This window comes from Providencia sp. PROV268, assembly GCF_028477805.1.
Taxonomy (GTDB): Bacteria; Pseudomonadota; Gammaproteobacteria; order Enterobacterales; family Enterobacteriaceae; genus Providencia; species Providencia stuartii.
Genome location: NZ_JAMPLW010000008.1, coordinates 53624 through 111294, shown reverse-complemented (window position 1 = coordinate 111294; position 57671 = coordinate 53624). Strand labels below are relative to the sequence as shown.

General features: G+C 42.3%; 52 protein-coding genes, 1 pseudogene and 1 other annotated feature (2 of these 54 running past the window's edge). Of the genes and pseudogenes, 26 read left to right on the top strand and 27 right to left on the bottom strand.

Annotated elements, in window-relative coordinates; all coding sequences use genetic code 11:
• The 6 genes in view from hisA to hisG are tightly spaced (at most 21 nt apart) and all read right to left on the bottom strand, a layout consistent with a single transcriptional unit that may run on beyond the window.
• Positions 1–650: the 5' portion of a 1-(5-phosphoribosyl)-5-[(5-phosphoribosylamino)methylideneamino]imidazole-4-carboxamide isomerase gene (gene hisA / locus PR699_RS07415; protein WP_014657815.1), read on the bottom strand. It extends 88 nt beyond the left edge of the window; the window shows 650 of its 738 coding nt (coding positions 1–650); its start codon is at positions 648–650; the stop codon falls past the left edge of the window.
• Positions 651–655: 5 nt separating this feature from the next.
• On the bottom strand, positions 656–1249 hold the full coding sequence (gene hisH, locus PR699_RS07410; protein WP_004918008.1) for an imidazole glycerol phosphate synthase subunit HisH: 594 nt from the start codon (positions 1247–1249) through the stop codon (positions 656–658).
• Entirely contained in the window at positions 1249–2316 is a 1068-nt protein-coding gene (gene hisB, locus PR699_RS07405) for a bifunctional histidinol-phosphatase/imidazoleglycerol-phosphate dehydratase HisB (RefSeq protein ID WP_004918009.1), read from the bottom strand. The genes hisH and hisB overlap by 1 nt, the downstream gene beginning before the upstream one ends.
• A gap of 21 nt (positions 2317–2337) precedes the next feature.
• Positions 2338–3408 (bottom strand): histidinol-phosphate transaminase, encoded by a 1071-nt coding sequence (hisC, locus tag PR699_RS07400; RefSeq protein WP_014657816.1) that lies wholly within the window; start codon positions 3406–3408, stop codon positions 2338–2340.
• Between the two features lie 9 nt (positions 3409–3417).
• Entirely contained in the window at positions 3418–4728 is a 1311-nt protein-coding gene (gene hisD, locus PR699_RS07395; RefSeq protein ID WP_004918012.1) for a histidinol dehydrogenase, read from the bottom strand.
• 5 nt (positions 4729–4733) lie between these two features.
• Positions 4734–5633, bottom strand: a complete 900-nt coding sequence (gene hisG / locus PR699_RS07390) for an ATP phosphoribosyltransferase (protein WP_004918014.1) — start codon at positions 5631–5633, stop codon at positions 4734–4736.
• 41 nt (positions 5634–5674) lie between these two features.
• Positions 5675–5803 (bottom strand) — a sequence feature (His leader region).
• A 245-nt stretch (positions 5804–6048) separates the two neighbouring features.
• Here hisG and PR699_RS07385 point away from each other — a divergent pair.
• On the top strand, positions 6049–6876 hold the full coding sequence (locus PR699_RS07385; protein ID WP_014657818.1) for an SDR family oxidoreductase: 828 nt from the start codon (positions 6049–6051) through the stop codon (positions 6874–6876).
• On the opposite strand, the gene PR699_RS07380 is transcribed toward PR699_RS07385, so the two are convergent.
• The gene (locus PR699_RS07380; protein WP_014657819.1) at positions 6869–7492 is read right to left on the bottom strand and encodes a glutathione S-transferase family protein; all 624 of its coding nucleotides are present in this window, start codon (positions 7490–7492) and stop codon (positions 6869–6871) included. The genes PR699_RS07385 and PR699_RS07380 overlap by 8 nt on opposite strands.
• Before the next feature lie 159 nt (positions 7493–7651).
• On the opposite strand from PR699_RS07380, the gene PR699_RS07375 reads away from it, so the two are divergent.
• A complete protein-coding gene (locus tag PR699_RS07375; protein WP_004918021.1) occupies positions 7652–8857 on the top strand; it encodes a serine hydrolase in 1206 nt (401 codons plus the stop codon).
• A 201-nt stretch (positions 8858–9058) separates the two neighbouring features.
• Here PR699_RS07375 and PR699_RS07370 read toward each other — a convergent pair.
• Positions 9059–9232, bottom strand: a pseudogene (locus PR699_RS07370) (IS256 family transposase); the annotation flags it as partial.
• A 322-nt stretch (positions 9233–9554) separates the two neighbouring features.
• Between PR699_RS07370 and PR699_RS07365 the strand changes: the two are divergent.
• From PR699_RS07365 to PR699_RS07355, 3 genes are all read left to right on the top strand, one after another.
• A complete protein-coding gene (locus tag PR699_RS07365) occupies positions 9555–10976 on the top strand; it encodes a hypothetical protein (RefSeq protein WP_042116421.1) in 1422 nt (473 codons plus the stop codon).
• A gap of 184 nt (positions 10977–11160) precedes the next feature.
• On the top strand, positions 11161–11544 hold the full coding sequence (locus PR699_RS07360; protein ID WP_004918027.1) for a hypothetical protein: 384 nt from the start codon (positions 11161–11163) through the stop codon (positions 11542–11544).
• Between the two features lie 55 nt (positions 11545–11599).
• On the top strand, positions 11600–11887 hold the full coding sequence (locus PR699_RS07355) for a hypothetical protein (protein ID WP_004918029.1): 288 nt from the start codon (positions 11600–11602) through the stop codon (positions 11885–11887).
• Positions 11888–12136: 249 nt separating this feature from the next.
• On the opposite strand, the gene PR699_RS07350 is transcribed toward PR699_RS07355, so the two are convergent.
• The 3 genes from PR699_RS07350 to ybjG form a co-directional block, all read right to left on the bottom strand.
• On the bottom strand, positions 12137–13507 hold the full coding sequence (locus PR699_RS07350; RefSeq protein WP_014657822.1) for an L-serine ammonia-lyase: 1371 nt from the start codon (positions 13505–13507) through the stop codon (positions 12137–12139).
• A 123-nt stretch (positions 13508–13630) separates the two neighbouring features.
• The gene (locus PR699_RS07345; protein ID WP_014657823.1) at positions 13631–14947 is read right to left on the bottom strand and encodes a serine/threonine transporter; all 1317 of its coding nucleotides are present in this window, start codon (positions 14945–14947) and stop codon (positions 13631–13633) included.
• Between the two features lie 858 nt (positions 14948–15805).
• Positions 15806–16414: an undecaprenyl-diphosphate phosphatase gene (gene ybjG / locus PR699_RS07340; protein WP_004918034.1), complete on the bottom strand. Its 609-nt coding sequence runs from the start codon at positions 16412–16414 to the stop codon at positions 15806–15808.
• 182 nt (positions 16415–16596) lie between these two features.
• Between ybjG and PR699_RS07335 the strand changes: the two genes are divergently transcribed.
• Positions 16597–17016, top strand: coding sequence for a secondary thiamine-phosphate synthase enzyme YjbQ (locus PR699_RS07335; protein WP_004918036.1), 420 nt, complete (start codon positions 16597–16599; stop codon positions 17014–17016).
• A gap of 233 nt (positions 17017–17249) precedes the next feature.
• Here the strand turns inward: PR699_RS07335 and PR699_RS07330 are convergent, their stop codons facing one another.
• Positions 17250–17513 (bottom strand): GrxA family glutaredoxin, encoded by a 264-nt coding sequence (locus PR699_RS07330; protein ID WP_004918038.1) that lies wholly within the window; start codon positions 17511–17513, stop codon positions 17250–17252.
• 310 nt (positions 17514–17823) lie between these two features.
• Here PR699_RS07330 and PR699_RS07325 point away from each other — a divergent pair, with 310 nt between their 5' ends.
• From PR699_RS07325 to PR699_RS07310, 4 genes are all read left to right on the top strand, one after another.
• The gene (locus tag PR699_RS07325; protein ID WP_004918040.1) at positions 17824–18156 is read left to right on the top strand and encodes a DUF1418 family protein; all 333 of its coding nucleotides are present in this window, start codon (positions 17824–17826) and stop codon (positions 18154–18156) included.
• Positions 18157–18285: 129 nt separating this feature from the next.
• The gene (locus tag PR699_RS07320; RefSeq protein WP_004918042.1) at positions 18286–18783 is read left to right on the top strand and encodes a YbjN domain-containing protein; all 498 of its coding nucleotides are present in this window, start codon (positions 18286–18288) and stop codon (positions 18781–18783) included.
• 11 nt (positions 18784–18794) lie between these two features.
• Complete coding sequence (rlmC, locus tag PR699_RS07315) at positions 18795–19922, top strand: 23S rRNA (uracil(747)-C(5))-methyltransferase RlmC (protein WP_014657824.1); 1128 nt, start codon at positions 18795–18797, stop codon at positions 19920–19922.
• A gap of 322 nt (positions 19923–20244) precedes the next feature.
• Positions 20245–20553 carry a hypothetical protein gene (locus PR699_RS07310; RefSeq protein ID WP_146778588.1) on the top strand — a complete coding sequence of 103 codons (309 nt, stop codon included), beginning with the start codon at positions 20245–20247 and terminating at the stop codon, positions 20551–20553.
• 143 nt (positions 20554–20696) lie between these two features.
• Here the strand turns inward: PR699_RS07310 and artM are convergent, their stop codons facing one another.
• From artM to PR699_RS07280, 6 genes are all read right to left on the bottom strand, one after another.
• Positions 20697–21365 carry an arginine ABC transporter permease ArtM gene (gene artM, locus PR699_RS07305; RefSeq protein ID WP_004918049.1) on the bottom strand — a complete coding sequence of 223 codons (669 nt, stop codon included), beginning with the start codon at positions 21363–21365 and terminating at the stop codon, positions 20697–20699.
• Positions 21362–22102, bottom strand: coding sequence for an arginine ABC transporter permease ArtQ (artQ, locus tag PR699_RS07300; RefSeq protein ID WP_004918050.1), 741 nt, complete (start codon positions 22100–22102; stop codon positions 21362–21364). Before artQ ends, artM begins: the two co-directional genes overlap by 4 nt.
• Before the next feature lie 12 nt (positions 22103–22114).
• The gene (gene artJ, locus PR699_RS07295) at positions 22115–22858 is read right to left on the bottom strand and encodes an arginine ABC transporter substrate-binding protein (RefSeq protein ID WP_004918052.1); all 744 of its coding nucleotides are present in this window, start codon (positions 22856–22858) and stop codon (positions 22115–22117) included.
• 18 nt (positions 22859–22876) lie between these two features.
• Complete coding sequence (artP, locus tag PR699_RS07290; protein ID WP_004918053.1) at positions 22877–23605, bottom strand: arginine ABC transporter ATP-binding protein ArtP; 729 nt, start codon at positions 23603–23605, stop codon at positions 22877–22879.
• 105 nt (positions 23606–23710) lie between these two features.
• Positions 23711–25186 (bottom strand): DUF2867 domain-containing protein, encoded by a 1476-nt coding sequence (locus PR699_RS07285; RefSeq protein ID WP_014657826.1) that lies wholly within the window; start codon positions 25184–25186, stop codon positions 23711–23713.
• 142 nt (positions 25187–25328) lie between these two features.
• On the bottom strand, positions 25329–26228 hold the full coding sequence (locus PR699_RS07280; protein WP_004918058.1) for a lysine exporter LysO family protein: 900 nt from the start codon (positions 26226–26228) through the stop codon (positions 25329–25331).
• A gap of 397 nt (positions 26229–26625) precedes the next feature.
• On the opposite strand from PR699_RS07280, the gene PR699_RS07275 reads away from it, so the two are divergent.
• From PR699_RS07275 to PR699_RS07245, 7 genes are all read left to right on the top strand, one after another.
• The gene (locus PR699_RS07275) at positions 26626–28290 is read left to right on the top strand and encodes a DUF2813 domain-containing protein (protein WP_004918060.1); all 1665 of its coding nucleotides are present in this window, start codon (positions 26626–26628) and stop codon (positions 28288–28290) included.
• An 81-nt stretch (positions 28291–28371) separates the two neighbouring features.
• On the top strand, positions 28372–29475 hold the full coding sequence (gene macA, locus PR699_RS07270; protein WP_004918062.1) for a macrolide transporter subunit MacA: 1104 nt from the start codon (positions 28372–28374) through the stop codon (positions 29473–29475).
• A gap of 1 nt (position 29476) precedes the next feature.
• The gene (gene macB, locus PR699_RS07265) at positions 29477–31420 is read left to right on the top strand and encodes a macrolide ABC transporter ATP-binding protein/permease MacB (protein WP_004918063.1); all 1944 of its coding nucleotides are present in this window, start codon (positions 29477–29479) and stop codon (positions 31418–31420) included.
• A gap of 284 nt (positions 31421–31704) precedes the next feature.
• Positions 31705–33051 (top strand): cytosine permease, encoded by a 1347-nt coding sequence (locus PR699_RS07260; RefSeq protein ID WP_014657827.1) that lies wholly within the window; start codon positions 31705–31707, stop codon positions 33049–33051.
• 11 nt (positions 33052–33062) lie between these two features.
• Positions 33063–33908: a nitrilase-related carbon-nitrogen hydrolase gene (locus PR699_RS07255; RefSeq protein ID WP_014657828.1), complete on the top strand. Its 846-nt coding sequence runs from the start codon at positions 33063–33065 to the stop codon at positions 33906–33908.
• Entirely contained in the window at positions 33905–34654 is a 750-nt protein-coding gene (locus PR699_RS07250) for an IclR family transcriptional regulator (RefSeq protein WP_004918066.1), read from the top strand. Before PR699_RS07255 ends, PR699_RS07250 begins: the two co-directional genes overlap by 4 nt.
• Before the next feature lie 143 nt (positions 34655–34797).
• Positions 34798–35736: a DUF1177 domain-containing protein gene (locus PR699_RS07245; RefSeq protein ID WP_014657829.1), complete on the top strand. Its 939-nt coding sequence runs from the start codon at positions 34798–34800 to the stop codon at positions 35734–35736.
• Between the two features lie 103 nt (positions 35737–35839).
• Here PR699_RS07245 and cspD read toward each other — a convergent pair whose 3' ends face one another.
• Positions 35840–36091: a cold shock domain-containing protein CspD gene (cspD, locus tag PR699_RS07240; RefSeq protein ID WP_004918068.1), complete on the bottom strand. Its 252-nt coding sequence runs from the start codon at positions 36089–36091 to the stop codon at positions 35840–35842.
• 383 nt (positions 36092–36474) lie between these two features.
• Here cspD and clpS point away from each other — a divergent pair, with 383 nt between their 5' ends.
• On the top strand, positions 36475–36795 hold the full coding sequence (gene clpS / locus PR699_RS07235) for an ATP-dependent Clp protease adapter ClpS (RefSeq protein WP_004918070.1): 321 nt from the start codon (positions 36475–36477) through the stop codon (positions 36793–36795).
• A gap of 30 nt (positions 36796–36825) precedes the next feature.
• A complete protein-coding gene (gene clpA / locus PR699_RS07230; protein ID WP_004918072.1) occupies positions 36826–39111 on the top strand; it encodes an ATP-dependent Clp protease ATP-binding subunit ClpA in 2286 nt (761 codons plus the stop codon).
• 66 nt (positions 39112–39177) lie between these two features.
• Here the strand turns inward: clpA and infA are convergent, their stop codons facing one another.
• The 6 genes from infA to trxB all read right to left on the bottom strand — a co-directional run bounded on the left by infA (position 39178) and on the right by trxB (position 46926).
• On the bottom strand, positions 39178–39396 hold the full coding sequence (infA, locus tag PR699_RS07225; protein WP_004244560.1) for a translation initiation factor IF-1: 219 nt from the start codon (positions 39394–39396) through the stop codon (positions 39178–39180).
• Between the two features lie 140 nt (positions 39397–39536).
• Positions 39537–40238: a leucyl/phenylalanyl-tRNA--protein transferase gene (gene aat, locus PR699_RS07220; RefSeq protein ID WP_014657830.1), complete on the bottom strand. Its 702-nt coding sequence runs from the start codon at positions 40236–40238 to the stop codon at positions 39537–39539.
• Positions 40239–40246: 8 nt separating this feature from the next.
• Positions 40247–41989 (bottom strand): cysteine/glutathione ABC transporter ATP-binding protein/permease CydC, encoded by a 1743-nt coding sequence (gene cydC, locus PR699_RS07215; RefSeq protein ID WP_014657831.1) that lies wholly within the window; start codon positions 41987–41989, stop codon positions 40247–40249.
• Positions 41990–41991: 2 nt separating this feature from the next.
• The gene (gene cydD / locus PR699_RS07210; RefSeq protein WP_014657832.1) at positions 41992–43758 is read right to left on the bottom strand and encodes a cysteine/glutathione ABC transporter permease/ATP-binding protein CydD; all 1767 of its coding nucleotides are present in this window, start codon (positions 43756–43758) and stop codon (positions 41992–41994) included.
• A gap of 354 nt (positions 43759–44112) precedes the next feature.
• Entirely contained in the window at positions 44113–45786 is a 1674-nt protein-coding gene (locus PR699_RS07205) for a DUF4153 domain-containing protein (protein ID WP_272577833.1), read from the bottom strand.
• 177 nt (positions 45787–45963) lie between these two features.
• The gene (gene trxB / locus PR699_RS07200) at positions 45964–46926 is read right to left on the bottom strand and encodes a thioredoxin-disulfide reductase (protein ID WP_004918087.1); all 963 of its coding nucleotides are present in this window, start codon (positions 46924–46926) and stop codon (positions 45964–45966) included.
• 543 nt (positions 46927–47469) lie between these two features.
• Here trxB and lrp point away from each other — a divergent pair.
• From lrp to serS, 5 genes are all read left to right on the top strand, one after another.
• Complete coding sequence (gene lrp, locus PR699_RS07195; protein WP_004918089.1) at positions 47470–47964, top strand: leucine-responsive transcriptional regulator Lrp; 495 nt, start codon at positions 47470–47472, stop codon at positions 47962–47964.
• A gap of 454 nt (positions 47965–48418) precedes the next feature.
• Positions 48419–52018: a DNA translocase FtsK 4TM domain-containing protein gene (locus PR699_RS07190; RefSeq protein ID WP_004918091.1), complete on the top strand. Its 3600-nt coding sequence runs from the start codon at positions 48419–48421 to the stop codon at positions 52016–52018.
• A 77-nt stretch (positions 52019–52095) separates the two neighbouring features.
• A complete protein-coding gene (gene lolA / locus PR699_RS07185) occupies positions 52096–52716 on the top strand; it encodes an outer membrane lipoprotein chaperone LolA (RefSeq protein ID WP_014657836.1) in 621 nt (206 codons plus the stop codon).
• Positions 52717–52725: 9 nt separating this feature from the next.
• A complete protein-coding gene (locus PR699_RS07180) occupies positions 52726–54069 on the top strand; it encodes a replication-associated recombination protein A (protein WP_004918094.1) in 1344 nt (447 codons plus the stop codon).
• A gap of 150 nt (positions 54070–54219) precedes the next feature.
• Positions 54220–55509, top strand: a complete 1290-nt coding sequence (gene serS / locus PR699_RS07175) for a serine--tRNA ligase (RefSeq protein WP_004918096.1) — start codon at positions 54220–54222, stop codon at positions 55507–55509.
• 79 nt (positions 55510–55588) lie between these two features.
• On the opposite strand, the gene PR699_RS07170 is transcribed toward serS, so the two are convergent.
• Positions 55589–56068: an Lrp/AsnC family transcriptional regulator gene (locus tag PR699_RS07170; protein ID WP_004918098.1), complete on the bottom strand. Its 480-nt coding sequence runs from the start codon at positions 56066–56068 to the stop codon at positions 55589–55591.
• Between the two features lie 167 nt (positions 56069–56235).
• Here PR699_RS07170 and PR699_RS07165 point away from each other — a divergent pair, with 167 nt between their 5' ends.
• Together PR699_RS07165 and PR699_RS07160 are read left to right on the top strand one after the other, a co-directional pair.
• Positions 56236–56658 carry a DUF2000 domain-containing protein gene (locus PR699_RS07165; RefSeq protein WP_004918101.1) on the top strand — a complete coding sequence of 141 codons (423 nt, stop codon included), beginning with the start codon at positions 56236–56238 and terminating at the stop codon, positions 56656–56658.
• Positions 56659–56694: 36 nt separating this feature from the next.
• A complete protein-coding gene (locus PR699_RS07160; protein ID WP_014657837.1) occupies positions 56695–57321 on the top strand; it encodes a LysE family translocator in 627 nt (208 codons plus the stop codon).
• A gap of 40 nt (positions 57322–57361) precedes the next feature.
• On the opposite strand, the gene pflA is transcribed toward PR699_RS07160, so the two are convergent.
• On the bottom strand, positions 57362–57671 hold the final stretch of the coding sequence (gene pflA / locus PR699_RS07155) for a pyruvate formate lyase 1-activating protein (protein ID WP_014657838.1). The gene runs 485 nt beyond the window's last position; 310 of the gene's 795 nt are visible here — the last part of the coding sequence; the start codon falls outside the window, past its right edge — the gene reads right to left on this strand; its stop codon occupies positions 57362–57364.

Here is a 57671-nt window from a genome sequence, read left to right as displayed (position 1 = left end):
GATGATGGAATAGCGGCGATATCAGCTAAAGAGCCAATACCCCCTGAAGCTTGAAAAGCAATATCAGGGTATTTTTGACTGATTTCACGATATAAGTTGACATTGGAACCCGCCAAGGTGCCATCTTTCGAAATATCGGTACATAAAACGTGTTTTAGCCCGTATGGCTGATACATCTCAATGGCCTGTTCTAGAGAAAGGTTTGAATTCTCTTGCCAGCCACTGATGGCAATTTCTTTAACGCCTTGTTGATTGATACGAACATCCAGAGCAAGCACGATAGCTTCACCGCCGTAACGTTCAAACCAAATTTTCACTAATTCGGGTTGCTTGACCGCGGTTGAGCCAATAACCACTCGCGTCGCTCCCGCGTCTAACAGCGCTTTTACGTCTTCTTCAGTGCGGATACCACCGCCAACTTGTACAGGAACACAAACGCCAGCTAATAATTTTTTGAGTAGGGAAATTTGGCGTTTTTGTGGGTCTTTGGCTCCCGTTAAATCGACTAAATGCAGTAATTTCGCCCCTTCTTGCTCATATTGTTGCAGGCGAGGGAGAGGATCATTACCGTATGCCGTTTGCTTGGCATAGTCTCCTTGGTGTAGGCGAACAACATTACCATCAATTAAATCTAAAGCAGGAATGATCATCTCAATTACATCTCCAAAAAGTTTTGGATCAGACGGGAGCCTGCGGCACCCGAACGTTCAGGGTGGAATTGAACCCCGTAAAAGTTATCCTGATTGACAGCACTACTAAATGGGTTCCCATATAAGGTTTGAGCTAGGGTATTACCTGAAATTGGCATCGAATAGCTATGCACAAAATAGAAGTAGGCATCCTCACGGATCCCTTTGAATAAAGGGTGGCCTGCTAATGCTTTAACTTGGTTCCAGCCACTGTGCGGAACAGGCAAACCGTTAGCATCCATTTTTTGGACCGGGCTATCAATGAGGCCCAGTAATGGGATCAATTCTTTACCTTCTTCACTCACACTGCCCATTAATTGCATGCCTAAGCAGATGCCTAAAACAGGTTGAGTCAGCGTTTTAATTAACGGAATGAGTTCACGCTCATTCAGTTGTTCCATGGCGGCACTTGCTGTGCCGACTCCCGGTAGAAACACTTTATCAGCCTGTAAAATCGTCTTAGTATCACGGCTAATTTTTGGGGTGTAACCCAAACGCTTAACGGCGTAAGCGACCGATGACAAATTAGCGCACCCCGTATCAAGGATCACAACATTCATTAGAGAACCCCTTTCGAGCTAGGCAAAGTATCCCCTTCAACACGGATCGCTTGGCGTAAGGTGCGACCAAACACTTTAAATAGGCTCTCTGCTTTATGGTGATCGTTTTTCCCTTTAGTTTTCAGGTGTAACGTACAACCCATCGCATAAGAGAGTGAACTGAAAAAGTGTTCGATCATTTCAGTGCTCAAATCACCAACGCGTTGGTATTTAAATTCTGCTTTGTATTCAAGGTGTGGGCGGCCAGAGATATCTAATGCACAGCGTGCTTGGCACTCATCCATCGGTAGCACAAAGCCAAAACGCGCAATACCACGTTTGTCACCTAGCGCAACACGCAGTGCCTCACCAAGGGCTAAACCTGTATCCTCAACGGTGTGATGGTCGTCTATAAATAGGTCACCTTTAACGTCGATATTTAAACGGAAACCACCGTGAGTCGCGATTTGGTCAAGCATGTGATCAAAGAAGCCAACGCCGGTGTTGATTTGGCTACCGCCTTCGCGATCAAGCCAGACTTCGACGCGAATATGGGTCTCTTTTGTGACTCGTTCGACCAAGGCATGACGATCGCGTTTGGTTAACTTATCAGTGATAGCGACCCAATCGAGTGATTCAGGGCTATAACGTAGGCCTTGAATACCCATATTTTCAGCTAATTGGATGTCGGTTTCACGGTCGCCAATCACATAGCTGTTTGCTTTGTCTAATTTACCTTCAACAAGATAATTTTCGACTAAGCCTAACTTTGGCTTGCGGCAGTTGCAGTTATCCGCAGGTTTGTGAGGGCAGATCAGCACTTCATCAAATTGGATACCCTGAGATTCAAAAACCTGCATCATTAAATTATGAGGTGGCTCAAAGTCAGCCGTTGGAAAGCTATCCGTTCCCAAGCCATCTTGGTTAGTGACCATGACTAAACGGTAGTTGGCTTTTTGGAGCGCGAGTAAGCTCGGGATCACCGCTTTTTCAAATGCTAATTTGCTTAGGCTATCGACCTGAAAATCAGTAGGTGGCTCAGTGATTAATGTTCCGTCACGGTCAATAAAAAGTATTTTTTGGCTCATGAATGTTTCCTATTTTCAGGTTTAGCAAAGGGCTTCAATAGCGTCAATAACACGTACATTTTCGGTTTCTGTGCCGATAGTGATACGTAAACAGTTGGCAAGTCCTGGCTGTTTACTTTGATCACGTAAAATAATGCCTTGATCCCACAGGGCTTTAAACACCTTATTGCCGTCAGTAAAGCGCACTAAAATATAGTTAGTTTCGCTTGGGTAAACCTTTTCTACGATAGGCAATTCCTGTAAAGCTTCTGAAAGCGCAATGCGGTTATTGGTGATTGTCGTAACACGGTGTTTCATGGTCGCTATCCCCTCCATATTCAGCGCTTGAGCCGCTATCATCGCCACAGGGGTAGAAAGCGGATAAGGAGCGATCACTTTTAGCAAAACTTCAATAACATCGGGGGCGGCTAATGTGAAGCCACAACGCAGGCCTGCTAGTGCAAATGCTTTTGATAAAGTTCTCAATACGACTAGGTTAGGGTAGTTGTTGAGCCAACTGGCTACGCTATATTGAAGGCAAAATTCAATATAAGCTTCATCAATAACCACTAACGCTCGACCTGCCGCCATTTCAAGGACTTCAACCAGTGCCTTGTTATCAATAATATTGCCGGTTGGATTATTAGGGCTGCAAATATAGATCAGCTTAGTGTTGCTCAAGTTTTCACGAATAGCATCAACATTGAGTGACCAGTCTGGCAGAGCAGGGATCTTCTTCTGTTCGATACCAAAAGTTTCAGCGCTGACACTGTACATGCCATAGGTAGGTGGACAAAACATCACCGCATCTTTACCGGGTTCACAGAAGGCCCGGATCAGCAGCTCGATTGACTCGTCAGCGCCGCGGCAAACTAACACTTGCTCAGGAGAAACCCCTGCATATGCCGCGTAATTGAGGATCACATCGGTAGGCTGGCATTCAGGATAGCGGTTTAAATTACGTTCATTAAACTGAAACTCTGGCGCAATTGGGTATTCATTCGCATTTAACCAAACATCACCACGACCGCCTAAACGGCGAGCAGACATATAGGGTGTCATCTCTTTGACATTGTTACGTGCAAGGCTAGCGGCTTTAAAGGTTTCGCTCATCACTCACTCCTATTTTTGTTTGTTCAGTTCAGTGACACGTAAGGTCACGGCATTTTTGTGAGCCGTTAGGCTTTCTGCTTGCGCTAACGTTTCAATGGTAGTCGCTAACCCTAGAAGCCCTTGAGGCGAGAGTTTTTGCACTGTCATACGTTTCATAAAATCAGCAAGGCCAAGACTTGAATAGGTTGATGTATAACCGTAAGTCGGCAACACGTGGTTAGTTCCAGATGCATAATCTCCCGCGGATTCAGGTGACCAGTCACCAACAAAAATCGATCCCGCACTGGTGATGTCTTCGACTAATTCGTCGGCATTACGTGTTTGTAGAATTAAATGTTCTGGACCGTAGCGGTTACTTATTTCAACGCACTGTGCAATGGAGTCAGCAATAATGACACGACTGGCACTCAATGCTGCTCTTGCAATATCAGCACGCGATAGCTCTGCAAGCTGTTTTTCCGTTTCATCAATAACACGTTGAGCAAATGTTTGGCTGTCGGTTAACAATATGACTTGTGAATCAGGGCCATGCTCTGCTTGCGATAATAGATCCGCCGCTGTAAAAGCAGGGTTGGCTTGGCTGTCAGCAATGACTAACACTTCTGATGGCCCCGCTGGCATATCAATTGCGGCCCCTTCGTGATCTTGGCTGACTTGGCGTTTGGCCTCTGTCACATAGGCATTGCCCGGGCCAAAAATTTTATCAACGGCGGGAATACTTTCGGTTCCAAATGCCATAGCGGCAATTGCTTGCGCTCCCCCAACTTGGAAAATATCGGTAATACCACACAATTTAGCGGCATAGAGTATTTCATCTGCAATAGGTGGCGGTGAGCAAAGGATCACTTGCCGGCAGCCTGCAATATTTGCGGGTGTGCCTAACATCATTACCGTTGAAAGAAGGGGGGCCGAGCCTCCAGGAATATAGAGACCCACGGAATCGATCGGGCGTGTAATTTGTTGGCACACAACCCCAGGTTGAGTTTCAACTTGAATAGCCGCCGGTTTCTGAGCCTCATGAAAACGACGGATATTGCCGATGGCCGTTTGCATCGCAATTTTGATGTTGTCATCAAGGCGTGTTGCGGCTTGTTCAACAGCATCTTGTGAAACACGAATAGTTGAAATAGCTGTTTTATCAAAACGTTGGCTAAATTCGATTAATGCACTATCACCGCGGGCTTTGACCTGTTCAATGATCTGGGTGACAGCAGCGCTAATGTTTGTAGACGCAGCGATGGCAGGGCGTGTCAGTAGCGCTTTTTGTTCATTAGCATGACATGATGACCAGCGAATCGGTTGATTAAATCCCATTTCCATCGGTATTACTCCATCATTTTTTCAATAGGTAGAACCAAAATGGAGCTTGCGCCTAATGCCTTGAGTTTTTCCATGGTTTCCCAGAACAGGGTTTCACTGCTGACCATGTGCATTGCAACACGGTTTTTATCTCCCGCTAAAGGCAACAAAGTAGGGCGCTCTGCACCCGGCAGTAATGCGATAATCTCTTCTAAGCGCTCACTTGGAGCGTGTAGCATAATGTATTTGGATTCGCGGGCTTGGATAACACCTTGAATGCGTGTCATCATGCGATCAATCAGTTGCTGCTTGTCTGCTGAAATTTCCCCGTCTCGTTGGATCAAACAAGCTTTAGAACGATAAATCACTTCGACTTCTTTTAGGCCGTTGGCCTCTAATGTTGCCCCTGTTGAAACAAGGTCACAGATAGCATCGGCAAGACCTGCCCGAGGGGCGACTTCGACAGAGCCGTTTAATAAACAAGATTTAAATTGAATGCCTTTTTCATCGAAGTAACGTTTTAATAAGTTCGGGTAAGAGGTGGCAATACGAGAGCCATTTAAGCACTCTGCACCTGTGTAGTTAAAGTCAAGAGGCGCGGCTAATGATAAGCGACAAGCACCAAAATCAAGGCGACGCAGTGTCTTATAAGCGGGATTATCGCCTTGAGCACGGCGGCTTAATAGCTCCTCTTCAAGGACGTTTTCACCAATGATACCAAGGTCAACGACACCATCCATAACTAGCCCTGGGATATCGTCATCGCGTACACGAAGTAAATCAATAGGCATATTTTCTGCATAAGCAATCAATCGCTGTTGTTGTAAATTGATTTTAATTCCGCAGCGGGCAAGCAGTTCTCGTGAGTCTTCACTTAAACGACCTGATTTTTGAATAGCAATTCTTAACCGTGATTTATCCAACATAATTTTACCCTGCTTATTCTGTAATATATTTTTGATTAATAATAAAAAAACCCTCGGAAGATATTCTTCCGAGGGTTTTCTCTATTTCGCATTTCAGCCACCGGAAGAGTTATTGAACGTCTTCCAGCACACATCGCCCGAAAGACTAATCAGGATGATGGTGATGATGATGGTTGCGAGAAATACGAGTCATAATAGCTTCCGATAATAATATTGTTAGTTGCTTAAACATTCACTACTCATCAACCTATCCGATTTCATCACTAGAATGCAACTCTTTTTTTAAAAATAATCGATAATAATTGGATAGTGCCGTTTTATAGTGAATAATCGCCTGAATAATATATTCGGAAGTTAAAAGGTTTTTCGATAAGCTAAGCAGAATTAAGTTATTGTCGGTATGTAGGGGGGAATGATGAAAAAGGTCGCAATTGTTGGATTAGGGTGGTTAGGGTTACCCCTTGCGAGAGCGTTGTTAGCTGAGGGGATTGAAGTCTCTGGCACAAAAACGACCACGGATGGTATCGCTGCCGCTCGTGCTGTAGGAATTGATTGTTATCATTTGCAGCTCACTCCCGAATTAGTGTGTGATGGTGATGACTTACAGCAATTAATGGAAGAGGCTCAGGCGTTAATTATTTTACTACCGCCTTCAAAAGTGAATGTATCAGCTTATGTCAACGCCATCGAACAGCTTGTTGATACGGCAATAACCTTTCAAATTCCTCGTGTGATTTTTACCTCATCGACTTCTGTTTACGGTAATGCGATTGGTGAAATTGATGAAAATAGCCAGCGACATGCAGAAACCGCGTCAGGGCAAGCCTTGATTGAAGTTGAAAACTGGCTTCATGCACTGCCGAATATTTCAGTGGATATTTTACGGCTGGCGGGGTTGGTAGGAGAAAATCGTCACGCAGGGCGTTTCCTTGCAGGCAAAAAATCCCTAAAAGGAGCAACACAGCCTGTTAATCTTGTTCATCAGGATGATGTGATTGCTGCCATCCTATTATTACTCAGGCAGCCCAAAGGAGGACATATCTATAATTTATGTGCTCCTCAACATCCTCAACGCGCGGATTTCTACCGCCAAGCGTCTCAATCATTAAATTTGGAGGCACCTGAATTTTGCACTGAACCGGCAGAAAATGCAGGGAAAATCGTTAAAGGTGAACGTATCTGTCAAGAACTTGGGTTTGAGTATCAATACCCAAACCCAATGCAGATGCCGATGACTATTTAAGCGGGATCATCACAATTTTTTGGAAAGCAGGACGGGTTGTTAACTGAGAGTACCAACGTTCTAAGTGAGGGAATTCAGGGCGTTCTGTGACGATTTCGTGCCATGGGTAAAACAGTGGAGCAATAGCGATATCAGCGATCCCAAATTGTTGACCGCTAAAATAGGGCTGAGTCGCTAGGGCTTCATCGGCAATTTTGAGCAACTTTTCAATATTGTGATAAATGGTACGTACTGTTTCTGGATCTCGTTCGTCAGGGGAAACGCGGACAATTTTATTCATCATCTGTTTGATATTATCGAACAAACTTCCACATCCCCAATCTAACCATTTGTCGGCAGCAGCCTTTTCTTGAAGGTTTTGTGGGACCAATAAGTGAGAATGATCAAACTTTTCCGTAAGGTATCGTAAAATGGTATTTGATTCCCACAGGGTAAAGTCATCATCCTGTAAAGTTGGAATGGTGCTGTTTGGATTCATTTTTTTATATTCAGGTGTATCAAGCCCCCCAAAAGGGCCGCCAACATCTTTTTGATGATAAGCAACGTTCAATTCTTCAAGGCACCAAAGTACTTTTTTGACGTTTGATGAGTTTTTACGACCCCATACAGTTAACATAGTTTTCCCCATGATTTGATGTTTCGTTGTTTACCCTAATTAAGATAGATGAAATCGTATTATGGGAACAATCTTTATTTGTTGTGTGTAGCTTAATTGTGTAAAAAGCCCTACATTAATAATGAATTAACCGTTTTAGTATTTGTAAAGGAGTAACCGATGAACAAAAAATTTTTCACCTTAAAGGCGCGATACCTAGGAACTGGATTAGGCCTTTTAGTTGCGGTAAGTCATTTTGCTTACGCGGCAGGAACACCGGTTGCTCCACAGGTTGATGCAAAAGCTTTTGTATTGATGGACTACGACAGTGGTAAAATTTTGGCGTCAGGTAATCCAGATGAGCGTTTAGATCCTGCTAGTTTGACGAAAATGATGACCAGCTATGTGGTCGGTCAAGCAATTAAAGCGGGTAAAATCACGCCACAGGATATGGTCACGGTAGGTGTAGATGCGTGGGCAACGGGCAATCCCGTCCTAAAAGGCTCATCACTGATGTTTTTAAAGCCTAAAGATCGTGTCTCGGTATTGGATCTAAATAAAGGGGTCGTTATTCAGTCAGGGAATGATGCCAGTATCGCGCTCGCGGATTATGTCGCTGGTAGCCAAGACTCGTTCGTCAGCTTGATGAATGAATATGTGAAGCAGTTAGGGTTAAAAAATACCCATTTTAAAACAGTGCATGGCCTAGATTCTGAAGGGCAATATAGCACTGCTCGTGATATGGCAATTTTAGCCCAAGCGATGATCCGTGATGTGCCTGATGAGTACGCTTTACATAAAGAAAAAGAGTTTACTTTTAACAAAATCCGTCAACCTAACCGTAACCGTCTGTTATGGAGCCAAAATCTCAATGTTGATGGTGTGAAAACGGGTCATACCAGTGGCGCAGGGCATAATTTAGTTGCTTCCGCGACGGATGGCCCAATGCGTCTGATTTCTGTGGTGCTTGGTGCTCCGAGTGACCGAGTACGTTTTTCGGAAAGTGAAAAATTACTGACATGGGGGTTCCGTTTCTTTGAAACGGTGACTCCAATCAAAGCCGATCAAACATTGCAAACACAGCGCGTTTGGTTTGGTGATAAATCAGAGGTAGCACTTGGCGTTGAAAAAGACACTGCTATCACGATACCAAAAGGCCAGTTACAGAATTTGAAAGTGAGTTATACGCTGACGAATCCATCAATTGAAGCACCACTGGCTAAAAATCAAGCGGTTGGAACAGTCAATTTTATCTTAAACGATCAAATTGTTGAACAGCGTCCACTCGTGGTCAAAGAATCAGTTGAAGAAGCGGGCTTCTTTGGGCGTATTTGGGACTATATCGTAAAAACGGTCAGTGGCTGGTGGAATGCTATTTTTGGTTAAATCCTGATTAAATGCACGCTTGAGGTGGCGCTGTTGCAAAGCTCAATTGGCCGATGGTGAACAATTAACGATTGGATTGCTGAGGCTTTTTTGTTAGATGTGTGCAACGGTCACCATATTATTATTTTTGAATGGTGTGCTGGTGCTGTAAATACAGCATCAGCAACTCCCCTGTAACTCATTCTATGTATTCGCCTTTCATTAAATGTGGCCGTTTGGGCCGTTACCGAACGCAATAATAAAATGACTTAATGCTTGTTTCCCGTATTGGATCAGCATGCTCCATTTTTTAGAGGCCGACTCAATCACTAAATAAATCACTCTACGTACAGAATCATCGTTCAGGAAGAGTTTGCGTTTCTGAATTGCATGGCGGGTGAACGATATAATACGAGGATGTGAGGGCCTTAAGGCACTTAGGTATAATCTTGGATTGAAAAACGCTATTTTACAAATGAAAGATTATTAACTTATCGTAATTTTGAATATTTAAATAGAGTTAGTCTTAATTTATAATTATTTTTTACAGATAAACTTCAATTGCAATATTTTATTTTTAATTCAATAATTATATTAATCGTTTGGTGTTTAATTATTTTTATGAATGTAATTTATTCAATGGAATTGCCAAACCGATATGAAGTATTTTATTTATAAATGGATTTAATTAGTGTATTTAATACGGAGAATGATATTTATGGCTATGACAATTGAAGAAAGAAAAGCACAGCTAGAAAGAAAACAAACAACACAAGGATTGGGTGAGAACACGACAATAGGCGGAGATGCTACTAATCATGGCCGTAATAAAGGCATTATTGAAGGTGGCTTAGCTCACGATGGTGGGTTAGGTAATGGTAGAATTAAAGGTGGTAGCTCAATTAATAATAACCATAATGAAGATATTATTGAAGCTGGAGCCGCCATTAATCATGGTAAAAACAATGGTGATATCGGTGGGGGTCATAGCAGTAATTATGGTATAAACAAAAATACGTTAAAAGGCGGTTTAGCGAATAACGAATTTGGTTCGGTTAATACAAAATACTCTTATTTAAAAGGGGGGGATGCCGTCAGGGAACTACAGCACTGTGTAGAAACTTATGATGGAAATCAAAAGCAGCTTAAAGCGATGAAAGACGATTTTGCCAAAATAAAAGAAAGTTTCAGTGATATGCAAGCTGATGGTAGCGCGCTATCTCAATCGGAAAAAGATAGATATGAGACATTACTAAAAGAAAAAAATGAGGAAATTAAAAAATTAAATGAAGTTATAAGTAGTGACCTTGAGAAAATTGATAATTTGGTATCTCAATTGTCTGATAAAGATCAAGAGATAAAATCGATGGCAATAAAAATAAAACAAGCTATCGAAGATAAAAATAAACTTGAAGAGAGACTTGTTGATATCAATAAAAAAATAATTAAAGCAAATGACCGTATTGAAGCATTACAGTCGGATATCCATAATAAGGAATCTAAAATTGCTGAGTTAGAGCAGCAATTAAATGACGATTGTGCTAATAAAGAAGAGCTCAATAAAGCGATTGCATCATTGAAAAAAGAACTTAATGATACACAAGACAAATTAGAAAATAACCAATCCTTAATTTCAAAAAGAGAAGAAACCATTTCTCGTTTGAATATTAAAATCACCAAAATGGAAACAGAATACAGCCAAAAACAGCAGGAGTTTGGTAAAAAACTGGAAGTTCTTTTAGAGCAAATAGCTTCACTGGCTAATGAAGGTAAAGAAGAGCTATCGGATTCTATAGTGACGACGAGCAGCAAAACTACCACAGTGACAATTTCAAATACTGCCGATCCATTGGGGGATATTAAAGAGCAAATGGCTCCTGCTGTGACGGGCGGTAATGCTGAAAACCTAGGTATAAACTCAGGTACTATTAAAGCAGGCGATAGCAATAGCCAATCTATGGTGATGAAGAATGAGATAAATATTAATGTAGATGGTAAGGCGGACACGGTTGTAAGTACATTGAGAGAGTCAATCAGTTCAATGGGGAGTAGAATCGAAGGCGTTGCAAACGGCATTGTAAATGAGGTGAAGCAAAGAGCACAATCGGTATCGATGCTGGTTAAATCAGATATCGCGTAATCATAATAAAATTAACGAAACACAGGAGTCAGTATATTGCTGACTCCTGTTTTTTTATGACTTTAGCCAGTTTAAGTCGCGTTAATGTCTTAAACATAAAACCACCCGCTTTGCGGGTGGTTATGATTGCCTGAAACCTGCATCTATCCTAGTATTTACGTACTTAACTAAAATATGGTGATGTATGAAAAAGGGGTTGGTGTTAGGAATTTTTGCTGTCTCATTGGCTGGCTGCGGTGGGAAAGATGTAACGTATGATGGAGAATACGTCTGTATTATAGATCAGGATATAAACCGTGCTGCGGATCTAACGGGTAATGAATATGAATTCCCTAGTAATTTGTCAGAAGCCGTCATTGTGATTGACAATAGAGTAGTTACAGTAAAGGGAATGAATCTTGGAGATTATGTAACTCCAAGGCTTGAAGAGAAAAAAGGGAAAGAGGGTGATGAACTGTTCTATGATAAAGATGATGTTCATATTGGTTATATGAAAAGGTTAGGGATACTTTCATTCAGACTTCCTGACGGAAGCGGTCAAGTTTTAACAGGATGTAAAAGTAAATAACCTGAACTCGGGATAAGAAAAACAGAAAAGAAAGGAACTAAAAGCGGGAGTAAAAGTGGTTATTGATGCAGGGGGCGAATTAACCTTACAGGCAGCAGGGAACTTTGTTAAGATTGATGCTGGCGGAATTACATCTAGTAAAATGATTAATTTTGGTACTGGGGCACCTTCAAGTGGTGGGGGGGAAGGACAATTACCTGATGTTGTGAAAATATTAGGGACTTCAATCCCACAAAGTTCATTACCTGATATTCCTTTTATTCCTGAGAAAATATGTATTAGCTGTTTGATAAAAGCGGAAGAATATGGTGAAATTCTTGTGAAAAGGGAAAATAATGTATGATACCTAGAACTATGCATTTTTATTCTTTTTTTAAAGAATATCCTCAATATTGTAATGAGGATACAATTATACTTTTTTCTCTCACAACACGACAAAGTTGAACGGGTATGTTAAGTCAAAACGATTGGGGATTTAAAGGGGAAATAGTTACGTTTTTGTTCATCCATACTATGCCTGCTTTATGATAAGATTTCTCATATTAAAAGCAGGCATATAAAGTGACATTACTGTCGATTAAAAACAGGGTAATTATTCACAATGCGCCAATTTAATTGCTAGACCACCTTGTGACGTTTCACGATATTTGGCATTAATATCTTTACCCGTTTCATACATGGTTTCGATAACCTTATCTAAGCAAACTCGCGGGTCACTCACACGGCGTAATGCCATGCGTGCCGCGTTGACCGCTTTTACTGCGGCTATTGCATTACGTTCGATACAAGGCACTTGAACTTGCCCACCAACAGGGTCACAAGTCAAGCCAAGGTTATGCTCCATCGCGATTTCTGCTGCTACACAAACTTGTTCTGGACTTCCTCCCATCAACTCGGCAAGGCCTGCTGCTGCCATTGAACAAGCGACACCGACCTCACCTTGGCAACCAACTTCTGCACCAGAGATAGAGGCATTCATTTTGTATAATGAGCCGATAACACCTGATACTAAGAAATAGCGAGTATAGGAGTTCTCATTTACAGGACGAATAAATTTGTCATAGTAAGCTAAAACGGCAGGGATAATGCCACATGCGCCATTAGTTGGCGCGGTGACAACACGGCCTCCCGCAGCATTCTCTTCGTTGACGGCTAAGGCGAACATATTGATCCAGTCAATTACTGCCATTGGGTCAATATTGGTATTATCGCTAGTCACAAGTTGACGGCGTAATGCTGCGGCACGACGAGGTACTCGTAGTGGCCCCGGTAATAACCCTTCGGTGGTGACGCCACGCTCAATACCCGCCTTCATGACATCCCAGACAGCCGCTAAATATTGATGGATTTCTTCTTTACTGTGTATGGCTAACTCATTTTGCATCACGAGAGCAGAAAGAGATAGGCCTGTCTCTTTACAATGCTTTTGTAAATCTGCTGCATATTTATAGGGATAGGGAACTTGTACTGATTGTTCAGTCGATTGACCAAAATGCTCCTCATCGACAATAAAACCCCCTCCGATAGAGTAGTAGGTCTTTTTGTAGATCACGTTATTATCGGCATTAAATGCACTAATGGTCATGCCATTTTCATGTAAAGGTAAATTGGTTGAATGGAAATTCATCCCGCCTTCAATGGGGAAGTCAACCTCATGCTGCCCTTGAGCCAACAGCAATTTACCACTTTGCGCAACATGACGGATAAAGTTAGGTATGGCATCAATATCAACAGTATCAGGTAAGTTACCAGCGAGACCCATAATAATCGCGATATCAGTTGCGTGTCCTTTCCCTGTCAATGATAAAGAACCATAGACATCAACCGCAATTCGTGAGGTGGCTGTCAGAAGGTTTTGTTGGATTAAATCCTCAACAAATTGTTTACCCGCTTTCATCGGGCCGACGGTGTGGGAGCTAGATGGACCAATACCAATCTTGAAGATATCAAATACGCTAATCATATTCAGCGCTTCCTATATAAAGTCTTAATTTCTTAGGCATGTGATGCCGTATCTTCCGGCATCTTATTTGAGAAGGGGAGGCATATCCGCCGGAGTGGATCCCGCCTCCCGATAAAGGCTGACTTAGAAGAACAACTTATAAGTTGCGGCTGAGATAGCAATCAAACCCATGATAACGATAAATGCATTGCTTAACTTACCTGAGTACTTACGCATTGCTGGAACTTTACTGATAGCATACATAGGCATTAAGAACAGTAAGATAGCAATGATTGGGCCACCTAGACTTTCGATGATATCCAGTACGCCAGGGTTTAATGTTGCCACTAACCAAGTGGTGACTAACATGAAGATAGCTGTACCACGATTCAATTTACGAACGTCAATTGTTTTGCCTTTCGCACGATAAGCGCGCTCAACGAGGCCATTAAAGCCTTCTCGTGCACCTAAATAGTGTCCGAGGAATGATTTAATTATAGCAACGAAAGCGATAATTGCGGCAGCAAATTTGATGAAAGGTTGATCAAAGTAACCAGATAAGTAGTCAAGGATACTAATGTTCAGTTTTTTTGCTTGAGCCAAATCTGCCGAAGACAGGGTGAACACGCAGCTAAACACAAAGAACATAACAGTGAATACCATTAAGATGTGTGCAGATGCGAGGATACGTGAGCATTTTTGTTCAGCCTGTGCACCATATTCTTCACGCTTTGCTACAGAGAACGCTGAAATGATAGGTGAATGGTTGAATGCGAACACCATAACAGGAATGGTTAACCAGATAGTTACCCAGATACTCTGACCACCACTGTGTTTTGCCGCTTCTGTGATGCCCTCTATGGTTAAGGTATCAAGTACCGCACCATTCCAATGGGGGATCATATATAAAGAGAAAGCGAGTAGCACGGCGATAAATGGGAACACCAGCATACTCATCACTTTAACAATATATTTTTCACCGAATGCCACAATGGCCATGATGCCACCCACCAAAACCAACGCTAGCAACCAACGTGGTGGTGCGGTAAAGCCCATGAGTTCTGTCAGGAATTTGTGCACATTATTGGTGATAGAAACACCATACACCAAGAGGATTGGATAAATTGCAAAGAAATAGAGCAGGGTGATCCAGTTACCCGCAGTACGTCCAAAATGTTCTTCAACCACTTCAGTGATATCACCTTCAGGCTTTGAACCTGAAAGAACAAAGCGTGTTAAACCACGGTGAGCGAAGAAGGTCATTGGAAAAGCGAGTACTAACATCAATAGGACGGGAAGTAGGCCGCTCATTCCTGCATTAATAGGTAGGAACAAGACTCCAGCACCGATAGCTGTACCATATAAACCAAGCATCCATACAGTATCTGTTTTACGCCAAGCAAGGGCATTTCCAATTTGCGAGGCTGTTTTATCGATGGAACCAACTCGAGTTGTATCCATAATAGTCTCCGAAATAAAAGTCAAAAAATAGGCATCTCGGTGAAGGCATAAGCCATCACTGATGTTTTAATCTTTTGGTACGAACAAATTATCGCCAAATATAATGTGCAGTTTTGTTTCTACCTAACAATCTGATTGGAAATAAATATAAAACTGATAGTAAATTTATTTTCAATCAGTTTTGTTAGTTTTGTAGGTAGATTTGATAAACCACTTTTGATGGTGCGAATGTACCTATTTTTAGTATAAATCACCGTGATCATACTCTCAAAAGAGAAAAATGTCTTTAACGTGATTATTTTTCGATTTTTATAAAATTGTTAAGAAATTTACCTTAAGATTAATAAGGGGAGGGAGGCTTTTAATATCGGAGAATAACCAATGGGGAGTAGTTATGTGTCAATTTATATTTGTGTGGAGGAATATTATTATATTAATGAATAGAATAGATTTATTGAAGTAGTAGGAAAATGAATTAAATCCAGAAATTAATATTGAATCAAAACCAATTATACACTGTTTTTGAGTTATTTAACTTGTTGTTTTCAATGTGTTTATTTTGTTTTGTTATAGTTGTTTACTTAGTGATTAATTATTATTTTTTTAGTTTTTTTATTCTAAAGACATTAATGAATAATAAGATGGTTTAAAGAGCAGTTGAATACTTATTTTTCGAAGGAAAAAATAATTAAAAAGCGTAACAAAATATTTGTTAATTAAATGTTGTTTATTCTGGTGGTGAAAAGGCTTTTTTATTCATTTTTAGAATGGAAAAATAAAACTAAATATTGATTCAACGCAAAATTTAAATTGTTTAAGTACTGGCGTAAATAACGCCAGTACTGATTAATGAAAAAATTAGGGTTGTACCCAGCCTTTGCGAATAAGAACTGAAAATATGATTTGGTAAAGATGTGTGAGCGGGGCTTGGATTTTATGGCCGATAAGTCCCCAAAGAATTTGGGCTAAACCACACGCGATAAGACCCAAGATAAATGCCCCTATCATATCTAAAGGCCAGTGGACGCCTAAATAGATGCGTGACCATGCAATTGCAATAGCGGGAACGAGCATCAATAAACCAACCCATGTTCTTAGCCAGAACAAAAATGCGAAAACAAAGGTAAAGACGATAGTACCGTGATTGCTAGGGAAAGAAGCGGTTGGCTCGTGCTCAAGGAAATTGGTGCCTATTCCCATAACAAAAGGGCGTTCATGAGGTGCAACTAAGCCAATCAACCATGAAATAAACAGACCGATCACTAAGGCGTATGCTGTTTTGCAGACGAATGCTCTTTGGCGGGTCATATCCTGTTTGGCACCCCATAACCAGCATGCCGCAGTAAACAGAGGGAAAAGGAGAATTAAGCGTTTAGCGATAACGGTTGCAAGTGCGATAGTACCACTTGCAGACGCTGGGGCCGCATTAATGAGATTAAAGAGATCTTGATTAAGTTGTTCCAGCACGGGTGTATACCTCAGAAAATGGGTGATAAATAAGACGATAAAGCGAGAGAGTAAAGTCTCTTACATGGCAGGTAAAGTGCCTTTATCTTAATATTACTTAAATAGAGCGATAAGTTGACGTTTTGTTGATGATTTACTCAATAGCGATAAGACAAATTTAAGGCGCGATAAAGGAATAGCTTATGTGGTTTCAAAAAGAGATAAGATTAACAGCAAAAAGCAGAGGGTTTCATCTAGTGACCGATGAGTTGTTACAACAGCTTCCTGAGTTGAAACAGATCCAAGTTGGGCTGCTGAATATCTTTATTCAACATACATCGGCTTCACTGACAATCAATGAAAATGCAGACTATACGGTAAGACAGGATTTTGAAAGCTTCTTTAACCATGCTGTTCCTGAAGATGAGCCTTATTATCAGCATAACTATGAAGGAAGTGATGATATGCCTGCCCATCTTAAAGCGAGTATTTTAGGCGCGAGTTTGGTTATTCCTGTGAGTCGAGGACGTCTGAACATGGGGACATGGCAAGGAATTTACCTATGTGAACATCGAAATTATGGTGGGGAACGCAAAATAGTTCTGACATTGCAAGGGGAATAGAACGGTTAAGCAATAAAAAACCCGATAGCGATAAAACGTAAGTTGGCTATCGGGCTCCTCAATATGGGGACATCAAAGAAAAGCAGTGGCATAAATTAAGACCCCCCCTAAATAAGAAAGTTCGCATAGAGAAAAAAAATTTGCTTTATTTTTTAGCAATGGGAAGGAAATAGCACAAATTGAGAAAGGAAGCGACTCGGATTAGAGACTGAGCCGCCCATGGGGATTATTGCTTATTTATAGAGATCGAGGTGCTCTTTTGCGTAAGCTTCGAAATCAGTGCAGCCGCCGATGTGTTTCTCATCGATAAAAATTTGTGGCACAGTCAGCACTTCTTTACCGACTGTTTTAGATAGATCTTCTTTGGTGAGGCCTTCTGCTTGAATATCGACGTAGCGGTAGTCAAAGTCATCGCGGTCATTTTTCAGTTTTTCAGCTAACTCTTTAGCACGAACACAGTATGGGCAGCCAGGGCGACCAAAAATCACAGTGTACATAGTATCTCCTATAAGACTAACACAGTTTTTTTATCCACAATGCCCAATACTATGCCTCCATACTCGTCATACTTCAAGATGCAGCTTTGTTGATTTGTCTTTGTCACCGTGCACTTATTGAGGGGAATAATAAGGTGAATGATTTGCCAGACAATAAGCTAGAAATAAATGGTGATTTTACCTTTTGCTAGTATAGCTCTGATGCAGAATCCGCTAGTATATGGGGTATACTGCATCGCTAAACAATACCCCGTTGTAGTGCTGTTTATTCGGTAGGGGGTATATAGTTATTGTTCTAGAAGGGGACTTGATGAATAAGAAACCACAGCGAGAAATGCGTTCGCTATCCGATCTTCCTAAGCCGATTCTCATCTTAGAAGCAGTAGGGATTTTACTGCTTATTGTTGTCTTACTTGCGATGAATGGCTATCTGACCTTACCTGAGCCATTGATGCAGAAAAATGTTTTAGTCGCGATTGTTATGGTTGGGATTGGTTGCTTGATACCAGCCACTATCAATATTGTTTGGCGAGCGATACATGGATTAAGCTTTCTTGGTATTGATAATCAAAACTCATCAAGGCCGGGAAGAAAGAAAAAGCAAGATGACGATGATGATAAAGAGGAGAAAAAGGGGGAGTGAGCATGGTTTTACTGGTGTTTTCACCACCAATGTGTGAAAATTATCCGCTTTTCTAGCCAAAAAAATTCGGTTTGGTTAGGTAAGTGTTATTCTATTAGTTTTTATTTGAGTTGAAGAAGGTTATTACCCATGGATTCTATTTGTTACCCTGACATATCACAGCTTCGTGAATGGCTTGATCAACTCAAAACCTCTTATTTCGAGTGTGATTCTTGTGCTGCTCTACATTTGCCGCATATGCAAAATATAGAGGGCATTTTTGATGCCAAACTCGACATTATTAATAATGTTCTTGTCCTTTCCGCTCTGGCGGAGCTTAAGCCAACGGCGATCGTGACTTTAGTGGCCAATATCAGCCAAATCAACGCTAGCTCACTGACAGCCAAAGTCTTTCTTGAAATTAATAATGAAAACTTACCTAAGTTAATCGTCAGCCAATCCTTCTCGCTTGAAGCTGGGATGACTTATCGCCAATTTTGCCATTTCTTACAGCAAGCAGAAGATCAAATATCATCGATTATTTTTGAAATTTATAGCAATAATTTGTTGTATTCGAACCAAGATGAGTTTGATGAAGAAACTGTTGACCTTGATATTGATGATAACCCTTCCGTAACGCTCCATTAAATTTTTATATTATGCATTGTGAGAAATATGAGGCAGGCGAATGTCGTTCCTGTCAATGGCTTGAACTACCAACTGATCAACAACTCAAACTAAAACAGGAAAACCTAGTTTCTTTATTACCAATGGTGACTACCGACGCATTTCAATCGCCAGTTGCCAGCCCTTTATCAGGGTTTCGTAATAAAGCCAAAATGGTGGTGAGTGGAAGTGTAGAAAAACCAATATTGGGCATTGTGAATTCACAAGGGCAGGCAATTAGTTTAACGGATTGTCCGCTTTATCCTGAGCCATTTTCAGCCGTTTTTGATGTCATTAAACCTTTTATTGCGCGAGCAGGTTTAACGCCTTATAACATTGAACGTAAACGTGGCGAATTAAAATACTTATTATTAACGCAAAGCCAGCATACGGGTGAGTTTCTGTTGCGATTTGTCTTGCGTTCAGAAAAAAAAGTTGAGCAGCTAAAAAATGCGTTACCGTGGTTGCAACAGCAATTACCCCAATTGGCGGTGATCACGGTTAATTTGCAGCCTGTCCATATGGCGATATTAGAAGGCGAACAAGAAATTTATCTCACTGAGCAGCAGGTTTTACGGGAACAGCTAAATCAAGTGCCACTGTTTATACGGCCGCACAGTTTTTTTCAAACGAACCCTGTTGTGGCTGCTCGGTTATATCAAACAGCGCGTGAGTGGGTTAAAAAGCTTAATATCACTAGCTTATGGGATCTTTTCTGCGGTGTTGGCGGATTTGGCTTACATTGTGCGGAAAAGCAAACTCAGTTAACGGGAATTGAAATTAGTGCTCCTGCGATCGCTTGTGCCAAGCAATCAGCGCAAGAGCTTGGACTACAACATGTTGAGTTTCAAGCATTAGATTCAACGAAGTTTGCAACGGCTAAAGGAAATATTCCTCAATTGGTATTAGTCAATCCACCTAGGAGAGGCATAGGTAAAGAGTTATGTGAATATCTTTCGACTATGCGGCCTAACTATATTTTATATTCAAGCTGTAATGCTCAGACCATGGCAAAAGATATTGAGCAATTGGAAGGCTATGCTGTGAGTAAGGTACAGTTGTTTGATATGTTCCCACATACTGCGCACTACGAAGTGATTGCATTATTAGTCAAAAACTAAACAACTTACCTAGCGAATTATTTAGAACATTTTTATTAATCGAATAGTGTGATAATTAAAGCAGCTTATTAAAAGATAAGCTGCCGGATAATGTTAATTAGAAATGATAGGTGACACCCAATAAAATATCATTAGACTGAGCTTTAATTTTGGATTTAAAGGTGCAGCCATCTTCGATAGCGGTAACTCAAATCCATTGACAGATTGTCATTAACGGCATATTGAACCTCTAAACCTAAGCGCTAAGCAAAATTGTTTTTCGTTTTAGATTTAGACAATGAACATCATCCGTTAATCTCCCTTCGGGATCCCATTCTCTATATTGATAGCTGGAATTATATTTAAGGTTGGTCAAGCCGATACCTGCACGAATATACGGGGTAATTTTCGCTATTTACCTGTTGATTGCTATCAACAACAATCAAGCAGGAACACAACGTGGTTTGTGGAGAACGTCATCAAGTACCATCGTACGGTGGAAAATTATGTCTCAACCTTACTTGGTTGTGGTTTTACCCTTGAAGGGGTGAAAGAGCCTAAACCGCTTGCTAGTGCGCTAAAAGAGCGCCCTGATCTTGAACGCTATACCCGTTATGCACCATTTTTAGTGTTAAAAGCGGTAAAACGCTAGCCCTGATGGTGAATCAAACAGACTGCTGATAACACGAAGAGGGAAAAACTAGGGTTTTATCCCTGTTTATCAGCAAGCCTCAAGGGCTTATTTTCATAAGCCCTTTTATGACTGTGATAGGTTAAATTCAAAGATAAAACGGGTTAGTTCCTTTGCTCAAATGCAAGAGCGTGACGTTCAATAAATCGCATGATGATCGTCAAAATTGCGTTAACAACGAGGTAGATGATCCCCGCAGCCACAAATGCCATTACATCCCAACTTTGACCAAATACTTGGCTACTGTAACCCATAATATCCATCATCGTGATCGTACTGGCGAGTGAGGTACTTTTAAAGATTAATACCACTTCGTTCGAATAAGATGATAAAGAGCGCTTAAACGCATAGGGAAGAATAATCCGCATGGTCTGGGCTTTAGACATACCTAATGCTTGGCATGATTGCCATTGCCCAGATGGAATTGCTTTTACGGCACCATGAAAGAGTAATGTTGAGTAAGCAGCACTATTGAGGGCTAATGCAATCATCGCACATACCCAAGGCGTTGAAATAAACTCCCACAGTACAGGATAGTTTTGTAATGATTTAAATTGACTAGGGCCATTATAAATCAGGAAGAACTGCACCAATAATGGTGTGCCGGTAAATAGGGTAATATAGACTTTGACGGCTTGCGAAATAATTGGCGTTTTTAATGACAAAATGAGCGTAAATAATACGGCCAATATAAATGCCACAAATAATGCGCTGAAGGTTAACGATAAGCTCGTTGGTAAGCCAGGTAAAATATCGAGAATTAAATCAATCATTGCGATTCACCTCTTTCAAAGCGAGTTGTACGCAATTCAATTCGTTTCAAAATAACTTGGCTTAATAAGGTAATCGCAAGATAGATAAGCCCTACAATAGCGTACCATGTAAAAGGTTCATGGGTACGGTTAACAATGGTCTTAGTCTGTAACATAAGATCATTAACACTGATTAAAGAAACCAGTGCGGTATCTTTGAGTAATACCAGCCATTGGTTGCCCAAGCCGGGCAGCGCATGACGCCACATTTGTGGCATGATAAAACGAAAGAATATGGTTCGTTTGGTTAATCCAAGCGCTAAACCTGCTTCCCACTGCCCATAAGGCACCGCTTTTAAGGCGCCGCGTAGGGTTTGTGATGCGTAGGACGCATAGAGAAGGGCTAATGCAACCACACCGCAAGCGAAGGGGGTAAAGTCAAACTCACCGCTGTCTGCAAAGAAAATGCTCGGATCAATCTGTAAGGTGGTTTGCCAGAAACCCAGATTGATCTCTATCCCATCACCTAAAATATTAATCAGTTGCAGTGTGCCGAAATAGACAAATAACACAACCAGCAGTTCAGGTAGACCGCGGATCAAGGTGACCCAGCACGTTCCTAAAAAAGCGATAGGTTTAAAACGCACGGACTCCCATGCCGTAAATAACATGGCGAGGATCAGGCCCAATATGAGAGCAGAAACAGCAAGGCCGACGGTGATACCGGCGGCACTTGTTAGAAAAAGAAAATTGTTCATTAACAGTATCGATTATTGTTCAAACCATTTTTTATAGATAACGTCATAAGTTCCATCAGCTTTTACTTCTGCCAATGCCTTATTCATTTTATCTAACAACTCTTTATTACCTTTACGAACCGCGATACCTAAGCCGATACCAAAGTACTGTGGATCAGTGACTTTTTCACCAACAGGCGCTAAGTTTTCGTTGCCTTTGGCTTTTAGCCATTCGTCAGCAACAGCAGTATCACCGAACACAGCATCAATACGACCATTTTGCAGATCAAGGATAGCTGATTGGTAGTTATCATAAGGAACGGTCGTCATATCCTTATGCTGTTCCATGATATATTTTTGGTGAGTTGTGCCATTTTGAACGCCAATTTTTTTCCCTTTTAACTGATCAACAGAAGAGACTTTCTCTTTAATGGCAATAAACTCAGCCGAATTAGGGTAATAAGTGTCAGTGAAGTCCACTTGTTTTTGGCGATCAGGCGTAATATCAATACCTGCCATCAATGCTTCAAAACGACGGAATTTCAAACTTGGGATCAAGCTATCGAAAGATTGATGGGTGAATGTGCAAGTTGCATTCATTTTTTCACACATCGCATTGGCAAGGTCGACGTCAAAACCCACGATTTGGTTGTTTTTGTCAAACATTTCAAATGGGGCATAAGTCGCTTCTGTTGCAAAACGGATGGTCTCTTTTTCCGCCGCAGTTGCAGATAGGGTTACAGCGCCAAGTAGTGCAGCTAATATAATTTTTTTCATTGCTTAATCCTATATCTATTAGTGTGACAGATAATTTGCAAATGCTTCAGTTTGAGGTGCTGTGAAATGGCTGGCATCCCCTTGTTCAACAATATGACCGTTTTCCATATACACCACACGGCTAGCGGCTTTACGGGCAATCTCAACTTCATGAGTCACGATCACCTGTGTAATTCCTGTTGCAGACAACTCGCGAATGATATCGACGACTTGTGCTGTAATCTCGGGGTCAAGGGCTGCCGTTGGTTCATCAAATAGCAGAACTTGTGGTTCCATCATCAATGCACGAGCAATGGCAACACGTTGCTGTTGACCGCCAGATAAATGCAAAGGGAAACGCGTTGCAAATTGTGTTAATCGCAAACGTTCTAACAATTTTTCCGCTTTTGCTTTTGCTTCTTGACGTGACAGCTTTAAAACTCGGCACGGCGCTTCAATTAAATTATCCATGACGGTGAGATGAGGCCATAGATTGTATTGTTGAAAAACCATTCCGACATTTTGACGTAATGCACGGATAGCTTTGGCATCAGGGGTTGAGGCAAAATCAAAATTTTGACCTGCAATGTTAAGTACACCTGAACGTGGCATCTCCAACAAATTCAGTACACGTAGCAAAGAGCTTTTGCCTGCACCGCTAGGCCCGAGTAATACCATGGTTTCTCCGGCAGGGCACTCTAAGTTGATATCAAAGAGCGCCTGATGAGAGCCGTAAAAACAGTTTATATTTTTTAATTGAATGCTCATGCTTACCAATAATACCTTGTTTAACTGACACAGATATTAATCCTGTAAGCATATTTATGCAATAATATATGCATAAAAATTTGGTTTTTTGTTATTAAGCAATCATCATTTTGGCGGCTGTTGCCCAGTTGATGACTTGCCTGCAAGTTGTTTATCCCGCTCAAACGCCAATTCACTAATACGTTTAGCCATGCCTTTAAAAATAAATAGATGGGCAGGCATCATGGCAAACCAATAGAGCAACCCACTAAATCCTGCGGGGTGCCACCATGCACGTACATCAATTGAACGGCGGCTACCGCTATCGTGAATGGTGAAAGTCAGGCGGCCTAGCCCAGGCGCTTTCATCCCAAAGAGCAGGCTAAGCTGTTTATTAGGCTCCAGATTAATGACGCGCCAACCATCAATTTCATCACCTAATTGCAGCTCTTCACGAGCGGGGCGACCATATTTCACTTTGTTTAACATCATGTCATCCATAATGGCACGGGTTTTCCAAAGTGCGTTGGCATAAAAATAGCCGTTTTTACCCCCGATTTGCTGCACAACATGCCATAGCGACTCTGTACTTGCCGAAGTGCCGAGTGTGGCACCGGCCTGTTTAGGGTAAAAACCATAACCCGGTCGCCAGCGTTTTTTGACTTCAGGATCATAACCCCAATCTGCATTGTCGATAGCATCGGCTTCTTGAGCTAAGGTGGTTTTGACCGCCTCATCAAATGAAACCAACGTTTGTGGGATCAGTTCGCGTAAGGCTTTATCGTCGGCAGGCAGGTCATGCTGCAATCCTTGGATCAACTCTTTAGCAATTGCCGGAGGAACTGAGGTGATCAAGCTGATGAAGTGGACGGAGATCATGCTAATAGGAATAGGGATAGGGATCAGCAATCTACGCTTACCGCTGATTTTTATAAAGCGCTTGAATAGCTCTTGGTAGCTCATGTACTCAGGGCCACCCGCATCGTAAATTTTACTTTCAGTCACAGGGCGTTTTGCTAATTCAGTTAAGTAATGCAGTATGTTACTCAGCGCAATAGGTGAAGACTTTGAACGTACCCAACGCGGTGGGGTTAAGATAGCGAGGTTGTAAACCATATCACGCATGATCTCAAAAGCCGCCGATCCTGAGCCAACGATGATTGCTGAGCGGATCTCTGTGACTGGCACCTGACTCTCACGTAAAATCTCCCCTGTTAATCGACGAGAGATCAAATGTTGAGAATAGCTGTGACCATGTTGTAGTGAACTGAGATAAATAACATGCTTAACATTCGATTGATCAAGCGCTTGCTGAACATGGCGAGCCGCCGTGCGCTCACGTTCAATCAGGTTGGCATGATCAGCCATGCTATGAACGAGGAAATAGACAATATCGATCTCCTTCATCACGTCTTTGAGTGTTTCAGGGTCTTGCAGATCAACATAAACACATTGTGTATCTTGCCAGCCTTGTGAGAGCATCCAATCCACCCGCCTAGCAGCGGCTGTCACTTGATAGCCTTGCTTAATTAATTCGGGGATTAAATTTTGCCCAATATAGCCACTGGCGCCCAATACTAAAACACGTTGCTTTTCGTTCATCTTGGTTTCCTGTTTCACTCTCATCTGTCGCTATTGTGACTGAAATTCTACTTATGTAAAGTGCTGTTAATTATAGTCATTTTAGGACTTGCCACTTATCTATCATGTTATAAATAAGTGGCAATCTGTGAGTGAAATATAGCTAAGTGAAAAATGCCATTAAGATCGGGGTAACGAGGCTGAGCACGAAACCATGCACAATAGCGGCCGGTACGATAGAGACGCCACCACTTCGCTGGAGGACTGGGAGGGTAAAATCCATTGATGTTGAGCCGCAAATACCTAATGCGGTTGAGCGGTAGCGGTTAATAATTAAAGGGATCAACATAATCGCAGCGAGTTCACGAGCGAGGTCATTAAAGAACGCGGCGCTCCCCATGACAGGGCCATAGGCATCGGTTAATACAATCCCTGTTAATGAGTACCAGCCAAACCCAGAGGCCAATGCTAGCCCCATTTTTACGGGTAAACCTAATAATAATGCGGCAATTGCGCCACCAGCTAGCGCGCTGATTGCCATCACAAAGGCGATTGTGGTTCCTCGGCGGTTAACTAAGATTTGTTTAATACTCATGCCACTATTGCGAAGTTGCAGGCCGACAAGAAGCAGTAACATCATTAACGCAATTTGGCTGCCTTTATCGGCATAGTGCAGGAAATCAAATCCAGTTAAGCCAACTAAGAAACCAATCAATAGCACACCACACAGTTGCAATGATTCAAATACCATTTTTAAACGTGATGGAGGCTTTTCTTGTTTATGCTTAGGGATTTTCCAAGGATCTAACTTATCTAATAGCAGTAGTGAGATAAGGTTAAGTGAAAATATACAACCAAAGAATGTGAGTGCGTAGATTAAAATTGAAAATAGGTGAACACTTAAGTTTTCAAGTAAAGCGAGTGTAATCCCCATTAAAAAGAGAATGATATAAACCATTGAATTTAACGCTCGATGTATAATATCTAAAATCTTTTTATTTTTTATAGGGATAAGATAACCTAGCGTTAACGGTAGTAAAATAATGAGTAGTCCTGAATACATTTTGCATCCTTATAATTATCCCATTAACAAGGGGTTATATATTAATTATTATATTTGATATTAATTTCATTTATTTGCTGTTTTATCAGTCTGGCAGATGGTTCTAAGATAGCGTCTTTTTCTCCAGTTATGGCTAAAAAATAGGATAAAAAGACTAAAAAATAAAGTTTAACTATTTTATAACACTATAAATGGAGGCTCAACTTAGTCAGCTCTATTGTTATCTGCCGTTGATACGTCGTCAAGTGGCTTTACGGACGAGCCAGCCGCGTCTGTTGCCGAAATACAACTTTAGTTATTGAGTGTAAAAATATATTTAATTTTCGAGCTGTCTTATAGTCATACCAGCAGTTAAGAGGTAAGCTCTAAAAATAGATTAATAGCAAGGAGAGGGTGTATGTATCTGGAACGAGTGGAAATCTACGGTTTTAGAGGGATTAACCGGCTCTCATTAGCTTTAAATAACAATACGGTGTTAATTGGTGAAAACTCATGGGGAAAGTCGAGCCTTTTGGATGCACTGACGATTTTACTTTCGCCTGAACAAGAAAATTACCAATTTAATAAGCATGATTTTCATCATCCAACAGGGGATGATGCCTCTCGATTTCGCTCATTGCAGATAGTGTTGAAATTTTGTGAAAACCGCCCAGGCCGACATCGCTCATTTCGCTTTCGTAATCTTACCTCCGTTTGGGTCGATAACGGTGATGATCTTAAGCATATCTTTTACCGCGTTAGTGCTGAACTAAAAGAAGACGGCAGCATTAGCGTTGACCGTAGTTTCCTCAATGCAGGGGGAAATAAGTTGTCATTGGATAATGTCGGTAAATATATCAAAGAAATTATTCGCTTATATCCAGTGATCCGTTTGCGTGATGCCCGTTTTTTGCGCACATTAAATACTGAGACGATTGTTGCGGGTGAAAAAGAGGTACGCGATATTTTTAACTCGCGAATGGAAGAGCTGACTCGTGCATTAATCAATAATCCGCAACGCTTGAGCGACGAGGAGTTGGTTGAAGGGGTGGATGCGATGCAGCAACTGCTCAGTCATTATTTTGCGGGGCAAAGTAACCATCTGTTTCAAGAGCATAAAGCAGCAATTAAGTTTGAACCACGCAAAAGAGGCTGGCATGCTTTAGATAATATTAGCCGTATTATTGCAAAACCAAATCAGCGTAATATCCGTTTAATTATCTTAGGCATGTTTTCTTCTTTATTGCAGTCAAAAGGCAATATCCAACTCGATAAATATGCACGCCCTTTGGTTATTGTAGAAGACCCCGAAACACGCCTGCATCCAATTATGTTGTCGATTGCTTGGGGCCTACTCAATCTCTTTTCTTTACAACGCTTGACCACAACGAACTCCGGGGAGCTTCTGTCGCAAGTGCCGATTGAAAATCTTTGCCGCTTGGTGCGCGATTCCGGCAAAGTTTCGGCTTATCGCTTAGGTGAGAATGAGCTATCTGCGGAGGAAATTCGGAAAATCTCCTTTCACATCCGCTTTAACCGGCCATCAGCGATGTTTGCGCGTTGTTGGTTATTGGTTGAAGGCGAGACTGAAATTTGGTTAATGAATGAGTTAGCGCGGCAGTGTAACTATTACTTTGAAACAGAAGGCATCAAAGTGATTGAGTTTGCACAAAGCGGTCTTAAGCCTTTGTTAAAGTTTGCCAGCAAAATGGGTATAGAATGGCATACACTTGTTGATGGCGATGAGGCTGGTAAGAAGTATGCCGCCACCGCGCTGAGTTACGCTGAAAAAATGCATGACACGGAACGAGACCGATTAACCCGATTGCCGGCACCGGATATGGAGCATTTTTTATATCGCGAAGGATTTAAACATCTTTATCATGAGATATCAGGGATACCGGATAACGCGAAAGTTTCGACTCGACGTGTGATTATTAAAGCAATTTCCAAAACATCCAAACCTGATCTTGCTATCGCTATTGTCAATCGAGCAGCAGAATTAGGGCCAGATTCTATCCCATCACAACTCAAAAATATGTTTTCTCGGGTAGCGTGGTTAGCAAGAGGTAAAGCTTACTAAATTATTCACGAATGCTCGGCTAAATAGGTAAATTTTATGAGGGGGCGTAGCCCTCTCTTTATTGGTATAGGTATAGATTGAATGAGAGCAAATTCACGTAAGAAGTGGCTGGTTTCTTTACTGGTTATTTTAATTGCGATTGGTATCGCATTCTTTTTTTTCACGGAAGATAAAAAAGAGGCTTTTCAAACAGTCGCAGTGGCCCGAGGTGATCTCAATAAACAAGTTCAAGCAACAGGTAAACTGGATGCTGTGCGCAAAGTTGATGTCGGTGCGCAGGTCAGTGGGCAGCTACAAACTCTGTATGTTCAAGAGGGAGATAAAGTCAAAAAAGGTGATTTGCTGGCGGTCATTGATCCACAAAAAGCACAAAACGACGTGACAGAATCTCAAGAAACGATCCATGAGCTGGAATCACATTTGGCGTTAGCGAAAGCAGAGTTACGCTTAGCTGAAGTGACTTATCAACGCCAATTGAGTTTATCTAAGCTCCAAGCCGTCTCAAAACAAGATTTAGATAAAGCGCAAACGGATGTCGCTGTGAAAAAGGCGCAGGTGGCAACATATCAGGCGCAAATTAAGCGCAACCAAGCGACCTTAGATACGGCAAAAACAAACTTGAAATATACACAAATTACCGCGCCAATGGATGGTATTGTCACGTTTATCAAAACATTACAAGGTCAAACAGTGATAGCGGCTCAGGAAGCGCCAACCATTTTGACATTAGCTGATTTGAATACAATGTTAGTTAAAGCTGAAGTGTCAGAGGCGGATGTTATTCATCTTAAACCGGGTCAGGCAGCGTCATTTACTGTATTGGGCGCGCCAGATAAACGCTTCTCAGGGGTGTTGAAAGATATTTTACCGACTCCTGAAAAAATCAACGATGCTATTTTTTATTATGCACGTTTTGAAGTGCCCAACCCCCAGCATTTACTGAAATTACAAATGACGGCACAGGTCAAAATTGATCTTGAATCGCATAAAAATGTATTACTTTTACCGCTCTCTGCTTTAGGGGATGAAGTTTCCCCGCAAATTTATGAGGTAGAAGTGTTGCAGGGAGAACAGGCTGAAAAACGGCAAATAAAAATCGGTAGCCGTAATGATGTATATGTTGAAGTCACTGATGGACTAAAAGAAGGCGAACAGGTGATCACCGGCCGTAACGCGGAGAGTTAATATGTCAGCCTTATTAGAACTTAGAGGGATCACGCGACGTTATCCTGCTGGTGAAACAGAAATTACGGTATTGAAAAATATTTCATTAACTGTTGATGCTGGGGAAATGGTGGCCATTATTGGTGCATCTGGCTCGGGGAAATCAACTTTAATGAATATCATCGGCTGTTTGGATAAACCTAGCTCAGGGGAATACTTTGTTGCTCAGCAAAATATTTCTCAGCTTGATAACGATCAGCTAGCTGAGTTACGCCGTGAACACTTTGGCTTTATTTTCCAGCGCTACCATCTACTTAGCCATTTAACGGCTGAACAAAATGTTGAAGTTCCCGCCATTTACGCGGGGGCAGGTAAGACTCAACGCCGTAAAAAAGCCATTGAATTATTAGCGAAACTCGGGCTTGGCGAACGAACAGAATACCGACCAAGTCAGTTATCGGGAGGGCAACAACAGCGGGTAAGTATCGCGCGTGCGTTGATGAATGGTGGTCAAGTTATCCTTGCTGATGAGCCAACTGGTGCCCTTGATAGCCACTCTGGTGAAGAGGTAATGAAAATCCTCAAAGAATTATGTGCGCAGGGGCACACCGTTATTATTGTTACCCATGACCCCAAAGTCGCTCAGCAGGCTGAACGCATTATTGAAATTAAAGATGGCGAAATTATTAGTGACTCAGGCTCTGCTAAAGCTCCAAACGTACCTTCATTGGAGAAAACATCACCTAGGAAAATGTCGTTAGGGCAAATCTATGGACGGTTTAGCGAAGCACTGTTAATGGCTTGGCGCGCCATGGTGGTTAATAAAATGCGCACACTACTCACCATGTTAGGCATTATCATCGGTATTGCGTCAGTCGTCTCTATTATGGTGATCGGCGATGCCGCTCAAAGCATGGTTCTCAATGATATAAAATCAATCGGCACGAATACCATTTCGGTTTACCCTGGGGAGGATTTTGGTAGTGATGATGCAGAGAATCGGCAATCTTTAAAGCCATCCGATGTTGACGCCATTGCCAAGCAACCTTATGTGCAAGCCGTATCGGGGGAGTTATCTAAATCAACTCGATTGCGTAAGGGGAATTTAGATGCTTCAGCCCAGTTATTAGGGGTTGGGCGTGATTATTTTCAGGTCTACGCTGAAAAGTTTTCCGAAGGGATGAACTTTACTGCAGATATGGTAGAGCGTAGGGCGCAAGTGGTTGTGATTGATGCGAACACAAAACGTCGCTTTTTTCCTAACCAAAAGCAAGTGGTAGGGGAAACCATCTTGATTGGGAATATGCCAGCTACCGTCATTGGTGTTCTCGCGGAGCAAAAATCAATTTTTGGTTCAAGTAATTCGCTGTCAGTGTGGCTGCCGGATACGACGGTAAATAGCAAAATCTTAAATCGACCTTACTTGGATAGTATTGTCGTAAGGGTTAAAGAGGGGGTTGATGCCAAAACAGCGGAGCAACAGATCACCCGCTTATTGACATTGCGACACGGTAAGAAGGACGTTTTTACTTACAATATTGATACGCTTGTGAAAACAGCGGAGAAAACCACTCGTACCATGCAACTGTTTCTAACCTTGGTCGCTGTTATTTCGCTGGTGGTTGGTGGTATAGGCGTGATGAACATCATGTTAGTTTCCGTTACTGAGAGGACCCGAGAAATTGGTATCCGTATGGCGGTTGGTGCGCGCACAAGTGATGTGATGCAGCAATTTTTGATTGAAGCGGTACTGGTCTGCTTGATTGGTGGGTTAATGGGGATTGGGCTTTCCTATGGCATTAGTGTCATGGCGCAAATGGCGTTGCCCGGCTGGACTTTCGTTTTTCAACCTATGGCGCTGATCAGTGCATTTATCTGTTCGACAGCAATTGGTATCATTTTTGGATTCTTACCCGCGCGAAGTGCAGCAAGATTAAACCCTATTGATGCATTAGCAAGAGAGTAGTAAGAGATCTATCTGTATTTTTTCAAGTACCTCTGTAATGGTCAGAGGTACTTCAACATCCTTATTTTTATATCAATTTATCTCCCCAGCCTTTAGTTTTCCCGTTATAGTTATATCTACATACACAAAAAGCTATGTAAAAAGTTAAATTCTACTTGCGATTTGGTATCGAACATGGATATCATTTGTCTCGTAGAATAAATGAAACCTAGTTCCATAAAATGGAACAAATAAAATAAAGCCAATAAACTTAATAGCAAAGATCCACACAGCAGGAATACTAAATGGCAAATAAAACAGGTGAAGATTATTCTCTGGCTCGGGTGCCCTTCAGTGCTCGCAGGCCATTCTACGAAGTTCTTATAATCCGAATTGGCTCACTAGCCTGTGTATCTCAGGTGATGTTAGGTGCAGCATTGGGTTATGGACTGACGTTTTGGCAAGCGTTTTGGGCCACAATGTTAGGTTCAGTGATTTTACAAGTTGTTAGCTGGGCTTTAGGTGCAGCTGCGTGCCGTGAAGGAATGTCAATCAGTCTACTATCAAGGTGGTCTGGATTTGGTAAGTTAGGCTCTGCTTTAATCGGTGGCGCAATTGCGATTTCACTGATGGGCTGGTTTGGCGTACAAAATGGCTTCTTTGCGGATGGAATGTATAAAGCGACGAATGTGCTAACACCAGGGACTTGGTCGCTTATTACAGGTATCGCGGTGACGATTATTACGGTATATGGGTATCGCTTTTTATCTATTACCGCAAATATATCAACGCCGCTATTTTTACTCGCATTAGCTTGGGCAACCTATAGCTTGCTTTCTGGGCAAGATATCGGAGCGCTTATTAATCGCACTGAACCTGCGGGGGCTTTTATGACTCTACCAGCAGCCATTACGATGGTTGCTGGTGGGTTTATTATTTCAGCTATCACAACGCCCGATATTAGTCGTTTCATGAAAAGCCCGAAAGAGGTTTTTTGGATGACCCTTATCGGGACTTTTTTTGGTGAGCTGTTAGTCAATATGATTTCAGTGTTGATGGCACTTGCCCTGCGTACCAATGAAGTCTTTGACCTAATGTTGACGTTAACTGGGTTGGTTGGAGCATCGATCGTTATCTTCTCCACTATCAAAATGAATGATATTAACCTCTACTCTTCATCACTAGGTTTATCGACTTTATTGAATGCCATCTTCAAAAAACGGTTTGACCGTCGTTATCTAACGTGGGTTATCGGCATTTTGGGTACGATCGCCTCGATGCTCGGTATTTTAGATAATTTTGTGGGTTTTCTGATTTATTTAGGTATAGCAATCCCACCTGTGGCGGGGATCATGGTGGTTGATTATTATTTATTAAAGCGTGATCGGCGTGAGTTAGATACAACCAGAGCAGCGGGTGAACTTCCAACTCTGTGTGAGGCAGTTAATCCCATTACGTTGGTTGTTTGGGCTATTGCTGTTGTTGTTGGTTGGCTAAGCTCGGCATTAGGCCCTTGGGATACTGATTTTGGTGTGCCAGCGCTTAACTCTTTGCTAGTTAGCGGAGTCCTTTATTGGATGATGATGCTGCTGCAAGCTCGAATAAAAGGTGTCGATACGCTGCAATTTCGTAAAGTTAACCATTTAGATTAAGGATGAGAGCAATGGATCATAGCAGCGTTAAAGTTGCTCTTGCGCAATTTAACTCTTTACTTGGTCAAAAGCAGCATAATTTAGAGCGGATGGCCGCATTCTGCCATCAAGCTGCGGAGCAAGGTGCCAAATTAATCTGTTTTCCTGAACTGGCTACAACAGGCTATCGAGGCGATTTGCTTGCGACCCAACTATGGGATCTCAGCGATGATGAAGGCAGCGAAACTTATCGCTTGTTTAGCGCACTAGCGACGCAATTGGATCTCACTATTGTTAGTGGCTTTGCTGAGCGAGGAAGCTACTTAGGCGAGGTTTATAACGCTGTTGGGGTGTGGAATCCAGGTTGTGAAGGTGTCAGCGGGGTCTACCGTAAGGTCCACGCATTTGGCATTGAAAAACAATGGTTTAGCAGTGGTAATAGCTATCCGGTATTTGATACTCCATTCGGTAAGATTGGTGTGATGATCTGTTACGACATGGGGTTTCCTGAGGTGGCTCGTATCTTAACCTTAAATGGTGCTGAATTGCTGCTCGTGCCTTCTGCATGGCGTATTCAAGATAAGGATATGTGGGATATCAATACCGCGTGCCGCGCTTTGGAGAATGGTAGCCACTTATTAGCAGTTAACCGTTGGGGGAATGAGGAAGATCTTCATTTATTTGGCGGTAGTAAGATTGTAGGGCCTCGTGGGCAAGTGTTAAGTGAAGCCAGTTGTGATGGTGAAACGTTGCTCATTGGTGAGGTTGATTTTCGTGTTCAGGCTCATACGCGTTTGAACATTCCTTATTTAAGAGATAGAAAACCACAAAGCTATGAGGCGTTGGTGCAGAATTCTCAGGTTACAGGTGAGTTATGAGTATTCTCTCAAGTGTTGTCGATGTATATCGGTTGTTTCTTCGCTCTGGCGATGAACTGACGGTGACAACGTTAGTGAATGAATTGGGAATGCCAAAAAGCTCAGCATCACGTTTATTAAAACAGATGGCAGAGCATGGTTTGCTCGAAAAGAAAAATGATGCGCCCATTTATCGTCCGGGGCTGATCATTATGGAGTTAGCGCATCGTGCTCGGGGTATGAACCCGTTGATTGATATGGCACTTGAATCACTCGATGAACTGACCAAAGAAACGGGGTTCACCACTTATGTCTCTTTAAGAGACAAAGATAAGGTAAGAGTCGTGCATGCACGTATTGGTAATAGCATGCTTCAAGTGATCACTCAGCCGGGAACAAAATTGCCTATAGCGGGAACTTCTACAGGTAAAGCGTTATTAGCTCGTTACTCTTTGAGTGAACGTGAAGTGATCATTTGCCAAGAGCCGCAAGAAAAGCAAGACAAGCTACGCCAAGAGTTAAATCAAATTGAGGAACGAGGCTGGGCATTTTCAATTAATGAGTCCGTTCCGGGGGTCGCCTCTGTCTCAAGTACAGTGTATGACCCTGCGCAAGGTACACTCTATGCCTTATGTTTGAGTTTACCTGCATCGCAAATTACCTCTGAATTATTGGCGCAATTAGCGACAAAAATATGTCATAAGGCATCCTACCTTGGCAGTATGGTAGGTGACCCTTATTGGTTAAAACGTAGTAGTGAATCATAAAATAAAAATATTATATTTATTGTGCGTGTATGCGCCTTCACCAGGAAATAGGCTAATTTTTGACGGTTATACACCAACCATTAAAGGAGAGTGGTGAGATCGAGAGAAATAAGCTGAAAAGTAGTACATAACAAGGGAAATATATGAGTTTAAAGCAGACCCTGTGTGCTTACGAGTTAATCGATAGCGCCGTTGTTAATGGGGATGATATTGTCGCTTTGTTTAAAAACTTTACTACCATTGAAGCATCATCAAAAACAGTGCGAGATGGAAAAGGGCAAAGTGATTTTGTGCGTATCGTGATCCCAGGTACTCATGGTAAACGCCAAGGTAACCATGCCCCAACATTGGGGATTATTGGGCGTTTAGGGGGTATCGGAGCGCGCCCATCTCGTATTGGGCTGGTTTCTGATGCTGATGGCGCTATTGCTGCCATTGCGACGGCATTAAAACTTGCCGAGATGAGAGAAAAGGGTGATGTCCTCATGGGGGATGTGATCATTACGACGCATATTTGCCCAACAGCGCCAACACGTCCTCATAGCCCCGTTGATTTTATGGACTCACCACTCAACGATGAGACGATGAATGAAAATGAGGCCATCCCAGAAGCGGATGCTATTTTATCTGTGGACACGACAAAGGGAAATAGGCTGATCAACCATAAAGGTTATGCCTTGTCACCAACGGTAAAAGATGGCTATATCTTGCCTGTTTCTGAGGACTTACTTCATTTGATGGAGTGGAGCAGTGGGCAGAATGCGGTGACGTTCCCGCTCGCGGTACAAGATATCACGCCTTACGGCAACGGATTACATCACATCAATAGTATTATGCAGCCAGCAGTCTCAACAACAGCCCCTGTTGTTGGTGTGGCTATTTGTACGCAGACAATTGTGCCGGGTTGTTCAACAGGCGCTAGTCATGAAGTGGATATTGCCGCATCGGTGAAGTTTATGATTGAAGTTGCGAAGGCATTTGGTAGCGGTAATTGCCAATTCTATGATGAAGAGCAATTCGCACTGCTTAAATCACTTTATGGTGATGTCTCTTTTTTACAAACCCACGGCCGTCCCCATTGATATCAAAAGATTGATATTAAAAAATAGACACAGTTAACGACCAATCATGCAAACCAGTTATTGCTAAATGAAAAGTAATTAACTGTGCTCTATTACACGGGGGTTATTCTTGAGGCGTTGCCTCTGCACTTGTATGATTCAACGTACTGCTTTCAATCGGAATGATGAGGTTGGCATGGTTCCCTTTTGGGCCAGTATTAATACTAAAATTGACTTTCTGACCAGCTTTTAATGTCCTGTAACCTTCCATTTGTATACAAGAATAATGAGCGAAAATATCTTCGCCCCCATTTTCTGGGCAGATGAAACCAAAGCCTTTGGCGTTGTTGAACCATTTAACTGTACCTGTCTCCATACATCGTCCTTCGTATTTACAAGTTGTGTTTGACATAAATGCATAACCACTATGCATCGACTAAGTATAATTACACATATTGACTGTCTGCAAATCATACTGTAGTGAATTGCCTTCGGACGTCAAGCGATCAATTTGCTGATTTTTGGCGAAGTGATAAAAATTTGATATGGCTAACGCTCTCCAGTTTATTAATTTTGAAGCAGATCACAAAATTTAGGCCATATGAGTTGCGTTAGGTTGCGTGTTACACTGTTATTAAGCGGAAACAGCAATTGATAAAACAAATGATTTTATTTATGTTTTATTGTTATCTTGATTAATAGAAATCATTGATAATAAAGGCTATGCTTAATAAATCTTAACTCCGAGCACGACAAGTAATGAGCGATTTTCTTGGTACATTTAAAACAGATGTTGTTTTTAAAGATGAAGTGGAGCAAGTTTTACAGCCCCCTTCGATGTATAAGGTTATATTAAATAACGATGATTACACTCCAATGGATTTTGTTGTTGAAGTGTTGCAAAAATACTTTTCTTTTGATGAAGAACGCGCTACACAGATAATGTTAGATGTCCATTTTCAGGGGAAAGGGGTTTGCGGTATCTTTACGGCAGAGGTTGCGGAAACAAAAGCGGCACAAGTTAACAGCTATGCGCGCGAACATGAGTACCCTTTGTTGTGCACAATAGAAAAAGTGTGAACTCGCTAATATCAATTTTGGGAGGTGCTTATGCTCAATCAAGAACTGGAGCTGAGTCTAAACGTCGCATTTGCAAAAGCGAAAGATAATCGACATGAATTTATGACAGTGGAGCACCTGTTGCTGGCATTATTGAGTAATGCGTCAGCACGTGAAGCATTGGATGCCTGTAAAGTTGACCTTGTTGTTCTGCGACAAGAGCTTGAGCACTTTATTGCGCAAACGACGCCACTGTTGCCTGAAAATGATAATCGCGATACTCAGCCAACATTAAGTTTTCAACGCGTTCTGCAACGTGCGGTCTTCCATGTTCAATCATCGGGTCGCAATGAAGTAAGTGGCGCTAATGTACTGGTCGCAATATTCAGTGAGCAGGAGTCACAGGCAGCTTATTTATTGCGTAAACATGATGTAAGCCGTTTAGATGTTGTCAATTTTATCTCCCACGGCACGATTAAAGGGGAAGCTTCGGCATCATCCGAGCAAGATACGCCAAACAGCAACGTCAATCATGAAGAACAGCCTGTTTCTGATGATCATATGGATAATTTCACAACCAATCTGAATCAACTGGCTAAACAAGGCAAAATTGACCCGCTGGTAGGGCGTCAGGCAGAGCTAGAGAGAACGATCCAAGTTCTTTGCCGCCGTCGCAAAAACAACCCATTGCTGGTGGGAGAATCTGGCGTTGGTAAAACAGCGATAGCGGAAGGGCTAGCATGGCGCATTGAGCAAGGGGATGTTCCCGAGGTCATGAACGGCTGCACTATCTATTCATTAGATATTGGTTCTTTATTAGCAGGCACTAAATACCGAGGTGATTTCGAAAAACGGTTTAAATCACTGCTAAAAATGCTGGAAAAAGACAGTAAAAGCATTCTATTTATCGATGAAATTCACACGATTATTGGGGCTGGTGCAGCGTCTGGTGGTCAAGTTGATGCGGCAAATTTAATTAAGCCATTGTTATCAGGTGGCCGTATCCGTGTTATTGGTTCAACGACTTATCAAGAGTTTAGTAATATTTTCGAAAAAGATAGGGCGTTGGCACGTCGCTTCCAGAAAATTGATATTGTAGAGCCAACAACCGAAGAAACGGTACGTATCATTAATGGATTAAAACCGAAATACGAATCACACCATGATGTTCGTTATACGGCAAAAGCCATTCAAGCCGCGGTTGATTTGTCGGTTAAATACATCACGGATAGGCATCTGCCAGACAAAGCGATTGATGTTATCGATGAAGCAGGCGCTCGGACACGTTTGGTTGCACCTAGCAAACGTCGGAAAACCATTGGTGTGCCTGAGATTGAATCTGTGGTTGCGCGTATCGCACGTATCCCAGAAAAAACCGTCTCTTCGAGCGATAAAGAGCGCTTAAAAACGTTAGATTCACGCCTGAAAATGCTAGTGTTTGGGCAAGATGATGCGATCACCGCATTAACAGAAGCTATTAAAATGAGTCGAGCGGGGTTAGGCCAAGATCATAAACCGGTAGGCTCCTTCTTATTTGCAGGCCCTACTGGGGTAGGTAAAACGGAAGTCACAGTCCAACTCGCTAAGGCATTGGATATAAAATTATTGCGCTTTGATATGTCTGAATATATGGAACGGCATACCGTGAGCCGCTTAATTGGTGCACCTCCTGGGTATGTAGGGTTTGATCAAGGCGGGCTTTTGACGGATGCGGTGATTAAACATCCACATTCTGTTGTGCTGCTTGATGAAATTGAAAAGGCGCATCCCGATGTGTTTAATATCCTTCTACAAGTTATGGATCACGGCACACTGACAGACAATAATGGGCGCAAAGCCGATTTCCGTAATGTGATTGTTGTCATGACAACCAATGCAGGGGTTCAAGAAACACAGCGCCGCTCAATTGGCTTTGCAGAGCAAGACAACAGTACGGATGCGATGTCTGAAATTAAGAAAGTCTTCTCGCCTGAGTTCCGTAACCGTCTTGATGGCATTATTTGGTTTAATTCATTATCCATGGATATCATCATACAGGTGGTGGATAAATTCATTGTCGAGCTACAAGCACAACTTGATGAGAAAGGTGTTTCGATTGAAGTTAGCCAAGAGGCTCGCCGCTGGTTGTGTGAAAAAGGCTATGATAAGGCGATGGGAGCCCGACCTATGGCACGTGTGATCCAGGATAACCTGAAAAAACCATTAGCAAATGAGCTACTGTTTGGTTCGTTAACTAATGGCGGCTCAGTACGTATCGGGCTTGATAATAAAAGTAACACACTGACATATAGCTTCAGTAGCGTGCACAAGGCCTCTCCGGAGGATGCGGTATTCTGACAACAAATAGACCACAGGTGTCTTGTGCACCTGTGGCTGTATCAGGCCTTGCCTGAAGAGATAGAATCAGCGGCTACGGAAAATGATACGGCCTTTGCTCAGGTCGTACGGAGTTAACTCTACAGTTACCTTGTCGCCTGTCAGGATGCGGATATAGTTTTTACGCATTTTTCCAGAAATATGGGCAGTCACAACGTGACCATTTTCCAGTTCAACACGAAACATTGTGTTTGGCAGGGTATCCAGTACTGTGCCCTGCATTTCAATATTGTCTTCTTTGGCCATCTAATCCTCTAAGTCTAATAACCATGATTTTTAACGGGCAAGATAATGCCCAAAAACCCTCACTAAGTAAAGAAATGTTGCATTTTAAAGCGATTTTTCTTGAACAGTATGGGCATAAAATAACGTAAAGCCAAAATTCGCTATTCGAATAATGGCGGTATTTCAATCGATTGCGGTAACCAGCAGGCGGGATCAATCGCTTTGTTACGCCACCGATAAAGAATATGTAAAAAATCCCGACGGGATATTTCTTTTGCGCCTAATGAGGCGGTATGGTGGTTAAGTACCTGACAATCAAAAAGCTGCCCATTATAGCGCAAAAAATGAAAATAAAATGTAATAAAAGCAAATTTGGAGGCATCATTCATCCGACTGAACATAGATTCCCCACAAAATAGGTGCCCCATGTTCACGCCATACAGGCCGCCAATCAGTTCTTCACCATACCACGCCTCAATAGAATGAGCGATCCCCTGCTCATGAAGTGCCTGATACCCCTCACGCACCTCAGGTAAAATCCATGTTCCTTCGTCACGTATCGCACAAGCTGCGATGACATCTTTGAAGGCATGGTTGACAGTGACGCGATACTTTTGCTTTCTCAATAACTTTTTCATCGAACGGCTAATGTGCAATTCGCCAACCATTAAAACCGCTCTAGGATCGGGTGACCACCATAATGGCATTTCGCCCGGGTTAAACCAAGGGAAAATGCCATCATAGTAGGCAGCCTTCAGCCGATCTGGCGCTAAATCGCCACCAATAGCTAACAGGCCATTAGGTTCCCGCATCGCTTCATGGACGGGCGGGAACAGATAGGAGTCATCATCAAGCTGGAACATGATGTGCCTCACAGGGCCTGCTGTTGTAAATGGCGCTGGCGAAACTGAAAATAGCGGCCTTTTAAATCTAAAAGCGCCTGATGTGAGCCTTGCTCAACAATTTCACCGTTATCCATCACGCAAATAGTATCCATTTGCTCGATACCTTGCATGCGATGGGTGATCACAATTAGTGCCTTATCGGCACATTTCTCTTTTAACAGGGCAAGGATCTGCTGCTCTGTTTGTGCATCAAGCCCTTCGGTTGGCTCATCCATTAAAATTAATGGCGTATTATGTAATAGCGCTCGAGCGATCCCTAAGCGGCGCTGCTCTCCACCCGATAATTGTCGACCACCTTCACCCATCCAAGCGTTAAGTTTTTGCTCATTTTCCAACAAATTACCAAGACCAACTTGGTCTAACACCTCAATGAGCTGTTTGTCGGTTGCCTTATCGTTAGCGAGCAGTAGATTATTACGCAAGGTATCACTAAAAATGTGTACCCGTTGTGGAACGACTGACATGAGCGAACGCAGTGCTTGTTCACTATAGTCACTAATATTTTGACCATTAATTTTGATCATACCACTATCAACATCCCATGCTCGAGTGAGTAATTGCAAAAGTGTTGATTTCCCACAACCTGTTTTACCTAATAAGGCGATGTGTTGCCCCGGTAGCAGTGAAAGCGAAACCTGTTTTAAAACTGCGAAAGGTTGCTCGGGGTAAGTAAATGAAATATTGTCGACAACAAGGCTTTCCAATTGGGGAAGGGATAAACCGTTGTCAGGGAATGTTACCTCTGGTTTGGCATCAATTAGCTGAGAAACACGTTCAGCAGAAGCAATCACTTGCCCCATATGCTGAAAGGCAACGGCGACAGGGCCTAAGGCTTCAAAAGCGGCCAGTGCACAGAAGACAAATAAAGCAATGAGTGCTCCTGGGTTAGTATTCCCCCCCACATGATCTGCCGCCATCCACAACAACAAAGTAGCAGTAAAACCAGAGGCAAATAGAATAATGGCTTGAGATACCCCTGTTAGATTGGCTTGCTGTTGTTGGCGCACTTGCCATTGGCTTTCAATATTTGCCAATGTTTGGCGAAAACGGGGAAGCGCTCCAAACAAAGTCAGTTCCGCTTGCCCTTGTAAAGCGGATGTCAGGACAGTGCGGTAATGGGCACGTAAGTAAGTCAGCTCTTGTCCGATGGGCTTACCTGCACGATAAAAGACAAACGGTAAGGTAAATAATAAAAACAGCATAATACAACCGAGTGTCCACGCTAGGCGAGGGTCAAGGAAGCTCAACCCAAAAATCAGGACAAAGATCACGACAAAAGCAGCAAAAATCGGCGATAAAACACGTAAATATAGGTGATCGAGGGTTTCGACATCCGCCACAAGGCGGTTAAGAATTTCCCCTTGGCGGAAGCGGCTGATCCCCCCCGGTGAGAGCGGTAATATTTTACTAAAGGCGAACACACGTAAATGGGCCAAAACTCGGAATGTGGCATCATGGCTAACCAGTCGTTCGGCGTAGCGACCTGCGGTCCGGAAAATAGCGGCACCACGGACACCAGCAGCAGGCAGCATATAATTAAAATAATAAAGCCCCGGAAAACCTGCAATTGCCGCCCCAGCGAGGAACCACCCTGATAGAGTAAGTAGCCCAATACTGGCAAGTAAAGTCACGATGGCTAAGATCATGCCGAGCAGGATCAAAAACCAGTGTCGGCGATAGAGAGCCAAAAAAGGTAATAGAACTCGCATTATCAAAGCTCCTCACTACGGTGAGCCAACAAGCGGGCAAATGGCCCTTCCGATTGGCTCAATTGTGCATAATGACCACGCTGAATGATTTGACCATTTGCCATCACCCAAATTTGGTCGTAATTAACCGTTTCTTCGAGTAAGTGGGTGACCATAATTGTCGTTTGCTGTTGAGCTAGTTGATTAAGAGTATGCATGACCCGTTTTTCACTGTGCGCATCAAGGCTAGCAGCTGGTTCATCCAGTAATAAAATACGCGATGGCTTTAAGAGTGTACGCGCGACAGCAACACGTTGAGCTTGCCCAACGGATAGCCTAGCAGCATAGTCGCCAAGGCGTGTATTTAAGCCATCAGGTAGCATAGGGAGAAACTCGGAAACATAGGCATCATCAATGGCTTGTTGTATTTCAGCCTCTGAAGCAGTCGGTTTGCCTAAGCAGATATTCTCGATAAGCGTTTGTTCTGGTAAATGAGGGTTTTGACCCACCCAGCCAATTAATGCACGCCATTTATCTGGGCAAAGCTCTTTTAGCTCATCCCCATTAATTTTAATCGAGCCTTTATAGGGAAGAAAACCTAACAAAAGATTGAGTAAAGAGCTTTTCCCGGCACCACTTTGCCCGACAACAGCGATACGCTGTTGTGGCTCGATAGTAAAATCGAGAGGACCGACAAGACGTTGACCGTCGTGGGAATAGATTTCTAACTTATTTGCTTCAATTTGAATGGGTTTATCTTGCGGTGTCTTATCCCCAGTTTCTGTTTTTTGTTCGCCATCGCTTTCTAATAATGTCACCAAACTTTCTGCTGCGCCTACCGCTTGAGCTTTGGCATGATAATAGGTGCCTAAATCACGTAGAGGTTGGAAAAACTCAGGCGATAAAATTAATGCCAGAAAACCTGCAAACATGGTGACTGGTAACCCATAGCTTCCAAAATTTAATTCGCCAAGATAGGAAAAACCGAAATAGACGGCTACGATAGCGATTGAAATTGAGGCGAAAAACTCAAGCACACCAGAGGAGAGGAAAGCCATTCTAAGGACTTCCATGGTTCTTGAGCGAAAGTCTTCGGTAGATTCACGAATTTGTTGCACTTCTGCTTTTTCACGGAAAAACAGTCGTAATGTATCTAAGCCGCGTAACCGGTCGAGAAAACTACCGCTGAGGCGACCTAAAGCAACAAAGTTACGTCGGTTAGCATCTGCGGCACCGAGTCCCACTAAGGCCATAAAAATGGGGATCAATGGGGCGGTTGCAAACAAGATTAAGGCGGCGGCCCAGTTAAATGGGAAGATGGCAATCAAGATCATAATAGGGATGATGCCAGCAAGGTACATTTGTGGTAGATAGCGCGAATAGTACTCTTGCATATCTTCTATCTGCTCTAGAACGATAGTCGCCCAGCTACCGGCTGGTTTACCTTTTACCCATACAGGGCCTAGCGCTTGTAGCTTATTTAAGACCATGTTGCGTACTTCTTGGCGTACAACTTGACCACAACGAAAGCCCACTCGCTCTCTAATAACCGTTAGGAGTGCGCGTAGCACAAATACGGCAAGGAGTAGGATAAAAGGGGTCAGAAGTTGCTCTCGTGGAGTGTGTTCCATAATCAGAGCTTGCAATATTACCGCCAAGAACCACGCTTGTGCGATAATCAGCAGACCACTAACAACGCCTAATAGCATAGATATACGCAGCCAACGTTTTGCGGATGTACTATGCTGTTTCAACCAACGTACCAATTCAGTCTGTCTTGTTTTATCCATAATGATCAGTGTGCAGGTATAGTTTTATATTGAGAGTGTGCCGCTAGCTAAAATAAGCCAATGGATTAAAGCTTAACGGAGTTTTTACCTATCATAGCAGCTTATTCGCGATATGTTGCATAATAAAAGTGTGTTATTAAAATAGCACAGATGATTGTTATCAATATGTTTTATAAAGGTAAATGATAATTGTCATCCATGCAAAACTAAAATCAATAAGGTAGTTAAACCTGTTAGAGCGATGTCGGTGAGTTTACAAGATGTGTGGCATTTAGCATACAAGGGATAAGCTGTAGGTTCATAACAACGAATGGCTTTACATAAATGAGTAAAGCCATTTATCACGCATAAATATTATTGCTCTGGTACCACTTGTAGCCATTCTTTAGGCACTAATTTAAATTGACCATTTAATAATTTATCCCATGCGTTATCTCGCTGTGCCACCGAATCATAATGACTGATTTGGTGATCAATCAATTTCCAATCAGTAATTTGATATTGCCAAATAGTACAGGCTAAAGAATCACTCTTAGGGGAAGCACGGCATATGATAACCTCGTTTTGTCCATCTTGATTGATATCTGCCATAAAACCTAGGCAATGAGGTGGATGATAATTATTGATGCAGCTCGATTCGCGTGTTTGGGACCACCAACTTTCCGGCAATTCGGCACTATTTTTTGCGATAATTATGGCCTCTTTGGGGGATTTACTCATTTTTTCATTACCAATATCGATATCTGTATAGAGTAGAGCGGTGTAATTGGGATTTAATTTGAGCTTTTCGATAGCTTGTTGGCCTTTGGGCCCGAGTTCTTTTAAGGCAAAAGCGAGCCGAGGGTTAACGTCAATTTTACCATTTTCGATACTGGCTAATATGCTGTTTGCGGTAATACGGTTAAAATCAGCAATCGGACTATTAATCATAAGGATGGCAGCCATTAGCCCTACAATCCCTACTTTGTTTATGGTGCCTAAAGATTTTGCCCAAAGCGTTCTTCGGCGAATAATAGCAAAGCTGTAGGCGAAAATAATGACGGTGAAAAAGAGTGCGATGCTAAAGGCATAGAGGCGAGAGACACTCCAACTGTATTGGTTGACACGCACTAAAATGCCGTAAAGTGAAAAAAGTGAGAAAAAATTCAATAAAATGATACTAGACAGCGTTAAGGTGTTTAGCCATGTAAAACGTTGGTATTGGTGGTGTCCATTCCCATAGGTCAAATTAATTAAAATGATATTTAAAGCCAAGAACCACAGTATTGCGCTAGCCCCCACCTCTAATATCGATAGTTTCATCACAAATGAGAATAAAAAACCACCGACAAATATGGCAGCAATAAGATGGAGTATTATCAGGAAAAAGCGGGCGATATAATGGATAAATTGGCTAAAGCGAAACTCAAATATTGAGCGTAAAAAAACCAGCCCAATATTAAATCCTAAAGTGAAACCTGAATATAAAGTAAAATTGTTATCAATAAGCTGACTAAGAGTAGAGAGATTGACAATCGTAAATAAAAAACTGGCGAGATAAAGTAAAATAACCAGAAGCCCACCAATGACGGTGGCAATAATCATTAATAGCGTATTTTTAATATAAAAATCGAGTAAGTGGCTATAATCAATATGCCATCTACCCACTAACTGACGTGTCTGCAACCAAGGTAGCAAAAAGAAAAAAAGAACAATTAAGGTAGCAAAGGCAGTAAATTGAGGTTGACTGTAACTTAATTCTAAGTTCTTTGCATCCCATAGCGTGATCCAGACTGTTAATACAGCAATGATCAAGATATTAGTATAGAAAATAGCTGATTTGGCATTCGTAATTAAGTAACTGACAGCAGAAGGTACAAAAATTGCGACCATAAAAGGAAGATAGGTATATGGGGCGCTTAAATTATAGATGAACGAGAATGAAGAGTCCGTTGACAATACAATCAAGGTCGATTGGATAATAGCAAGTAGAGCGACAAAAAGGTAGGCATAGCGGCTGATAGCTTCTCGTTGTATTTGTTGACCCATAATATTTCCTAGCGCGAATTGTCAAAAATAATGTATCAATAATTTGATTATTGTAGATTGATGGAGGAAACTCCCCTATGAACTTACTCTGAAAAAAAAAGAACTTATCCTATAAAGAGGGGGCAAAAAAGGCACCTATTTGAGGTGCCTAAAATGATCAGGATGGATGTGGTTATACTATTTTTTATCCGCTAAACCATCTAAGTAGCGTTCTGCGTCTAGGGCAGCCATACAGCCTGTACCTGCTGATGTAATTGCTTGACGATAAATATGATCCATTACATCACCTGCGGCAAAGACCCCTGGGATAGAGGTTTGCGTTGCATTACCATGTGTACCGGATTGCACTTTGATATAGCCATTTTCTAAATCTAGCTGGCCATCAAAGATAGCGGTATTTGGGCTGTGACCAATCGCGATAAATGCCCCCATCACCTCTAATTCTTCAGTTTCATCGGTTTTGGTATTACGCAAACGGACGCCTGTCACGCCCATATCGTCACCGAGTACTTCATCAAGTGTACGGTCGGTATGCAGCGTAATATTGCCGTTCTTCACTTTATCCATTAGGCGATCAACTAGGATTTTTTCTGCGCGGAAGCTATCACGACGGTGAACCAAATGGACTTCTGAGGCAATGTTGGATAGATAAAGGGCTTCTTCAACCGCAGTATTACCTCCGCCGACAACAACCACTTTTTGATTACGATAGAAGAAGCCGTCACAAGTTGCACAAGCAGAAACGCCACGGCCTTTAAAGGCTTCTTCAGAAGGTAAGCCGATATAACGCGCCGATGCACCTGTCGCAATAATCAGGGCATCACAGGTATATTCGTTTTCATCGCCAAAAAGACGGAAAGGGCGCTGCTTAAGATCAACCTTATTAATATGATCTGAGATAATTTCTGTTTGGAATTTGGTCGCGTGTTCATACATGCGATCCATCAAACCTGGACCAGTCAAGCCTTCAGGGTCACCCGGCCAGTTCTCAACCTCAGTCGTAGTGGTTAACTGACCGCCTTTTTCCACGCCAGTAATCAGAGCTGGACTTAAGTTTGCGCGTGCAGCATAAACTGCCGCTGTGTATCCTGCTGGGCCAGAACCCAAAATGATTAGCTTGCGATGTATGGCTGTGCTCATGAATACCTCATTTTCAGTATAAAAATAGCGATAATGGGATTGTAGGAGAATTGGCAAGCTAAAAAAAGTGATTTAAATACTAAGTAAATTATAGCTGAGCTATTTTTGCGATAGATAATAGTGATTAAAGTGAAAATTTAGTATGGCAAGTATGCTTATGTCACGTGGTAGGATTTTTAGGAATATTCCTGAATCCGGACAGCGAAACGTTTAAATAGAAAAAAAATCGAAATCTTGTACTGATTTTTATTCATTTGCTTTGACAATCGGCTGTGCATTTGCGAAAACATCTATGTAAGAGTTAATTATCTAGTAGACCAATGCAAATGGTGTGTTTTTGTTCTTGCCGGAAAGTTAACTTTACAGCACTTATAACTTAACAAACAGGTGATCATTGTGAACAGGGGTTCTGTTCACGTCGATTTCAGCATTGCGCATAAAATTTGCTCCTGAACACGAATACCTAAATAAATAAAGTATGAGCGAGGATGGTGCTGTTTTATAGGTGTGGAAAATAACAATTAGAGAAAGAGAGATAAAGAGATGATTGATAATAAAAAGCGTCCAGGAAAAGACCTTGACCGTATTGATAGGAATATACTTAACGAACTACAGAAAGATGGGCGTATCTCAAACGTAGAACTGTCTAAGCGTGTTGGTTTGTCACCAACGCCATGTTTGGAGCGTGTGCGTCGTCTGGAAAGACAAGGGTTTATTTCTGGCTATACAGCACTTTTGAATCCTCACTACTTAGATGCTTCACTCTTGGTGTTCGTTGAAATTACACTAAACCGTGGCGCACCAGATGTGTTTGAGCAATTCAACACAGCGGTTCAAAAGCTTGAAGAGATCCAAGAATGTCACTTAGTTTCTGGTGATTTCGATTATCTGTTGAAAACGCGTGTGCCAGATATGTCCGCTTACCGTAAACTGCTTGGTGAGACTCTTCTACGTCTACCGGGTGTGAACGATACTCGTACGTACGTCGTTATGGAAGAAGTGAAGCAAAGTAACCGCTTGGTTATTAAAACACGCTAATAGGCTTGTATAGTCTCATTTCTGCACAACATCATTTATGGTTGTCGCACTGCAGTTTCAACGCTGAGTTTACTCAGCGTTGTTCCGTTTTAGAGGCCAATATTTTATCTCTCTTAGCGCTTTTTTGACTCTGTTTCCGATTAAAGGCACAGCGTCGATATGATTTTTTCTGAAAATAGGCTAAATAGCTGTAACTCTTCGTTTTAATCTATTGATATTAAAGCCATAAATAATTAAGATTTTTAACGTAAAATAGAAATTGAATCCTCAACTGTAAGATGAAATACTGCATCTTGCTGTGTCTACAGTCGTTTAGTTTGCCTGAGAGGCAACAAGTCACGCACAAGAAGGTGATTGGTGTTAGAATGGCTTTCAATATGTGCTTATCATCATTGCGAATTCAAGTGAGTTCGTTTCGGCATGGGTGACATCATCAGTCAGTAAAGAAACAGTAATGAGCCAAGAATATACAGAAGACAAACACGTTCGATTAAAAAAACTCAGTAGTGGAAGACGGCTACTCGAAGTCATTTTGCTTGCCATTTGTTTAAGTGCCATTTTCTTAATGGTGGCATTAATGAGTTTCAATCCTTCAGATCCAAGCTGGTCGCAAACCACATGGAATGCACCGGTTAAAAATTTGGGGGGAAGTGTTGGCTCTTGGAGTGCGGATATTCTCTTTTCGGCTTTTGGGATTTTAGCATTTGCAATTCCACCTCTACTGCTACTCGGTTGTTGGGCGATTTACCATTATGAAAGCCAACGTCGTTATATTGACTTCTTTTCGTTGTCATTGCGCTTAATTGGTGGGTTAGCGCTGATCCTCTCATCATGCGGTCTTGCTGCGCTTAACTTTGACGACTTACCGAATTTCGCGTCCGGTGGGGTGATTGGCAGTGTGTTTAGTAATGCGATCATGCCATGGTTTAATTCTTTAGGTGCAACACTGGCATTGCTCTTTTTATGGGCAATTAGCTTTACACTGTTTACGGGCTGGTCATGGTTGACGATTGCCGAAAAAATTGGTGCGGCGGTATTAATTCCTATTACATTAATGACTAATCGTGCGCGCGGCGATGATTATGATGCGTATGATGTTGAAGAAACAGAAGATGCGTTACAGCGGGCGCAGGAGGCAGAGCGCCAAGCGATTGATAATGTAGACAGTGACGATGTTTTGTTCTCCGCTCCCTCAATTAGTGAATTAGCCGCAGTAGAAACCGAAGAGGTTCAACCCACAGAAGAAGCGGCTCCTTTGGCTGCCAATCAACCTATTGATGAAGTTGAAGAGCCCCTTGCGTTTTCAGCTTCTGAGCCGCAAGAAGCTTATCATTTTGAAGTGCCGGATGATTATCAACCTGTTGTGTATGATAGGGATTTCCAATTCAAAACCAGTGAGCCTCAGGCACAAGTCGCGGAGCCAACAGGCTACCAACCTGAAAGCCATAATGTATCTCCAGAGAATGGTGTGGTTAACCAACCTGCCAATCATCATACACATGAGCGTTGGGGGGCAGAGGCACAACCTGCTGCAACGACACCGACAGAACATACTGATAATCCATCATTAGCAAACCTAACAGGGCAGCAAAATGTATCGATGCCAGCTTCTTCTATCAGTGAGGCGGTTTCACAGGCAAGTGGGCGATCAGTAACAGATAGGCTAGCCGATCCCGCTGCATTGGCAGCCGCTGGTATTTCCGTTGCGGCTCTTGAGCGCCACGCCCAGGTTAAACAAAATATGGAGCCTGAATTGCCTCGCCCAAATCCTGTTCGGTTACCAACCCGTCGGGAGCTATATGGCATTCGCATTCCTTCTCAACGTGATGCTGAACTTCAGCGCCGTAAAGAAGAAGCTTTGCAACGTGAGCAGATTTATCAACAATGGTCTGCTGCGTCAGAGAATGAACCACAACAAGATGAAGAACAAGAAAATAGGCTCCGTGAGCAATTTTTGCAGCAACAGCGCGAACGGTACGGCAGTGATATTGAGCATCATGATGAGACTGAGTCACCAATATCTCATCAGGCTGAAGTAACGCCAACGCCAGAAAAAGTGGTTCATTATACTCAACCTGAAATAGAGCATCGTTGGTCTTCTGCGCCCGCTTCTGTTGAACAAACTGAGCAAAATACTCATCACTTTAGCCAGTCTAAAAATACCTTCTCAGCGCAAGATGATGATGAGAATGTGGGTTATAAAGTTGAACCTAAATTCGATCTGAGTGAACATATTTCGGTATTAGATGAATTTTCGCCAGTTAATGATTTGGTTAATGAAGAGCCTGCAGATCCTTTATTTATGCCGTCATTTAGTGCAACGAGCGTGGAGAATACAAACAATACACCTCAAGTGAATGAGGTGACAAAACATGTCGCTCCAACACCGGATATCTCTGCTAATCAGTCGCACACTTTTGCTCCGCTGCAACAACCACAACCGCAGCAGCAACAACCACAACAGCAGCAACAACCACAACAGCAGCAACAACCACAACAACCGGAGCCGCAGCAAGACAGCCTGTTCCATCCGTTCTTGGTACGCAATGATCAACCATTGCCAAAACCAACGACGCCTATGCCTTCTTTGGATTTGTTAACTACGCCACCAACACAAGAAGAGCCTGTTGACATGTTTAAATTAGAGCAGACAGCACGGTTGATTGAAGCTCGCTTAAATGACTATCGGGTGAAAGCGGAAGTGGTCGGCTTCTCTCCGGGGCCGGTGATCACTCGATTCGAGCTAGATTTGGCACCGGGGGTAAAAGCGGCGCGGATCTCCACTTTATCGAGAGACCTTGCCCGTTCACTTTCTACCACGGCGGTGAGGGTTGTTGAAGTGATCCCCGGCAAGCCATATGTGGGGCTTGAATTACCGAACGAAAAACGCCAAACAGTCTATTTAAGAGAAGTACTGGACTGTGACGAATTTAGGCATAGTGCATCACCGTTAACAATGGTGTTGGGTAAAGATATCGAAGGCGATCCGGTTATTGCGGATTTGGCGAAAATGCCACACTTACTCGTTGCGGGGACAACAGGCTCAGGTAAATCGGTAGGGGTCAACGCGATGATCCTCAGTATTTTGTATAAATCGAAACCTGAAGATGTCCGTTTTATCATGATCGACCCGAAAATGTTGGAACTGTCTATTTATGAAGGCATTCCACATTTGCTGACAGAAGTCGTGACTGACATGAAAGATGCTGCTAACGCATTGCGTTGGTGCGTCAATGAAATGGAACGTCGCTATCGCTTAATGTCGGCGCTTGGCGTACGTAACCTTGCTGGCTACAACGATAAAATTAAAGCTGCCGAAGAGATGGGGCGACCTATACCTGACCCACACTGGAAACCGAGTGACAGCATGGAAACTGAGCATCCAATGCTGAAAAAAGAACCCTATATTGTCGTCATGGTTGATGAATTTGCTGACTTGATGATGACGGCAGGGAAAAAAGTTGAAGAGTTGATTGCTCGCCTAGCGCAAAAAGCACGTGCAGCAGGTATCCACCTAGTATTGGCAACTCAGCGCCCGTCAGTGGATATCATTACAGGTTTAATTAAAGCAAACATACCTACGCGTATTGCCTTTACAGTATCAAGTAAAATTGACTCTCGGACTATCCTCGATCAAGGTGGCGCCGAGTCATTATTGGGAATGGGGGATATGCTGTATTTACCACCTAACTCATCGATTCCTGTTCGTGTCCATGGGGCATTTGTCCGTGACCAAGAAGTGCACGCGGTAGTGAATGATTGGAAAGCCCGCGGTCGCCCAGAATATATTGATAGCATTACCAAATGCAGCGATGAAAATGAAGGGGGCGGTTATGATAGCGCAGAGGAAGAGTTGGATCCTCTGTTTGATCAAGCCGTCGAGTTTGTTGTAGAGAAACAACGCGTTTCTATTTCAGGTGTTCAACGTCAGTTCCGCATTGGTTATAACCGCGCTGCGCGAATTGTTGAGCAAATGGAAACGCAAGGGATTGTCAGTGAGCCGGGACATAATGGAAATCGCGAAGTGCTTTCCCCACGGCAAGCTGATTACTAACCTTGTTGTCGATGAGTTGCGAGAGCAATAATAAAGGCATAGCGCCTATTAAGGTATCAATAAAAGGTCTTTGTTCGATGAAAAAAATGATGTTATTGGGGGCGTTGGCCCTAAGTTTACATATCGGCTCAGTACTGGCAGATGCCAGCCAAGACCTTCAGGATCGCCTGAATAAGGTCAATAGCTTCCACGCTAGCTTCTCTCAAAAAGTCACCAGCCCAGAAGGTGACCTCGTACAAGAAGGTGTGGGGGAATTATGGCTTCAGCGCCCTAATTTATTCAATTGGAATATGACGTCACCTGATGAAAGTGTTTTAGTGTCTGATGGCAAAAATTTATGGTTTTATAACCCGTTTGTTGAGCAAGTCACTGTCACTAACTTAGCGGATGCGACTCAAGATACCCCATTTTTATTGATTACACGTAATAACCCAAGAGATTGGAAACAGTACTCTATTATTCAGCAAGGTAATACATTCGACTTAAAACCCAAGTTGAGTAATGGCACATTAAAACGTTTTTCAATTACGGTTTCTCCAGAAGGCACCATTGAGAAGTTTTCAGCCGTTGAGCAAGATGGGCAAACAAGTGCTTACCAATTGAAAGAACAAAAAAATGGTAATGTCGATAAGCGTAAGTTTACATTCACTGTGCCGGAAGGGGTCACATTGGATGACCAACGCTCAGGTGGTAAATAAGAGGAAATAGTGGGCAACCTATCACTCGATTTTTCACAAAATGAATTTCAACCTCTGGCAGCGCGTATGCGCCCAGAGGTTCTTGAACAGTATATAGGCCAAAAACATTTGCTTGCTGAAGGTAAACCATTACCCAGGGCAATAAAAGCAGGTCATTTACATTCAATGATTTTGTGGGGGCCACCAGGAACAGGCAAAACCACATTAGCCGAAATTATTGGTCACTATGCACAGGCAGATATTGAACGTATTTCTGCCGTTACGTCCGGTATTAAAGAGATCCGTGAAGCGATAGAGAAAGCTCGCCAAAATCGAGATGCGGGTCGTAGGACTATTTTATTTGTTGATGAAGTGCATCGTTTTAATAAAAGTCAGCAAGATGCGTTTTTACCACACATTGAAGATGGCACCATTACTTTTATCGGCGCAACCACAGAAAATCCTTCGTTTGAACTCAACTCCGCATTATTGTCGCGTGCACGGGTCTATCTACTGAAATCTTTAACGGTAAGCGATATTGAAGATGTGTTGCAGCAAGCCATGGAGGATCCCAAGCGAGGCTTAGGCGGGCAAAATGTGATTTTACCCGATACCACTCGTCAATTAATTGCCGAGTTGGTTAATGGTGATGCGCGTCGCTCCCTCAATCTTTTAGAGATGATGGCGGATATGGCGGAAACCGATAGCCATGGTCAGCGTATTTTAACGGCTGAATTACTAAAAGAAGTCAGCGGTGAACGTACAGCGCGCTTTGATAATAAAGGTGATCGTTATTACGATTTAATCTCTGCCTTGCATAAATCAGTACGAGGCTCGGCTCCCGATGCTGCTTTATATTGGTATGCGCGGATTATTACCGCAGGTGGTGATCCACTTTATGTGGCTCGGCGCTTGCTGGCTATCGCATCTGAAGATGTAGGGAATGCCGACCCGCGAGCAATGCAGGTCGCTATTTCCGCATGGGATTGCTTCACTCGGGTTGGTCCTGCGGAAGGTGAGCGTGCGATTGCTCAAGCTATTGTTTACTTGGCATGTGCACCAAAAAGTAATGCAGTTTACACGGCTTATAAAGCCGCGTTAGCGGATGCGCAAATGCAGCCTGATTATGATGTACCTGCCCATTTACGTAATGCACCGACAAAACTGTTGAAAGAATTAGGGGCGGGGAAAGAGTATCGCTATGCTCATGACGAAGAAAATGCTTATGCAGCCGGTGAGGTTTATTTCCCACCTGAAATGCAACATACCCAATATTACCACCCAACGAATCGTGGTTTAGAAGCGAAAATAGCAGAAAAATTAAACTGGTTAGCGCAACAGGATCAAAATAGCCCAACAAAACGCTATCGCTAATGTGGGCAATGCGGTAAGGTTATAAGAAATATTTTTTATAAAATTATTTAGGTCGCCTTCGCAATAGGCGGCTTGATGGTGTAACGAGTATAATGCCGGAATGTGTTATACTCCCTTTCAATATTGACTAACAATAATCACAGGATAAGCATGCTCGATCCCAATTTACTGCGTACGGAGCTAGACGCGGTTGCTGAAAAACTGGCTCGCAGGGGTTTTACCCTTGATGTGGAAAAGCTGCGTGAATTAGAAGAACGCCGCAAAGTTTTGCAAGTTGAAACTGAATCCCTGCAGGCAGAGCGTAATTCGCGATCGAAATCCATTGGTGCAGCTAAGGCGCGTGGTGAAGATATCGAGCCTTTACGTCAGGAAGTGAACCAGTTAGGCGAAAAATTAGATGCTGCTAAGTTAGCATTAGATAAGCTGCAACAAGAGATCCGTGATATTGCATTAAGTATCCCGAATATGCCTGATGATGCTGTTCCTGATGGGAAAGATGATTCAGATAACGTTGAGGTTGCCCGTTGGGGTGAACCACGCCAATATGACTTTGAAATTAAAGATCATGTTAGCCTTGGCGAACTCGCCGGTGGTCTAGATTTCCCTGCGGCCGTTAAACTGACAGGCGCGCGTTTTGTGGTGATGAAAGGGCAAATTGCTCGTCTACACCGTGCACTGGCTCAGTTTATGCTGGATTTGCATACTGAACAGCATGGCTATCAAGAGCTGTATGTACCGTATTTGGTTAACCATGATACGCTTTATGGCACTGGTCAATTACCTAAATTTGGGGAAGATCTGTTCCATACTAAGCCGCTTGAAGAAGAAGCGGAGAGTACTTATGCATTGATCCCAACAGCAGAAGTGCCGGTCACCAACTTAGTACGTGATGAAATCCTTGATGAAGATGCATTACCACTAAAAATGACAGCGCATACACCATGCTTCCGTTCAGAAGCGGGTTCTTATGGCCGTGACACGCGTGGGCTTATCCGTATGCACCAATTTGATAAAGTCGAATTGGTACAAATAGTGCATCCTGAGAAATCGATGGAAGCATTGGAAGAGCTAACCGGTCACGCGGAGAAAGTGCTGCAATTACTGAAATTACCCTATCGTAAAGTGATCCTTTGCACTGGTGATATTGGTTTTGGTTCACGTAAAACCTATGACTTGGAAGTTTGGTTACCAGCTCAGAATACCTACCGTGAGATTTCTTCGTGCTCAAATATGTGGGATTTCCAAGCTCGCCGTATGCAAGCACGTTTCCGCAGTAAAGGTGACAAGAAAACACAGTTGGTGCATACACTGAATGGTTCTGGTCTTGCTGTTGGTCGTACGTTGGTTGCTGTATTGGAGAATTACCAATTAGCAGATGGTCGTATTGAAGTACCAGAAGTATTACGCCCATATATGAAAGGCCTAGAGTACATCGGTTAATCAAGTTAAATTAACTAAAACAGAAAACGCCACTTATTAGTGGCGTTTTTTTTACAACCCACTGATACGTTGCTGGTTATTATGCTTCACTATTAACGGTTGTTACAGGATAAGAAACTAAGGGTTTGATCTCTTTAAGCACGAACATACTTTGCATTTCTTTAATACCAGGAAGCCGTCGGATCACAGACATCGCGAAATCGGCATAGGAATCTAAATCATGGGAAACCACTTGCAATAAAAAGTCGGCATCTCCCCCGATGCTGTAGCATGAAACAACATTTTCTAACTCACTGACTTCTTGTTCAAATTTCTTTGCTTCCGTTTCACTATGGCTGTCGATAGTGACACGCACAAAAACCATAACACCTAAACCAATTTTTTTGCGGTTAAGAATAGCTCGATAGCCTTGGATCACATCATCGTCTTCTAATTTACGGACGCGTCGCCAGCAAGGGGATGCTGACATACCGACTTTATCAGCGAGTACTTGATTTGTAATACGTGCATCGTCTTGAAGGAGTTTAAGAATCTTGATTTCTGTCTTATCTATTGCCATAGCGGGTATTTCCTTTCGGAATATATTTATAAATAGGTAATTTTCTTCTTTTAGCTACTTTACTACAGATAAGATAGGCAGCAAATTTCTATTTATTGATGACATAATTGTTACAGTTCACGACCAGAAGAACCTTATGTTATCAAAAATTATGAAAAGGGGATTTTATGCAATTTGATGCATCTATTCATCGTTGTGCCATCATCGTCAATCAAGATCTAGCATTAGGGCTTGCTATGAATGCTGCAAGTATCATTGGTGTAGGGATAGGCAACAAAATTACCCAATTAATAGGGAATGATTTAATGAGTGCAGATAATATTTATTATCCTGGGGTCATCAGTGCATCATTACCTATATTAAAAAGCTCGCCTGAGCGAATAAAGCAAATTCAAAAAGAAATAGCAGAGCATGAAGATATTTATATATTACCTTTTAGTTTAATTGCTCAGTCTTGTAAAAGTTATGATGACTACACTCAAAAATTAACTAACACTCTAGATCAAGAAATTCAATTAGCAGCTATTGGTTTAGTAGGGAATAAAAATAGCATCAATAAATTAACCGGTAATTTATCATTATTTAAATAAGCGTTATATCTCGCCATTCTACTGTAGGTTAATCATATGATAAGCATAACACAATTGCTCTCTTATGCGAGTGCATTGGCGATTGCTGCCGTTATTCCAGGGCCCGGAATGACCGCAGTCGTCGCACGTACCTTGAAGGGTGGCGTAACAATGGGGTTTGCACTACTGAGTGGATTAATTTTAGGGGATATTATTTATCTCTCTTTTGCGATATTCGGCCTAGTATTCGTTGCTGACCACTTAGCCGCGATCTTTAATTTAATTTATTGGTTTGCTGCACTGTATTTATTTTGGTTAGCTTATGTCTTTTGGCGCCACGATGCCCAACCATTAAATACTGTAGGTGCTATATCAAAAAAGCAGTTAGCTATTGTGAGTGTTTCCGGTCTTGCCATTACATTAAGTAATCCAAAAACAATCGCTTTTTATATGGCAATATTACCGTTAGTCATTTCTTTAAATGAAATGACTATAACGATTTGGAGCACAGTATTAGTTCCAACTACGTTATTAATATTACTTTTAGTTGGCATGATATTTATCTTTGGTGCAAAGAAGGCAAGTAAATTTTTATCGAGTACGAAATCGCAGAGAGTGATTTTTCGAGGAACCGCTTTGATCATGTTTGCCTCAGCTATTGGTATGCTGTTTAAAACACAATAAATGATAATGGCTCTACATGAGTGTAGAGCCATTAGGGTGTTTAATACATGACCTTGTGGCCGTAGCTTTCAAGGATGCTTTTGACACGTTCCATGATCTCTTTTGAAGGGGGCTTAACGCCATCGAGTTTATACTCCTCGCCCATGGTTTCCCATTTATGTTTGCCTAACTCATGGTAGGGGAGCAATTCGATTTTCTCGATGTTTTTCATATCCTTGGTAAATTCGCCGAGCAGATGAACAGAGTGGTCATCATCACTCCAGCCGGGAACAACGACATAACGCACCCAAGTTTTTTGGTTACGTTTGGCAAGATAACGAGCGAACTCGAGTGTCCGGTGATTAGAAACG

What these genes read in the sequence shown, in the direction of transcription:
- hisH (WP_004918008.1), bottom strand. Translation starts at nt 1,249, where the DNA reads ATGAATGTTGTGATCCTTGATACGGGGTGCGCTAATTTGTCATCGGTC.
- hisB (WP_004918009.1), bottom strand. Translation starts at nt 2,316, where the DNA reads ATGAGCCAAAAAATACTTTTTATTGACCGTGACGGAACATTAATCACT.
- hisC (WP_014657816.1), bottom strand. Translation starts at nt 3,408, where the DNA reads ATGAGCGAAACCTTTAAAGCCGCTAGCCTTGCACGTAACAATGTCAAA.
- hisD (WP_004918012.1), bottom strand. Translation starts at nt 4,728, where the DNA reads ATGGAAATGGGATTTAATCAACCGATTCGCTGGTCATCATGTCATGCT.
- hisG (WP_004918014.1), bottom strand. Translation starts at nt 5,633, where the DNA reads ATGTTGGATAAATCACGGTTAAGAATTGCTATTCAAAAATCAGGTCGT.
- PR699_RS07385 (WP_014657818.1), top strand. Translation starts at nt 6,049, where the DNA reads ATGAAAAAGGTCGCAATTGTTGGATTAGGGTGGTTAGGGTTACCCCTT.
- PR699_RS07380 (WP_014657819.1), bottom strand. Translation starts at nt 7,492, where the DNA reads ATGTTAACTGTATGGGGTCGTAAAAACTCATCAAACGTCAAAAAAGTA.
- PR699_RS07375 (WP_004918021.1), top strand. Translation starts at nt 7,652, where the DNA reads ATGAACAAAAAATTTTTCACCTTAAAGGCGCGATACCTAGGAACTGGA.
- PR699_RS07365 (WP_042116421.1), top strand. Translation starts at nt 9,555, where the DNA reads ATGGCTATGACAATTGAAGAAAGAAAAGCACAGCTAGAAAGAAAACAA.
- PR699_RS07360 (WP_004918027.1), top strand. Translation starts at nt 11,161, where the DNA reads ATGAAAAAGGGGTTGGTGTTAGGAATTTTTGCTGTCTCATTGGCTGGC.
- PR699_RS07350 (WP_014657822.1), bottom strand. Translation starts at nt 13,507, where the DNA reads ATGATTAGCGTATTTGATATCTTCAAGATTGGTATTGGTCCATCTAGC.
- PR699_RS07345 (WP_014657823.1), bottom strand. Translation starts at nt 14,947, where the DNA reads ATGGATACAACTCGAGTTGGTTCCATCGATAAAACAGCCTCGCAAATT.
- PR699_RS07335 (WP_004918036.1), top strand. Translation starts at nt 16,597, where the DNA reads ATGTGGTTTCAAAAAGAGATAAGATTAACAGCAAAAAGCAGAGGGTTT.
- PR699_RS07330 (WP_004918038.1), bottom strand. Translation starts at nt 17,513, where the DNA reads ATGTACACTGTGATTTTTGGTCGCCCTGGCTGCCCATACTGTGTTCGT.
- PR699_RS07325 (WP_004918040.1), top strand. Translation starts at nt 17,824, where the DNA reads ATGAATAAGAAACCACAGCGAGAAATGCGTTCGCTATCCGATCTTCCT.
- PR699_RS07320 (WP_004918042.1), top strand. Translation starts at nt 18,286, where the DNA reads ATGGATTCTATTTGTTACCCTGACATATCACAGCTTCGTGAATGGCTT.
- rlmC (WP_014657824.1), top strand. Translation starts at nt 18,795, where the DNA reads ATGCATTGTGAGAAATATGAGGCAGGCGAATGTCGTTCCTGTCAATGG.
- artM (WP_004918049.1), bottom strand. Translation starts at nt 21,365, where the DNA reads ATGATTGATTTAATTCTCGATATTTTACCTGGCTTACCAACGAGCTTA.
- artQ (WP_004918050.1), bottom strand. Translation starts at nt 22,102, where the DNA reads ATGAACAATTTTCTTTTTCTAACAAGTGCCGCCGGTATCACCGTCGGC.
- artJ (WP_004918052.1), bottom strand. Translation starts at nt 22,858, where the DNA reads ATGAAAAAAATTATATTAGCTGCACTACTTGGCGCTGTAACCCTATCT.
- artP (WP_004918053.1), bottom strand. Translation starts at nt 23,605, where the DNA reads ATGAGCATTCAATTAAAAAATATAAACTGTTTTTACGGCTCTCATCAG.
- PR699_RS07285 (WP_014657826.1), bottom strand. Translation starts at nt 25,186, where the DNA reads ATGAACGAAAAGCAACGTGTTTTAGTATTGGGCGCCAGTGGCTATATT.
- PR699_RS07280 (WP_004918058.1), bottom strand. Translation starts at nt 26,228, where the DNA reads ATGTATTCAGGACTACTCATTATTTTACTACCGTTAACGCTAGGTTAT.
- PR699_RS07275 (WP_004918060.1), top strand. Translation starts at nt 26,626, where the DNA reads ATGTATCTGGAACGAGTGGAAATCTACGGTTTTAGAGGGATTAACCGG.
- macA (WP_004918062.1), top strand. Translation starts at nt 28,372, where the DNA reads ATGAGAGCAAATTCACGTAAGAAGTGGCTGGTTTCTTTACTGGTTATT.
- macB (WP_004918063.1), top strand. Translation starts at nt 29,477, where the DNA reads ATGTCAGCCTTATTAGAACTTAGAGGGATCACGCGACGTTATCCTGCT.
- PR699_RS07260 (WP_014657827.1), top strand. Translation starts at nt 31,705, where the DNA reads ATGGCAAATAAAACAGGTGAAGATTATTCTCTGGCTCGGGTGCCCTTC.
- PR699_RS07255 (WP_014657828.1), top strand. Translation starts at nt 33,063, where the DNA reads ATGGATCATAGCAGCGTTAAAGTTGCTCTTGCGCAATTTAACTCTTTA.
- PR699_RS07250 (WP_004918066.1), top strand. Translation starts at nt 33,905, where the DNA reads ATGAGTATTCTCTCAAGTGTTGTCGATGTATATCGGTTGTTTCTTCGC.
- PR699_RS07245 (WP_014657829.1), top strand. Translation starts at nt 34,798, where the DNA reads ATGAGTTTAAAGCAGACCCTGTGTGCTTACGAGTTAATCGATAGCGCC.
- cspD (WP_004918068.1), bottom strand. Translation starts at nt 36,091, where the DNA reads ATGGAGACAGGTACAGTTAAATGGTTCAACAACGCCAAAGGCTTTGGT.
- clpS (WP_004918070.1), top strand. Translation starts at nt 36,475, where the DNA reads ATGAGCGATTTTCTTGGTACATTTAAAACAGATGTTGTTTTTAAAGAT.
- clpA (WP_004918072.1), top strand. Translation starts at nt 36,826, where the DNA reads ATGCTCAATCAAGAACTGGAGCTGAGTCTAAACGTCGCATTTGCAAAA.
- infA (WP_004244560.1), bottom strand. Translation starts at nt 39,396, where the DNA reads ATGGCCAAAGAAGACAATATTGAAATGCAGGGCACAGTACTGGATACC.
- aat (WP_014657830.1), bottom strand. Translation starts at nt 40,238, where the DNA reads ATGTTCCAGCTTGATGATGACTCCTATCTGTTCCCGCCCGTCCATGAA.
- cydC (WP_014657831.1), bottom strand. Translation starts at nt 41,989, where the DNA reads ATGCGAGTTCTATTACCTTTTTTGGCTCTCTATCGCCGACACTGGTTT.
- cydD (WP_014657832.1), bottom strand. Translation starts at nt 43,758, where the DNA reads ATGGATAAAACAAGACAGACTGAATTGGTACGTTGGTTGAAACAGCAT.
- PR699_RS07205 (WP_272577833.1), bottom strand. Translation starts at nt 45,786, where the DNA reads ATGGGTCAACAAATACAACGAGAAGCTATCAGCCGCTATGCCTACCTT.
- trxB (WP_004918087.1), bottom strand. Translation starts at nt 46,926, where the DNA reads ATGAGCACAGCCATACATCGCAAGCTAATCATTTTGGGTTCTGGCCCA.
- lrp (WP_004918089.1), top strand. Translation starts at nt 47,470, where the DNA reads ATGATTGATAATAAAAAGCGTCCAGGAAAAGACCTTGACCGTATTGAT.
- PR699_RS07190 (WP_004918091.1), top strand. Translation starts at nt 48,419, where the DNA reads ATGAGCCAAGAATATACAGAAGACAAACACGTTCGATTAAAAAAACTC.
- lolA (WP_014657836.1), top strand. Translation starts at nt 52,096, where the DNA reads ATGAAAAAAATGATGTTATTGGGGGCGTTGGCCCTAAGTTTACATATC.
- serS (WP_004918096.1), top strand. Translation starts at nt 54,220, where the DNA reads ATGCTCGATCCCAATTTACTGCGTACGGAGCTAGACGCGGTTGCTGAA.
- PR699_RS07170 (WP_004918098.1), bottom strand. Translation starts at nt 56,068, where the DNA reads ATGGCAATAGATAAGACAGAAATCAAGATTCTTAAACTCCTTCAAGAC.
- PR699_RS07165 (WP_004918101.1), top strand. Translation starts at nt 56,236, where the DNA reads ATGCAATTTGATGCATCTATTCATCGTTGTGCCATCATCGTCAATCAA.
- PR699_RS07160 (WP_014657837.1), top strand. Translation starts at nt 56,695, where the DNA reads ATGATAAGCATAACACAATTGCTCTCTTATGCGAGTGCATTGGCGATT.